50 protein-coding genes (1 of these 50 only partly in view) are annotated in these 57,147 nt (G+C 63.9%); 39 read left to right on the top strand and 11 right to left on the bottom strand.

Features of this window, described 5'->3' with window-relative positions; genetic code table 11:
• Nucleotides 1-169 precede the first annotated feature (169 nt).
• A complete protein-coding gene (locus tag ACLBXN_RS00005; RefSeq protein ID WP_447610711.1) occupies nt 170-1,252 on the bottom strand; it encodes an MBL fold metallo-hydrolase in 1,083 nt (360 codons plus the stop codon).
• A gap of 121 nt (nt 1,253-1,373) precedes the next feature.
• On the opposite strand from ACLBXN_RS00005, the gene ACLBXN_RS00010 reads away from it, so the two are divergent.
• The 11 genes from ACLBXN_RS00010 (at nt 1,374) to ACLBXN_RS00060 (ending at nt 12,115) form a co-directional block, all read left to right on the top strand.
• Entirely contained in the window at nt 1,374-1,775 is a 402-nt protein-coding gene (locus tag ACLBXN_RS00010) for a MerR family transcriptional regulator (RefSeq protein WP_003061601.1), read from the top strand.
• A gap of 49 nt (nt 1,776-1,824) precedes the next feature.
• Nucleotides 1,825-2,283, top strand: a complete 459-nt coding sequence (locus ACLBXN_RS00015) for a PaaI family thioesterase (RefSeq protein WP_211457935.1) — start codon at nt 1,825-1,827, stop codon at nt 2,281-2,283.
• Nucleotides 2,284-2,321: 38 nt separating this feature from the next.
• A complete protein-coding gene (locus ACLBXN_RS00020) occupies nt 2,322-3,509 on the top strand; it encodes an isovaleryl-CoA dehydrogenase (protein WP_447610712.1) in 1,188 nt (395 codons plus the stop codon).
• A gap of 50 nt (nt 3,510-3,559) precedes the next feature.
• Nucleotides 3,560-4,222, top strand: coding sequence for a carbonate dehydratase (gene can / locus ACLBXN_RS00025; RefSeq protein ID WP_043005410.1), 663 nt, complete (start codon nt 3,560-3,562; stop codon nt 4,220-4,222).
• A gap of 94 nt (nt 4,223-4,316) precedes the next feature.
• The gene (gene aceK, locus ACLBXN_RS00030; RefSeq protein WP_447610713.1) at nt 4,317-6,164 is read left to right on the top strand and encodes a bifunctional isocitrate dehydrogenase kinase/phosphatase; all 1,848 of its coding nucleotides are present in this window, start codon (nt 4,317-4,319) and stop codon (nt 6,162-6,164) included.
• A 41-nt stretch (nt 6,165-6,205) separates the two neighbouring features.
• Nucleotides 6,206-7,390 (top strand): acetyl-CoA C-acyltransferase, encoded by a 1,185-nt coding sequence (locus ACLBXN_RS00035; RefSeq protein ID WP_343675673.1) that lies wholly within the window; start codon nt 6,206-6,208, stop codon nt 7,388-7,390.
• 107 nt (nt 7,391-7,497) lie between these two features.
• Complete coding sequence (locus ACLBXN_RS00040) at nt 7,498-8,610, top strand: hypothetical protein (protein ID WP_447610714.1); 1,113 nt, start codon at nt 7,498-7,500, stop codon at nt 8,608-8,610.
• Nucleotides 8,607-9,236, top strand: a complete 630-nt coding sequence (locus ACLBXN_RS00045; protein WP_447610715.1) for an MSMEG_1061 family FMN-dependent PPOX-type flavoprotein — start codon at nt 8,607-8,609, stop codon at nt 9,234-9,236. Before ACLBXN_RS00040 ends, ACLBXN_RS00045 begins: the two co-directional genes overlap by 4 nt.
• A 77-nt stretch (nt 9,237-9,313) precedes the next feature.
• Nucleotides 9,314-9,985, top strand: a complete 672-nt coding sequence (locus tag ACLBXN_RS00050) for an SDR family oxidoreductase (protein WP_447610716.1) — start codon at nt 9,314-9,316, stop codon at nt 9,983-9,985.
• A 44-nt stretch (nt 9,986-10,029) separates the two neighbouring features.
• Nucleotides 10,030-11,160, top strand: a complete 1,131-nt coding sequence (locus ACLBXN_RS00055; protein WP_043005405.1) for an acyl-CoA dehydrogenase family protein — start codon at nt 10,030-10,032, stop codon at nt 11,158-11,160.
• A gap of 163 nt (nt 11,161-11,323) precedes the next feature.
• A complete protein-coding gene (locus ACLBXN_RS00060; RefSeq protein ID WP_003059085.1) occupies nt 11,324-12,115 on the top strand; it encodes an alpha/beta fold hydrolase in 792 nt (263 codons plus the stop codon).
• 3 nt (nt 12,116-12,118) lie between these two features.
• Here the strand turns inward: ACLBXN_RS00060 and ACLBXN_RS00065 are convergent, their stop codons facing one another.
• Nucleotides 12,119-12,610: a DUF421 domain-containing protein gene (locus ACLBXN_RS00065; RefSeq protein ID WP_043005404.1), complete on the bottom strand. Its 492-nt coding sequence runs from the start codon at nt 12,608-12,610 to the stop codon at nt 12,119-12,121.
• Between the two features lie 123 nt (nt 12,611-12,733).
• Between ACLBXN_RS00065 and ACLBXN_RS00070 the strand changes: the two genes are divergently transcribed.
• Both ACLBXN_RS00070 and ACLBXN_RS00075 read left to right on the top strand, forming a co-directional pair.
• A complete protein-coding gene (locus ACLBXN_RS00070; RefSeq protein WP_447610717.1) occupies nt 12,734-13,147 on the top strand; it encodes a YchJ family protein in 414 nt (137 codons plus the stop codon).
• Nucleotides 13,131-14,963, top strand: a complete 1,833-nt coding sequence (locus ACLBXN_RS00075) for an ATP-binding protein (protein WP_447610718.1) — start codon at nt 13,131-13,133, stop codon at nt 14,961-14,963. Before ACLBXN_RS00070 ends, ACLBXN_RS00075 begins: the two co-directional genes overlap by 17 nt.
• Here ACLBXN_RS00075 and ACLBXN_RS00080 read toward each other — a convergent pair.
• Nucleotides 14,960-15,655 carry a LuxR C-terminal-related transcriptional regulator gene (locus ACLBXN_RS00080; RefSeq protein ID WP_447610719.1) on the bottom strand — a complete coding sequence of 232 codons (696 nt, stop codon included), beginning with the start codon at nt 15,653-15,655 and terminating at the stop codon, nt 14,960-14,962. The two genes, ACLBXN_RS00075 and ACLBXN_RS00080, sit on opposite strands and share 4 nt — an antisense overlap.
• A 158-nt stretch (nt 15,656-15,813) precedes the next feature.
• Here ACLBXN_RS00080 and ACLBXN_RS00085 point away from each other — a divergent pair, with 158 nt between their 5' ends.
• Both ACLBXN_RS00085 and ACLBXN_RS00090 read left to right on the top strand, forming a co-directional pair.
• Entirely contained in the window at nt 15,814-16,896 is a 1,083-nt protein-coding gene (locus tag ACLBXN_RS00085; RefSeq protein ID WP_447610720.1) for a hypothetical protein, read from the top strand.
• Between the two features lie 101 nt (nt 16,897-16,997).
• Nucleotides 16,998-17,723: an HAD family hydrolase gene (locus ACLBXN_RS00090; RefSeq protein WP_211457924.1), complete on the top strand. Its 726-nt coding sequence runs from the start codon at nt 16,998-17,000 to the stop codon at nt 17,721-17,723.
• A 7-nt stretch (nt 17,724-17,730) separates the two neighbouring features.
• On the opposite strand, the gene ACLBXN_RS00095 is transcribed toward ACLBXN_RS00090, so the two are convergent.
• Together ACLBXN_RS00095 and ACLBXN_RS00100 are read right to left on the bottom strand one after the other, a co-directional pair.
• Nucleotides 17,731-18,426: a DUF4336 domain-containing protein gene (locus tag ACLBXN_RS00095; protein WP_447610721.1), complete on the bottom strand. Its 696-nt coding sequence runs from the start codon at nt 18,424-18,426 to the stop codon at nt 17,731-17,733.
• 15 nt (nt 18,427-18,441) lie between these two features.
• The gene (locus ACLBXN_RS00100; RefSeq protein ID WP_447610722.1) at nt 18,442-19,518 is read right to left on the bottom strand and encodes an AraC family transcriptional regulator; all 1,077 of its coding nucleotides are present in this window, start codon (nt 19,516-19,518) and stop codon (nt 18,442-18,444) included.
• Nucleotides 19,519-19,653: 135 nt separating this feature from the next.
• Between ACLBXN_RS00100 and ACLBXN_RS00105 the strand changes: the two genes are divergently transcribed.
• Complete coding sequence (locus ACLBXN_RS00105) at nt 19,654-21,387, top strand: AMP-binding protein (RefSeq protein WP_447610723.1); 1,734 nt, start codon at nt 19,654-19,656, stop codon at nt 21,385-21,387.
• Nucleotides 21,388-21,464: 77 nt separating this feature from the next.
• Here ACLBXN_RS00105 and ACLBXN_RS00110 read toward each other — a convergent pair whose 3' ends face one another.
• Nucleotides 21,465-23,192, bottom strand: a complete 1,728-nt coding sequence (locus tag ACLBXN_RS00110) for a Na+/H+ antiporter (RefSeq protein WP_043005396.1) — start codon at nt 23,190-23,192, stop codon at nt 21,465-21,467.
• Nucleotides 23,193-23,416: 224 nt separating this feature from the next.
• On the opposite strand from ACLBXN_RS00110, the gene ACLBXN_RS00115 reads away from it, so the two are divergent.
• The 12 genes from ACLBXN_RS00115 (at nt 23,417) to ACLBXN_RS00170 (ending at nt 34,982) form a co-directional block, all read left to right on the top strand.
• Nucleotides 23,417-25,024, top strand: a complete 1,608-nt coding sequence (locus ACLBXN_RS00115) for a carboxyl transferase domain-containing protein (protein WP_043005395.1) — start codon at nt 23,417-23,419, stop codon at nt 25,022-25,024.
• A gap of 21 nt (nt 25,025-25,045) precedes the next feature.
• Complete coding sequence (locus ACLBXN_RS00120) at nt 25,046-25,978, top strand: alpha/beta hydrolase family protein (RefSeq protein ID WP_447610724.1); 933 nt, start codon at nt 25,046-25,048, stop codon at nt 25,976-25,978.
• Nucleotides 25,975-26,757, top strand: a complete 783-nt coding sequence (locus ACLBXN_RS00125; RefSeq protein ID WP_003059063.1) for an enoyl-CoA hydratase/isomerase family protein — start codon at nt 25,975-25,977, stop codon at nt 26,755-26,757. The genes ACLBXN_RS00120 and ACLBXN_RS00125 overlap by 4 nt, the downstream gene beginning before the upstream one ends.
• Nucleotides 26,758-26,817: 60 nt before the next feature.
• Nucleotides 26,818-27,570, top strand: coding sequence for a DUF4126 domain-containing protein (locus ACLBXN_RS00130; protein WP_447610725.1), 753 nt, complete (start codon nt 26,818-26,820; stop codon nt 27,568-27,570).
• Nucleotides 27,571-27,628: 58 nt separating this feature from the next.
• Nucleotides 27,629-29,665 carry an acetyl/propionyl/methylcrotonyl-CoA carboxylase subunit alpha gene (locus ACLBXN_RS00135; protein WP_447610726.1) on the top strand — a complete coding sequence of 679 codons (2,037 nt, stop codon included), beginning with the start codon at nt 27,629-27,631 and terminating at the stop codon, nt 29,663-29,665.
• Nucleotides 29,666-29,842: 177 nt separating this feature from the next.
• The gene (locus tag ACLBXN_RS00140; RefSeq protein ID WP_447610727.1) at nt 29,843-30,766 is read left to right on the top strand and encodes a 2-hydroxyacid dehydrogenase; all 924 of its coding nucleotides are present in this window, start codon (nt 29,843-29,845) and stop codon (nt 30,764-30,766) included.
• Between the two features lie 153 nt (nt 30,767-30,919).
• Nucleotides 30,920-31,828 (top strand): hydroxymethylglutaryl-CoA lyase, encoded by a 909-nt coding sequence (locus tag ACLBXN_RS00145; RefSeq protein WP_447610728.1) that lies wholly within the window; start codon nt 30,920-30,922, stop codon nt 31,826-31,828.
• Between the two features lie 48 nt (nt 31,829-31,876).
• Nucleotides 31,877-32,431, top strand: coding sequence for a DUF2799 domain-containing protein (locus ACLBXN_RS00150; RefSeq protein ID WP_447610729.1), 555 nt, complete (start codon nt 31,877-31,879; stop codon nt 32,429-32,431).
• A gap of 12 nt (nt 32,432-32,443) precedes the next feature.
• A complete protein-coding gene (locus ACLBXN_RS00155; protein WP_447610730.1) occupies nt 32,444-33,508 on the top strand; it encodes a hypothetical protein in 1,065 nt (354 codons plus the stop codon).
• Nucleotides 33,509-33,548: 40 nt separating this feature from the next.
• Entirely contained in the window at nt 33,549-34,046 is a 498-nt protein-coding gene (locus tag ACLBXN_RS00160) for a YbaK/EbsC family protein (RefSeq protein ID WP_211457911.1), read from the top strand.
• Nucleotides 34,043-34,324, top strand: a complete 282-nt coding sequence (locus ACLBXN_RS00165; RefSeq protein ID WP_447610731.1) for a DUF1289 domain-containing protein — start codon at nt 34,043-34,045, stop codon at nt 34,322-34,324. The genes ACLBXN_RS00160 and ACLBXN_RS00165 overlap by 4 nt, the downstream gene beginning before the upstream one ends.
• A gap of 22 nt (nt 34,325-34,346) precedes the next feature.
• On the top strand, nt 34,347-34,982 hold the full coding sequence (locus ACLBXN_RS00170) for a DsbA family protein (RefSeq protein WP_447610732.1): 636 nt from the start codon (nt 34,347-34,349) through the stop codon (nt 34,980-34,982).
• A gap of 45 nt (nt 34,983-35,027) precedes the next feature.
• Here ACLBXN_RS00170 and ACLBXN_RS00175 read toward each other — a convergent pair whose 3' ends face one another.
• Both ACLBXN_RS00175 and ACLBXN_RS00180 read right to left on the bottom strand, forming a co-directional pair.
• A complete protein-coding gene (locus ACLBXN_RS00175; protein WP_447610734.1) occupies nt 35,028-36,149 on the bottom strand; it encodes an NADH:flavin oxidoreductase/NADH oxidase in 1,122 nt (373 codons plus the stop codon).
• Between the two features lie 170 nt (nt 36,150-36,319).
• Nucleotides 36,320-36,850 (bottom strand): SRPBCC domain-containing protein, encoded by a 531-nt coding sequence (locus ACLBXN_RS00180; protein ID WP_447610735.1) that lies wholly within the window; start codon nt 36,848-36,850, stop codon nt 36,320-36,322.
• Nucleotides 36,851-36,933: 83 nt separating this feature from the next.
• Between ACLBXN_RS00180 and ACLBXN_RS00185 the strand changes: the two genes are divergently transcribed.
• A complete protein-coding gene (locus ACLBXN_RS00185) occupies nt 36,934-37,854 on the top strand; it encodes a LysR family transcriptional regulator (RefSeq protein ID WP_211457907.1) in 921 nt (306 codons plus the stop codon).
• Nucleotides 37,855-37,946: 92 nt separating this feature from the next.
• Here the strand turns inward: ACLBXN_RS00185 and ACLBXN_RS00190 are convergent, their stop codons facing one another.
• Nucleotides 37,947-39,680, bottom strand: coding sequence for a cation acetate symporter (locus ACLBXN_RS00190; protein WP_043005384.1), 1,734 nt, complete (start codon nt 39,678-39,680; stop codon nt 37,947-37,949).
• Nucleotides 39,677-39,985: a DUF485 domain-containing protein gene (locus tag ACLBXN_RS00195; RefSeq protein ID WP_003061686.1), complete on the bottom strand. Its 309-nt coding sequence runs from the start codon at nt 39,983-39,985 to the stop codon at nt 39,677-39,679. The genes ACLBXN_RS00190 and ACLBXN_RS00195 overlap by 4 nt, the downstream gene beginning before the upstream one ends.
• A 292-nt stretch (nt 39,986-40,277) precedes the next feature.
• On the opposite strand from ACLBXN_RS00195, the gene ACLBXN_RS00200 reads away from it, so the two are divergent.
• The 5 genes from ACLBXN_RS00200 (at nt 40,278) to ACLBXN_RS00220 (ending at nt 50,443) form a co-directional block, all read left to right on the top strand.
• Nucleotides 40,278-41,960: an MFS transporter gene (locus tag ACLBXN_RS00200; RefSeq protein WP_211457906.1), complete on the top strand. Its 1,683-nt coding sequence runs from the start codon at nt 40,278-40,280 to the stop codon at nt 41,958-41,960.
• 259 nt (nt 41,961-42,219) lie between these two features.
• A complete protein-coding gene (locus ACLBXN_RS00205) occupies nt 42,220-43,233 on the top strand; it encodes a porin (RefSeq protein WP_003059045.1) in 1,014 nt (337 codons plus the stop codon).
• Between the two features lie 220 nt (nt 43,234-43,453).
• Nucleotides 43,454-43,591: a hypothetical protein gene (locus tag ACLBXN_RS00210; RefSeq protein ID WP_003059044.1), complete on the top strand. Its 138-nt coding sequence runs from the start codon at nt 43,454-43,456 to the stop codon at nt 43,589-43,591.
• Between the two features lie 138 nt (nt 43,592-43,729).
• The gene (uvrA, locus tag ACLBXN_RS00215; RefSeq protein WP_447610736.1) at nt 43,730-49,666 is read left to right on the top strand and encodes an excinuclease ABC subunit UvrA; all 5,937 of its coding nucleotides are present in this window, start codon (nt 43,730-43,732) and stop codon (nt 49,664-49,666) included.
• Nucleotides 49,667-49,681: 15 nt separating this feature from the next.
• Nucleotides 49,682-50,443: a hypothetical protein gene (locus ACLBXN_RS00220; protein WP_447610737.1), complete on the top strand. Its 762-nt coding sequence runs from the start codon at nt 49,682-49,684 to the stop codon at nt 50,441-50,443.
• Between the two features lie 136 nt (nt 50,444-50,579).
• On the opposite strand, the gene ACLBXN_RS00225 is transcribed toward ACLBXN_RS00220, so the two are convergent.
• Entirely contained in the window at nt 50,580-51,509 is a 930-nt protein-coding gene (locus tag ACLBXN_RS00225) for a LysR substrate-binding domain-containing protein (RefSeq protein ID WP_087085177.1), read from the bottom strand.
• A gap of 87 nt (nt 51,510-51,596) precedes the next feature.
• Between ACLBXN_RS00225 and ACLBXN_RS00230 the strand changes: the two genes are divergently transcribed.
• The 5 genes from ACLBXN_RS00230 to ACLBXN_RS00250 all read left to right on the top strand — a co-directional run.
• On the top strand, nt 51,597-52,604 hold the full coding sequence (locus ACLBXN_RS00230; protein ID WP_447610738.1) for a hydroxyacid dehydrogenase: 1,008 nt from the start codon (nt 51,597-51,599) through the stop codon (nt 52,602-52,604).
• Nucleotides 52,601-53,296: an RraA family protein gene (locus tag ACLBXN_RS00235; RefSeq protein ID WP_447610739.1), complete on the top strand. Its 696-nt coding sequence runs from the start codon at nt 52,601-52,603 to the stop codon at nt 53,294-53,296. The genes ACLBXN_RS00230 and ACLBXN_RS00235 overlap by 4 nt, the downstream gene beginning before the upstream one ends.
• Nucleotides 53,297-53,324: 28 nt before the next feature.
• The gene (locus tag ACLBXN_RS00240) at nt 53,325-54,305 is read left to right on the top strand and encodes a Bug family tripartite tricarboxylate transporter substrate binding protein (protein WP_447610740.1); all 981 of its coding nucleotides are present in this window, start codon (nt 53,325-53,327) and stop codon (nt 54,303-54,305) included.
• A gap of 147 nt (nt 54,306-54,452) precedes the next feature.
• Nucleotides 54,453-55,691 (top strand): alpha-hydroxy acid oxidase, encoded by a 1,239-nt coding sequence (locus tag ACLBXN_RS00245; protein ID WP_447610741.1) that lies wholly within the window; start codon nt 54,453-54,455, stop codon nt 55,689-55,691.
• 267 nt (nt 55,692-55,958) lie between these two features.
• Nucleotides 55,959-57,147: the 5' portion of a Pls/PosA family non-ribosomal peptide synthetase gene (locus ACLBXN_RS00250; RefSeq protein WP_447610743.1), read on the top strand. Its footprint extends 2,918 nt past the window's final position; 1,189 of the gene's 4,107 nt are visible here — the first part of the coding sequence; the start codon lies at nt 55,959-55,961; its stop codon lies beyond the right edge, outside the window.

A 57,147-nucleotide genomic window follows, 5' to 3' on the forward strand; every position in this document is an offset into this window, starting at 1 on the left:
TGAAAGTAGGTCATCGTCAGGCTCTTACAGTGAAAACCCCGTAGTCGAAAGATTACGGGGTTTTTTATTGGGTGCTTCGAAACGAGGAGCGCCTGTCGCAGGCCGTCAAAGCATTGCGGCTGCAAAAATACCGGAAACCTATAAAAAGAGAGCGCCAGGCGCTCTCTTTTTATTCTTGTGTAGGTGCGTAGAAGCGCAGGATGCCGTTTTCATCCAGGCGCCGCGTCAGTTGCCGGCTGTACCAGAGGTAGTGCAGGTGGGCCAGAGCCTCGCCCATGGCAAAAGTCATCTGGTGCGTGTCCAGTTGGCGTTTGAAGAGGATGGGAAGGATGTCGGCAGCGCTCAGTCCTTGCTGCCGGGAGGCCTGCATGATGTCGTCCAGGCGCTCCTGGTGGTGGTCGAGCAGCTGCTGGACACGGGTATGCAATCCTGTGAAGGGCTTGCCATGCGAGGGCAGAACATAGCTGCCCCGGGGGAGCTCGAAATAGCGCTTGAGCGATGTGAGAAACAGCTGCAGCGGATTGGCCTCGGGTTCGGAAGAATGCACGCTGACATTGGCGGAAATCCGGGGCAGGACCATGTCGCCGCTGATCAGTGTCTCGAGCTCGGCGCAGTACAGCGCCATGTGCTCCGGCGCGTGGCCATAGCCGGCAATGCATTGCCATGTGCGGCCGTTGATGTCGATCTGGTCGCCATCCATGATGCGGTGATAGATGTCGGGGATGGGGGCCACCAGGGAAGAGTAGTAGCTGCCACGGCCGCGCACATGGAGCAGAAATTCTTCGTCTCTCTGTCCGTGCAGGCTGTAGAAGTCCGCACCAGACTCGCCACCGAAGCCATCCCTGTCCTTCATGGCGACGCGGGCGACGTTGTAATCGGTGGCGCTGATCCAGAGGGGGGCATTCCACTGCCGGCAGATCCAGCCGGCCAGGCCGATATGGTCGGGGTGCATGTGGGTGACGATGACACGCAAGATGGGCAGGCCTTCAAGCTCGGAGGCAAAGATCTGCTCCCATTGATCGCGTGCCTCGGTGCGGTTGACGCAGCAGTCGACGACCGTCCAGCCTTCGCGTACCTGCCCATGCAGATCGGTCTGGCGATCACGCAGCAGCCAGAGGTTGATGTGATCGAGGGCAAACGGCAGGGTCATGCGGATCCACTTGACGCCGGGTGCCACTTCCAGGGTCTGGGCCGGACCGGGCAAGGTATCGCCGAGCGGGTAATGAAGTGCGGATTCTTGGCTTGAGGTCATGAGGCGGTATTTCGTTTAGCATTGACGTTAACGTAAACGTCAGTTTTGTCAAAGCATTTTAGAGACCGGCCTGCCCCATGCAGTCGCCTGTGCGATGCAAGACTCGCAACTCCACGAAATCATGTCGACCATCTACACCATCAGCGATCTTGCCAAAGAGTTCGATCTCACGACCCGGGCCATCCGTTTTTATGAGGACATGGGCTTGCTGCAGCCCGAGCGCTCCGGCGCAGGCGGTCGCAACCGCGTGTACTCCTCCCGAGACCGCGCACGTTTGCGTCTGACACTGCGGGCCAAGCGCCTGGGACTGTCGCTGTCCGAGGCCAAGGAAATCATCGACATGTACGACAGCCCGCGTGATACGGGCGTGCAGCTGCGCAAGTTTCTCGATGTGCTGGCCATCCATCGCAAGCAGCTTGAAGCGCAGATGGCCGATCTGCAGGTGACTCTGGATGAGGTGCGAGAGCAGGAAAAAGAGGCACGCACACTGCTGAAAAGGAGCGAGAGCAAAAATGGCGCATAATTGACGTTTACGTAAACGTCAATTGAAACGCTTCGCTGGAGAATTGCCCATGTCTGCTGCAGGTAGCACCGAGTCTCGGGATTTCGTCGATCGGGTGAAGCAGAGCTTTGCCAAGCAAGGCGCGATGGCCACGATTGGTGCAGAGCTGACCCTGGTGGAGCCTGGCGCTGTGGATATCTGCCTGGACTGGGCTGCGGGTCTGACGCAGCAGCACGGCTTTCTGCATGCCGGCATGGTCTCCACCGCACTCGATTCGGCCTGTGGCTATGCTGGCCTGACGCTGATGCCAATGGATGCCGCCGTGCTGACCATCGAATTCAAGATCAATCTGCTGGCCCCGGCCAAGGGCCAGCGCTTTCGCATGGAAGGCCGGGTCATCAAGCCCGGGCGCACCATCACCGTATCCGAAGGCAAGGCGTTTGCCATCGACCAGGGAAAAGAGAAGCTGGTTGCCACGATGAGCTGCACCCTGATGTGCGTGCAGCAGCGCGAAGGCATACAGCACTGACAAGACGATTCATCAGACCATATCTACAGGAGACAACCATGAGCCTTGCCAATCTGCCAGGACTGAACTTCCAGCTCGGTGAAGACATCGATGCGCTGCGCGACGCAGTGCGTGAATTTGCCCAGATCGAGATTGCTCCGCGTGCGGCCGAGATCGACTGCAGCGACCAGTTCCCCATGGATGTGTGGCGCAAGTTCGGCGAACTGGGTGTGCTCGGCATCACCGTCTCCGAGCAGTATGGCGGTGCCGACATGGGCTATCTGGCGCATATGGTGGCGATGGAGGAAATCTCGCGCGCCAGTGCCTCCGTGGGCCTGTCCTATGGCGCTCACAGCAATCTGTGCGTGAACCAGATCAATCGCAACGGCAGCGAGGCGCAGAAGGCCAAGTACCTGCCCAAGCTCATCAGCGGCGAGCATGTGGGGGCTCTGGCCATGAGCGAGCCCGGCGCCGGATCTGACGTGATCAGCATGAAGCTCAAGGCAGAGGACAAGGGCGGCTACTACCTGCTCAATGGCAGCAAGATGTGGATCACCAACGGGCCCGATGCTGACACCCTGGTGGTCTATGCCAAGACCGAGCCGGAGATGGGCGCGCGCGGCGTGACGGCCTTTCTGATCGAGAAGGGCATGAAGGGCTTCTCGATCGCGCAAAAGCTCGACAAGCTGGGCATGCGCGGCAGTCACACGGGCGAGCTGGTGTTCCAGGACGTGGAAGTGCCCGCCGAAAACATTCTCGGCGGCCTGAACATGGGCGCCAAGGTATTGATGAGCGGCCTGGACTATGAGCGCGCGGTGCTGACCGGCGGCCCGCTGGGCATCATGCAGTCCGTCATGGACAATGTCGTCCCCTATATTCACGACCGCAAGCAGTTCGGCCAGAGCATCGGCGAGTTTCAGCTGATTCAGGGCAAGGTGGCAGATATGTACACCGTGCTGCAAGCAGGCCGCTCTTTTGCCTATACGGTCGCTAAAAACCTGGATCTTCTGGGAACCGAGCATGTGCGCCAGGTTCGCAAGGACTGCGCCAGCGTCATCTTGTGGTGCGCCGAGAAGGCCACCTGGATGGCCGGCGAAGGCGTGCAAATCTATGGCGGCAATGGGTATATCAACGAGTATCCGCTCGGTCGTTTGTGGCGAGATGCGAAACTCTATGAGATTGGCGCTGGCACCAGTGAAATTCGCCGCATGCTCATAGGCCGCGAGCTGTTTGCTGAAACCTGCTGAAAAAGCAGGAGCTGCGCCGTTCTTTCAACCACAAAAAGAAGGATAGCTTCATGACAACAACCTCCATCGAAGAACTGTTTGTCCACAACCGCCAATGGGCAGACCAGATGGAGCGTGATCGTCCTGGTTTCTTTACCGGACTGATGGCGCAGCAAAAACCCAAGTACATGTGGATCGGCTGCTCGGACAGCCGCGTGCCGGCCAACCAGATCACGGGTCTGGAGCCTGGCGAGGTCTTCGTGCACCGCAACGTGGCCAACGTGGTGGTGCCCAGCGATCTGAACTGCCTGTCCACCATCCAGTACTCGGTCGATCATCTGAAGATCGAGCACCTGATGGTGGTGGGCCACTATGGCTGCGGCGGCGTGTACGCGGCACTGAACAATCTGCGTCTGGGCCTGGTGGACAACTGGACCCGTCATGTGCGCGACGTTCGCGACAAGCACATCAAGCTGCTGGAAGGCATGTCCACCCAGTTCCGCCACGATGCGCTGTGCGAACTCAACGCCATCGAGCAGGTGGTCAACGTGGCCCAGTCCACCGTCATGCAGGACGCCTGGGCCCGCGGCCAGAAGGTCACGCTGCACGGCTGGTGCTACAGCCTCAAGAACGGCCACATCACCAACCTCGAAATGACCGTGCCCGGCGTGGGCGGTCTGGAGGATGTCTACAACAAGGCTGTCGAGCAGGTCGCAGCGCGCAAGCGCGACTGATCGCAGCCACTGCGCAGTTGCAGTGCCCTCAAGCGGGCCCAAGAAGCGTGCCGCTTGAGAGTGCTGCTCACTTATCTGGAGCGACTGGCCCGCCATGTTTCCGCAACGACTGGACGCCCCCGAGGCCTATGCCATTGCCCAGGCCCTGATGCAGGGCTACAACCAGCATTACCGCATGTTCAGTGCGGAAGCTGCCCGGGCCAAACAACGCTTCGAGTCCATGGACTGGCCGGGCCAGCAACAGGCCCAGCGTGAACGCATAGAGTTCTACGACCGGCAGGTGCGTGCCTGCATCCAGAGGCTGGAAGAGGAGTTTGCCGCCAGCTTGCAGAGCATGGCTGTCTGGCAGCAGGTCAAGCTCCATTACATCGGCCTGATGGTCGATCATCTGCAGCCAGAGCTGGCCGAGACCTTCTTCAACTCGGTCACCACCAAGATTCTGCACCGCACCCATTTCCAGAACGACTTCATCTTCGTGCGGGCGGCCGTCAGCACCGAATACCTGGAAAACACTGCACCGGGTGCCGTACCCATCTACCGCGCCTATTACCCGGGCAACCTCGCACAGCTCGAAGGCACGCTGCAGATCCTGTTCGAGCAGCTGCAGCTGCAATGCCGCTTCGAAGACCTGCAGCGCGACGTGCATCTGCTGGCCGAGCGCATACGCGAGAGGCTGGCGGGCCTGACGCTCAGGGCCAACTTCCAGCTTCAGGTGCTGTCCAGCCTGTTCTACCGCAACAAGGGGGCTTACCTGGTCGGCAAGATCATCACCGGCTATACCGAGCTGCCGCTGGCGATTCCCATACTGCATGGAGAGCAGGAGCAACTGATACTGCATGCGGCCCTGTTCGGCGAGGACGACCTGCATGCGCTGTTCAGCTTTGCGCGCGCCTATTTCATGGTGGACATGGAGGTGCCCAGCGCCTATGTGAGCTTTCTGCGCAGCCTCATGCCGCGCAAGCCCAAGGCGGAAATCTATAACGCCCTGGGTCTGGCCAAGCAGGGCAAGACGCTGTTCTACCGCGACTTTCTGCATCATCTGCGCCATTCCAGCGATCAGCTGCGCATTGCACCCGGCATCAAGGGCCTGGTCATGCTGGTGTTCGATCTGCCCAGCTTCCCCTATGTGTTCAAGCTCATTAAGGACCGTATCGCGAGCAGCAAGGATGTTTCGCGTCCCCAGGTCAAGGCCAAGTACCAGCTGGTCAAGAAGCATGACCGCGGCGGTCGCATGGCCGACACCATGGAGTACAGCCTGGTGGCCTTTCCCAAGGAGCGCTTCAGCGACGAACTGCTGGCCGAGCTGCAGGCCCAGGCCCCCGAGCAGATCGAGATCAGCGACCGTGATGGCGACGGGCAGATGGAAGTCATCATCAGCCACCTCTACATAGAGCGCCGCCTGGTGCCGCTGAACCTGTTCCTGATGGAGTGTCTGGCGGAAGCAGACACCAAGCCGGAGCGCCGCGCCGCCATGGAGCGAGCGATTCTCGAATACGGCAATGCCATCAAGGACCTGGTCGCCACGAATATCTTTCCCGGCGACATGCTGTGGAAGAACTTCGGCGTCACGCGCGGCGGCAAGGTGGTGTTCTACGACTATGACGAGATCGAATACCTGACCGACTGCAATTTCCGCCAGGTGCCGCAGCCACGCACCGAGGAAGAGGAGATGTCGGGCGACATCTGGTACTCGGTCGGCCCCAGGGATGTCTTTCCCGAGACCTTCGGACCTTTTCTGCTGGGCCACCCGGCCGTGCGCGACATCTTCATGCGCCATCACGCCGACTTGCTGGAGGCTGACTTCTGGCGCGGCCATCAGAGCCGCATCCGTGACGGCCATTTCCTGGACGTGTTCCCCTACGAGCGCAGCCGCTTTCTGCATGCCGGCGACGCAGGACTGGACACGCAGCGTTTCGAGATTCCCGCCAATAGCCTCGCTTGAAGAGGCAGATCACATCCATCCATTTTTCAAGGAGACAAACCATGCATCAGGATCCCGTAGTCATCGTCAGCGCAGCCCGCACTCCCATGGGCGCGTTCCAGGGCGATTTTTCCGATCTGGCCGCCCATGATCTGGGCGGAGCCGCCATCAAGGCCGCGGTCGAACGTGCGGGCATCCGGCCCGAGCTGGTGGAAGAAGTGCTGTTCGGCAACTGCCTGATGGCCGGCCAGGGTCAGGCTCCGGCTCGTCAGGCCGGCTTCAAGGGCGGCCTGCCGCAGAGCACGGGCGCCGTGACCCTGTCCAAGATGTGCGGCGCGGGTATGGAGGCCACTATCCTGGCGCACGACCAGCTCATCGCCGGCAGCCGCGAGGTGATGATTGCCGGCGGCATGGAGAGCATGACCAACGCTCCCTATCTGCTCAAGAAGGGGCGTGGCGGCTACCGCATGGGACATGACAAGATCTTCGACCACATGATGCTCGACGGTCTGGAAGACGCCTATGAAGCCGGCCGCTCCATGGGTACCTTCGGCGAGGATTGCGCCGCAAAATACGAGTTCACGCGCGAAGCGCAGGACGCGTTTGCCATTGCCAGCGTGCAGCGCGCCCAGGCCGCCGCGCAAAGCGGTGCCTTTGATGCCGAAATCACGCCCGTCACCGTCAAGACCCGCAAGGGCGATGTGACCGTCAGCGTGGACGAGGGACCGGCCAAGGCCAAGCTGGACAAGATCGGCAGCCTCAAGCCTGCGTTCAAGAAGGACGGCACCATCACGGCGGCGTCGAGCTCCAGCATCAACGATGGCGCTGCCGCCATGGTGCTGATGCGCGAGTCCACCGCCAAGCAACTGGGTTGCAAGCCGCTGGCGCGCATCGTCTCGCATGCCACCTTTGCGCAGGCTCCCGAGTGGTTCACCACCGCGCCCGTCGGCGCGACCGAAAAGGCGCTGAAGAAGGCCGGCTGGGCCGTGGAGGATGTGGACCTGTGGGAGATCAACGAAGCCTTTGCCGTGGTGCCCATGGCGCTGATGGCCGATCTCAAGGTCTCGCATGACAAGGTCAACGTGAACGGTGGCGCCTGCGCCCTTGGACACCCGATTGGCGCCAGCGGCGCGCGCATTCTGGTCACCCTGCTGCACGCGCTGAAGACACGCGGCAAGAAGAAGGGCCTGGCCACGCTGTGCATCGGCGGCGGCGAGGCCACGGCCATGGCCGTTGAGCTGATCTGACGTCATTTGCTCAGAATCGTCACCAGTTTGCTCTACAGTGAACGCATGTTCAACGGATTGCACGCATTCGCGCTGAATGTGTGCAGTTCACATTGCGGAAATCATTCATGAGCGCAGACATTCACCACGACGAGAGCGAGACCATCAAGCCGCTGGAGCCGCAGCAGATTGATGCTTTCTGGGGCGATTTTTCCAACCAGCTGAGCCAGCTGGAGGAGCTCGATCGTCAGGAGTTTGTGGAGAGCTCCAATGAGCTGCTGCACCAATATGCGCCGGGCCTGAGCATGGAGCTGGAAGGCAAGCTCGGCGAAGCCGGCTCCCGGCTGGTGATCTCGGCCCATGGCAACACGGCGCAGTTCGAGAATGCGCAGGCCCTGGTACGCCAGGCGCCACGTTTCGAGCATTACAGCGTGCAGGCGTTTCGCAGCCGCGCGCTGGGCAGCAATTTCGGCATGCGCATGGACGGCTTCGAGCTAGCCTGCTCCGATATCCGCGTGGGCTACTACGATGCGGGAGGCATCATCGGCCTCAAGCTCTCGTTCGAGAAGTCCATAGCCCGGGACATGGCCGAGCATGCGCAGCACATGGCTTTCATCATGCTGGACCATGTGCTGGGCGAGTGGGATTTTTCGGTGCGCGTGGGTCCGGTCGAGTTTGTAGACGAGGCGGCGGCCGATGTCTACGGCTCCGCACTGCTGTCGGAGTTCCCGCCGCTGTTCGATGGCTTCATCCGCCAGCAACTGGGCCGCAGCTATGAATTTCCCCAGGAGGACAGCGACCGCTGGCTGTCGCTGGAAGTGCGCGCGCAGGATGCCGACGAGGACGCTGCCCCCGACATCCTGACCTTTCACGACGGTGCCAATGCCGTGGCCACGCGCGCCGATCTGTCGCACTTCATGGAGTGGCGCTTCAGCTTTTCCAGCCAGCAGGAGCTGGACGGCGTGCGCGACGCCCAGGATGCGCTGGACGAGCAGCTCAGCCGCGAGCAGCGCGGCATTCTGGCCTTCTCGCGCGTGGAAAACATGAGTGCCCGCGTCGCCACCTACTATGTGGAGGACCCGGCCCATGCGGTGCAGCTGGCGGGACAGCTGGGTCGCCAGCATGTGCCGGATCTGGAGGGCGAGCTCAGCGTGAGCTTCGACCCTTCCTGGAACGAGTTCCTGTCGCTGTACGCAGCCATCCACCGCAACGACCGTCCCGAGGAGGTGCTGGCCTCATGATCACTTCGCGCGAGCAACTGATGCAGTTGTATGACCCCCCGGCCGAGCGCGCGCTGCTCAAGCAGCAGTGGGAGCTCGACAGGCACTGTCTGCGCTTTATCGCGCTGTCGCCCTTCGTGGTCATGGCCACGGGCGGTGCCGACGGGGCCCTGCTCGATGCCTCGCCGCGCGGCGGCAAGCCGGGCTTTGTCAAGGCGCCCGATGCCAATACCTTGCTCATTCCCGATGCGGGCGGCAACAACCGGCTCGACAGCCTGAGCAATCTGCTCGACGACCCGCGCCTGGGCCTGCTGTTCTTTGTGCCGGGCTTTGACGAAACCCTGCGCGTCAACGGCAGCGCCCAGTTGCGTGACGAGGCACATTACACGGCCTTGTTTGCCAGCGATCATTTCCGTCCCAAGCTGGTGATCGAAGTCCGTGTGCAGGAAGCTTATCTGCACTGTGCCAAGGCGCTGATGCGCTCGCGCCTGTGGAGCGAGGAGGCCAGGGTGGCGCGCAACGTCATGCCCACGCTCAATCAGATCATCCATGCGCAGATGGGGCTGACGGCCCAGCCCGAGTCGCAGGAAAGCATGGTGGCCCGCTATGGGGCCATGATTGCGGCCGAGCAGATCAAGAAAAATTGATAGCTTGCTGCGCTTGTCATGAAAGGATTTTGGATGAAAAACACCTTGAAACCTCACATTCATAGGCGCAAGCAGCTATGGCTTTGATACTCATCATGGGAGCATCGCGCGGCCTGGGCCGCGCCCTGGCCGAGGCCTATCTGGCGCAAGGCCATCAGGTGATTGCCACCGTGCGCAAGGCCGAGGACAAGGCCGATCTGCAGGCACGGGGCGCCCGGGTGCTGCAGGTCGATCTGGCCGATCCGGCCAGCGTCAGCGGCCTGGCCTGGCAGCTCGAAGGGGCCAGCATCGATATCGCGCTGTACGTGGCCGGTGTCTGGGACGGTCATGACGCAGGCGTGCCACCTACCCAGCAGCAGTTCGACCTGGTGATGCACAGCAATGTGCTGGGCTTTATGCAGGCCCTGCCGCAGATCGTGCCCATGGTGCAGGAGGCCGGCGGCGTGATCGGCGCCTTCTCCAGCGGCATGTCCTTGCTGGGCGATGCGGACGAAAGCGCCTGGCTGTACCGCGTCAGCAAGGCCGCGCTCAATATGGCCGTGGTCTCGGCCTGCCGCCAATGGCCGGGCCTGACACTGCTGGCGCTGGACCCGGGTTGGGTGCAGACCGAGATGGGCGGTGCCGCGGCCCCGCTGTCGGTGAGCCAAAGCGTGCAGGGGCTGATGCAGGCCCTGGCCCAGGTCAAGCCCGAAGACCGCGGCCAGCTGCTGCGCCACGACGGCAGATACATCCAGCTTCTAGACGCCTAGCCCAGGCTGAAAAAGGGCATATAGCTATAAATATCGGAGACAACATGCTGCTGAATCAGGACCAGGAAATGATCCGCGAAGCCTTGCGCGATTTTGTGCGCGAGCAGATCACACCCCATGCCGCGCGCTGGGACAAGGAACATGAGTTCCCCAAGGAGGTGCACCAGGGGCTGGCCGCGCTCGGTGCCTATGGCATCTGCGTGCCCGAGGAGCTCGGCGGTGCGGGCCTGGACTATGTGAGCCTGGCCTTGGTGCTTGAGGAAATCGCAGCTGGCGATGGCGGCACCAGCACCGTCATCAGCGTGACCAACTGCCCGGTCAATGCCATCCTGATGAAGTACGGCAATGCCGGCCAGCAGGAGCAATGGCTGCGCCCGCTGGCGCAGGGGCAGATGCTGGGAGCCTTCTGTCTGACCGAGCCCCATGTGGGCAGCGATGCCTCGGCGCTGCGCACCACGGCCGTGCGCGATGGTGGCGACTATGTGATCAACGGCGTCAAGCAGTTCATCACCAGCGGCAAGAATGGCGATGTGGCCATCGTCATTGCCGTCACCGACAAGGCGGCGGGCAAGAAGGGCATGAGCGCCTTCATCGTGCCCACCCGCAATCCCGGCTACCAGGTGGCACGCCTGGAGGACAAGCTGGGCCAGCACAGCAGCGATACGGCGCAGATCAATTTCGAGAACTGCCGCATTCCCGCCGCGAACCTGATCGGGGCCGAAGGCGAGGGCTACAGGATTGCTCTGTCGGCGCTGGAGGGCGGGCGCATCGGCATTGCCGCGCAAAGCGTGGGCATGGCGCGTGCCGCCTTTGAATGTGCACTGCAGTACAGCAAGGAGCGCGAGAGCTTTGGTCAGCCCATCTTTAACCATCAGGCGGTAGGTTTCAGACTTGCTGAATGTGCCACGCAGATCGAAGCGGCCCGTCAGCTGATCTGGCATGCCGCCAGCCTGCGCGATGCGGGTCTGCCCTGCCTCAAGGAAGCCGCCATGGCCAAGCTCTTTGCCAGCGAGATGGCCGAGCGCGTATGTAGCGCCGCCATTCAGACGCTGGGCGGCTACGGCGTAGTGAACGACTTCCCCGTGGAGCGCATCTATCGCGATGTGCGCGTATGCCAGATCTACGAGGGCACCAGCGATGTGCAGAAGATCCTGATCCAGCGGGCGCTGGCCTGACGGGCGTCTGGCGGCAAAAGAGCGACCTTGTCAACTGCCGCGCAGGGGCGCTGTGGCGCACCTGGGGACGTGCCGGTTGCCGACGTCACAAGGCCTGCTTAGGATGTGATCAGCGGGGATGGTAACCTGCAGAGTCTTCAACCATTTGCAGCAGGAGTCCGGCATGCCTTTTGCCCAGGTCAATGGTCAGAATATCTACTACGAGGACACGGGAGGGCGCGGTCCGGCCCTGGTGTTCTCGCACGGCTTGCTCATGGATCACACCATGTTCGAGCCGCAGATACAGGCTTTGCAGGGGCAGTATCGCTGCATCAGCTGGGACGAGCGCGGCCACGGGCAGACCGCCGATCCCGAGCATTGCGAGGCCTTCAGCTACTACGACTCGGCCGACGATCTGGCCGCCCTGCTCAAGTACCTGGGCGTGGAAAAAGCCGTGCTCGTGGGCATGTCGCAAGGCGGCTATCTCTCGCTGCGCTGCGCGCTGATTCACCCCGATGTCGTGGGCGCGCTGGTGCTGATCGACACCCAGGCCATGCTGGAGGATCCCGAGCAGATGCCGCACCACGAGGCCTTGCTCAAGGCCTGGATGGAGCATGGACTGTCGGACGACATGGCGACCATCGTGGAGCACACGATCCTGGGCCAGGGCTGGCCCGGGGCTGCGCAGTGGCGCGCCAAATGGAAGCAGGCCTCGCCGATCAATCTGGGGCAGAGCTTTGCGACGCTGGCGCTGCGCGACGACATCAGCCCGCGCCTGGCCGAGATCAAGGTGCCGGCACTGGTGATTCACGGCGACAAGGATGCGGCCATCGGCGTGGAACGTGCTCGCGCCATGTTCAAGGGCCTGCCCCACGCCCAGTGGGTGGATGTGGCAGGCGCAGGCCATGCGGCCAATCTCACGCACCCCGAACCCGTGAACGCGGCTATCAGGCAGTTCCTGGACGGCCTGCACTGAGGCTCAGGCCTCCCCGAGTTCGGCCATGCTGCGCTTGCGCAGCACCACGGTGATCTGGCCGTTGGTCTCGATGGTGGCGCGTTCCACCTCATGTGCGTTGAGACAGCCATTGGAGCGCAGGGCCGCTGCCAGGTCTTCGCTCGTGATCTGCTCCTGCATCATCAGACCGGGCTGCACCACGCCCTGGTGAATCAGGACCTTGGGCCTGCCGTTGACCAGCTTGCGCAGCCGGGCAAAGCGGTAACTCAGGTGCGAGAGCAGCGCATGGCAGCCCAGCAGCGTGGCGGCACTGATCAGGCCGCCAATCAGCGAGTTGTCGCCCGCGTTCATGGAGTTCTGTACCGCGTTGGACAGAATCAGCAGCAGCACCAGATCGAAAGGGGCGTACTGCCCGGTCTGGCGCCTGCCGGTAAGGCGCAGAAACACCAGCAGGAACAGGTAGACGCAGACTCCGCGAATCATGAACTCCCACCAGGGGACCAGCATGGAAAACATAGGCAGACCTTTGAGCAGCGAGCTGTGAACTGCTGCTACTGTGCTCTGGGGCGACCGACTGTGCAAGCCGGCGGGCTCGTCTTGGCCGACAATGCAGCATTGCCAATCAAGACTGCCAAAGTTGTGAAAGAAGCCGAGAAAAAGCGGGACTGCCCTTGCGGACGCAAGAATGCCAAGGAACGGCCGCTGGCCTATGCCGATTGCTGCGGCCGCTATATCGATCACTGGGATACCCGGCCCGCTCCCGATGCCGAGGCCTTGATGCGCTCGCGCTATACGGCCTTCGTGTCTGAGAACCAGGAATACTTGCAAGCCACCTGGCATGCCAGCCAGCGTCCGGCGCAGCTGGATTTCGATGCCGCCACCAAATGGCTGGGATTGGAGGTAAAGCAGTTCAGGCCGACCGGCGAAGCCTCGGCAGAGGTCGAATTCGTCGCCCGCTACCGCCTGGCGGGTCGCGCCGTGCGTCTGCATGAGCGCAGCCGCTTCGTGCTCGATGCCGGGCGCTGGTTCTACGTCGATGGCGACCAGTTCTGAAGGTGCTTCGGCCGAGCTGACCCGGCTGCAGGCCGGTCTGCGCCTGTTGCAGTCACTGGCTTCGCGCGGTTCCTCGGAAATCGCGGCCTTGCTGATTCCGGCACTGCTGCTGTGGGTCAGCACCCGCAACAGTCCTGCCGTCAGCGCAGGGCTGGCCTGGTGGTGGGGACTGATGGTCCTCATGGCGCTGGGTTTTTTGCTGTTCCGCCGCTCGCTGCATCGCCAGTGGCGGTCGGCGCGCGACTGGGAGCCGCCGCGACTGCAGGCCGCATTGACCGCATGGCAGCGGCAGCTGGCGCTGGCCGCGTTGATCAACGGCCTGCTCTGGGTCAGCGTGCTGGCATTTACCTGGGGTGAAAGCCATAGCGAGCTGCGCCTGCTGATCTATCTGGTGCTGCTCGGCGTGATGGCTTCGGCCGCCACTTTTCTGGCGCCGGTGCCGCAGGTGTTCGCGGCCTTCATGGCGGGCATCTACCTGCCCATGCTGCTGTGCACGCTGCATTACTTTCCGCACAAAGGCCCTTATCTGCTGCCGCTGCTGCTGTTGTACGGCGCCATACTCGCCCGCCACGCCTGGGGCGCACGGCGTTTTGTGCAGCAGCAGATGGCGCATGAGCTGGAGCGCCAGGCGCTGGCAGAGCGCTACCGCGAAGCCAAGGAGCAGGCCGAGAATGCACTGGCCGAAAAGAACTGGTTTATCTCCGCCGCCAGCCACGATCTGCGGCAACCCCTGCATGCCATGGGTCTGATGCTGCAGGCCGCTCATCAGCGCAACCAGGATGACGATCTGACGCAGCTGCTGCAGGAAATGCAGGTCTGCACGCGCGACCTGGGCTCCATGTTCAATGACCTGATGGACCTGTCGCGCCTGGAGGGCGACAGCTTCGCACCCCAGTGGCAGGCGGTCCCCATGAAGGCGGTGCTGGATGAAGCCCAGCGCCTGTTTGCGCGCGAGGCAGCGCAGCGCGGGCTGCGTCTGCGCGTCAGGCAGCCAGCCCATATGCCGGCGCTGTGCACGGATGCGGTGCTGCTGCGGCAGATGGTTTTCAATCTGCTGCAGAACGCGCTGCGCTACACCGAAGAGGGCGGGGTGCTGCTGGTGCTGCGGCTCCGGCAGGGACGCTGGTTGCTGCAGGTCTGGGACAGCGGCTGCGGCATGAGCGAGCAGGAATGCGCGCAGGTTTTCATGCGCCACTATCGCAGCCCTGGCCGGCGGCAGCGCGATGCCAGAGAGGGCGTGCCGGCGCCGTTGCGCGGGCGTGGCCTGGGCCTGTCCGTGGTGGCGTTGGCGGCACAACGTCTGGGCGTGGAATATGGCGTGCAGTCGCTGCCGGGCAAGGGTTCTTGTTTCTGGCTGCGCTGGCCGCAGGATGCCGAGCAATGGCAGGCTTCGTCAGCGCTGCCGGCGCCGCCGCCCTTGTCCGGGCAGCCGTGGTTCGCCCCCCTGTCAGGGCGCTGCCTGATCGTGGAAAGCGATGCGCAGCTGGCCCCGGTGCTGGTACGGATCCTGCAGAGCTGGGGCATTCAGGTGCAGAGAGCGGCCGATCTGTCCGAGGCGCAGCAACTGCTGGCCGGTGGCTGGCAGCCGGACTTCGTGCTGTGTGAACAGCGGCTCAAGGATGGTGCCAGCGGCATGGACTGCCTGATGCAGCTGCTGGACCAGCACCCACAGGCCAGCGGGGCCTTGATGAGCGGTGACGAGGCGGTGCTTGAGCAGGTGCAGGATCAGGGCTATCTGGCCCTGGCGACGCCGCTGCAACCCGACCAGCTGCATGCGGTGCTGGCGCGTTGCATGGAGAGCCGCCAGACCGCCTAGTCCAGATCGACCTCGATGCCGCGCATCCGAGTGATCAGCGCCACGCGGTTGCTGGCGCCCAGACGTTGCAGCAGGGCGGTGACATGTTCCTTGACCGTGTATTCGGACAGGTTCAGGGTCTGTGCGATGGCTCGGTTGGGCTTGCCCTGCAGCAACAGGCTCAGTACCTGGGACTGACGCGCCGTGATGCCCAGCTCTCTGGCGCTCATGTGCAAGGTGCTGCCCGCAGCGGATGCGGGCGGTGCGGCAGGAATCGGAGGCAGAGCCTCGAACCAGGAGCGGCCGGACAGCAGGGCTTGCACGGCCATCTGGAACACCTGAGCCGTGCTGCTCTTATGCACAAAGCCATGCACACCCGCGGCTGCTGCCTTGTTGACGATGGCCGGGTGCTTGTCGCCGCTGGTCACCAGGATGCGCGTGCCGGGCGCCAAGGCCAGGATGCTGTGCACGAACTCCAGCGATGCGCCATCTTCCAGCCAGAAATCCATCACGGTGATGACGGGCTCGCCCAGCGCAGCAATCACGGCCAGGGCCTCGTTGCCGTGGGCAGCACAGCGCACCTGGCGTACGCCGGCGCTGGTCATCAGCACCTGGGCCATGCCTTCGGCGACCAGCGGATGGTCATCCACCACCAGCGCATAAGGGGGCGCGCTCAGTTGAGTGGTGCTCAGAATTTGCGGTAGATCGGGCATGAGCGTTCCTTTGGGGCTTGGTAACAAAGACCCCTCATCGGTAGGGAGCCAACTGGTGGTAAGCCTTCCGACAATGACTGTAAGACGACGCTGATGCTTATCTCTCAGTGTCGGGATATGGACATTTTCAACCAACATCAGGACTGAGGAGCAAGCCCGTGCCATCTCTCACGCAAATCACCCGTAGAACCGCAGCCCTGCTGCTGATTTCCACCCTGGCTGCCTGTGGCGGTGGTGGTGGAGACGGAGGCAGCGGCACAGGCTCAGGAGGCGGCTCCGAAGGCGGCGGCAATACGGGAGGCGGGGACAACGGCGGCGGCAACAATGGTGGCGGTACTGGCGGCGGCACCGGCAATCAGGCCGTCACGGGGACCTACAAGATGGGCGGCCAGACGGCCACCAGCCATGCGCAGATGCTGGATGCCGCCAACAGCATGGGCGCCGACGGTTATGCGCTGTTCAGCTCCCTGGCGGGCTCGATCTCCTCGACCGGTGCGGAGATCGGCGACTTCTATCTCACGGATACCGCGCATGCAGGCCGCAAGTTCAGCTATGTCAATCCTGCGGCGCAGCCATCGCGCACCGCCTTTCTGGCCCAGCTGAACCAACAGGGCAGCAGCGGCTATATGTACAAGTCCGACGCCGTGTTCAGCGATGTCAGCGACATCCGCAGCGTCTATGTCAAGGACAACAGCCGCAGCGACCAGTTCAGCTACCGGACGGTGACGCCCGTGGCCACGACCGCCGAAGCCTTTGCCACGGAGCTCAACGGACAAGGGGCCGAAGGCTATCGCTATCTGGGTCCCCAGATCGTCAACAACGAGCTGTTCAGCCTGTATGCCAAGCGCAATGACAGCGTCACCTATACCTATCAGGTCGACAAGCTCAGCAGCGCATCCTCGGCTGCCGATGCTGCAGAAATGAGAACGCGCCTGGCCCAGAAGGGTGCGGACGGATGGTTCATCCGCGGCACGCAGGGGCTGGGCAGCGACCCGATGAACATGAACTATGTGGATGTCTACGAGAAAAGCTCGGCACAGAATGGCGCCATCGAGTATCTGGTCGAGGCCTCGTCAGTCAATGACGCGCTCACAACCCAGCTGAGCAATATGAATGCCAATGCGGCCAACGGCTTCTTCTATTTCAGCGGCATCATGACTGCCGACAACAAGACGAGCACCATCTACGCCAAGAACAGCGCGTGGATGATTCATCCGCTGGCCGGAGTGACCTTCCCCTGAACCCGAAAAGGGCGTGAGCGCATAATCACGCCCTCTGTTTCTTGATACTAGGCGCCGCTAGGCGCCTTTTTCGCATCCTCTGATGCGCTGGTAATGTTCCCATGACTGCTTTTGACGCTGTGCTTTTCGACTGTGACGGTGTGCTGGTGGACAGCGAATCCATCACCAATCGCGTGCTGTGCACCATGCTCAACGAATCCGGCTGGGCGATCAGCCAGGAACAGTGCACGCGTGACTTCATCGGCAAAACGGTACGCAGCCAGGCGACCGTGATTGAGGCCCATACCGGCAAGCCGCTGACCGATGCCTGGATGGCCGAGTTCTACGAGCGCCGCAATGCCGCGCTGAGTGCCGAGCTGGTAGCCATCGACGGCGCACTGGAAGCGGTCAGGCAGATTCATGCACTGTGCGATGGACGCATTGCCTGCGCCTCCGGTGCGGACCGTGCCAAGGTGGAGATGCAGCTCACCAAGGTGGGCATGGCGCCTTATTTCGAAGGCCATGTCTACAGCGGTCATGAAATGCCGCGCAGCAAGCCCTTCCCCGATGTGTATCTGGCTGCGGCCGAGGCGCTGAAGGCCGATCCCGCCAAATGCCTGGTGATCGAGGACACCATGACTGGAGTTCAGGCCGGCGTGGCAGCAGGTGCCACCGTCTGGGGCTATTTCCCGGCCGATCAGGGCCATGCCTCGGCAGAGCAGTTGCTCGAGGCCGGCGCCGCCTGCGTGTTCGGTGACATGGGGGATCTGCCCGCCATGTTCGACGCCGTGCGCAAGAGTGCCGCCAGCGCTTCGGTCGGCGAAGACGACGAGCACGACCTGCGCTGAAGCGCTCTCAGTCCCAGATCGACAGCGCTTCGCGCAGGTGCTTCATCGGCTGATCGTCGATCACGCTGTTGTGCAGCAGTATCACGCGCTGCACGGGCCAGCTTTCGACCTGCTTCACCCAGCTGCGCACGGCGGCCCTGTCCCTGACCAGCAGGCGCACGGTGCGCGGTACGGTCAGGCGCTCATGCCCGCCCGTCAGGCCCAGATACATGCGTACCGGCAGGCTTAGCGGTCCCTGCCAGCATTGCAGCACGTCGGTGGCGATGAGGCTGCCGCTGGCCGGGTGGAACCACAGCGTCTCGTCGAGCATGGGAAGGCCGTCCAGCCGCAGGCATTGCAGCTCGCCCGCCCAGGGCGCCTCGGAGTCTGGCGGCAAGGGTTCCAGCAGCGGCAGATCCGGGCGCTTGCGCAGCACCCCCTGGGTGCCATAGAGCCGGGCCTGGGGATAAAGCCTGGCCAGCTTGCCCACGAACAGATGGTGCATGGCACTGGGGGCCACAATGGTTTGCAGCGGCCCCAGGGCATCGAGCGCCGCTTTCTGCCCGTCCGTCAACGGCACGGCAGAGTGCGAGAACAAGCTGCCGTCGGCCAGCCGGATCACGGTCATGCGGGTGCTGACCTTCATTGCTGCATTGCTGAAGTGATAGCTCAGAGCCCAGACTCCGTCAGCGATTGCCTGCCAGGTTTCTGTGGATTTGTGCACGGCGAACTCCTTGCGTCAGACGGCACGCTGGCCGGCGGTCTTGCGGAACTCCGAAGGGGACAGCCCTGTCCAGAGGCGAAAGGCGCGGATAAAGCTTTTGTCGTTGAGAAAGCCGCAGGCCTGGGCCACACGCTTGATGGGGCGGCTGGTGCGCAGCAGCAGCGCAATCGCGCGCTCGCGGCGGATATCGTCCTTGAGCGCCTGCAGCGAAACACCTTCTTCCTTGAGCTGGCGGTGCAGGCTGCGCTGCGACAGATGCAGCTGGCGCGACAGGGTCTCTGCGGTCTGCTGCTCCTCCCCGCTGGCGGCCAGCAGATGGCGCACGCGCTGCACCAGCGTCTTTTCGCGCTGGTAGGGGCGCACCTGAATTGGCAGGGCGCGCTGCAGCATGCGGTTGAGGGCTGCCTCATCGCGAGCCAGCGGTGCCTGCAGCCAGCGCGCTTCGAACTGCAGGCTGGCAACTGGCGCCCCATAGGCAATGCTGCCCGGCGCGAACAGCACCTTGTAAACATCGGCATGCGCGGGCTCGGCAAACGGGAAGCTGGCATGCAGCAGGCTGATCGGTTCGTTGATCAGCCAGCTGGCAAAGCCGTGGATATTGCGCAGCACCGATACCATGCAGAACTCGCGCATGCTTCCCAGCGGGCGGCTTTCATGCAAGGTGAGTGTGGCAATGCCGGCCTGCTCGCCGAGCTGCAGTTGCAGGTCCTGCGCAATCAGGCCGTGATGGCGGCACCAGCGCGCCAGCGCCAGGCCCAGATGGGGGGCGCTGATGCTGGCACGGGCCAGCATGCCGTAGCTGCCCCAGGGCAGACGGCGCTCGAACCAGCCCAGGGCCTCGTCGTCGAGTTCGCGCATGGCTGCATCGGAAAGCGCCTCCATCTGCAAGGCCGTGATGCGCTCTTCGGGATCGTTTATCAGCTCTGGCGGGATTTGTGCCTTTTCCAACGCGCCAAGCGCTGACATCTGCCTTGCTTCATAAGCACGGACAATCGCTTGGACAAACGCCATGGGGGTAATTGCCGGGTGCGATTTGAGCACGGAGCTGGCATGGTGTGGCAGTGGAGTCTTGACCAGGGAAGGGGTGAGCATTTGGCAATTATTGCAACCTTGCTGACCTCTTCTGAACAGGGCTTGCCCTTATTCTGAGATGCAGAAAACGGTGCTGAATGGACGCTGTGCAGCCAGTTTGCGGTTGGCTGCCGGCACGCAAGGAGACACAAGACCATGCCATCGCAAGTGAACCCGCTGACCGCCAGCTATGCCAAGGGGCGCACGGATGTGCCGCTGATCGAGCAGACGATAGGTGATTTTTTTGCCGCAATGGCAGAGCGCCAGGGCGCGCGTGACGCGCTGGTCAGCCGTCATCAGGGTCTGCGCTACAGCTATGCCCAGCTGCATCAGGCTGCGCGCCAGCTGGCCAGCGCGCTGCTGTCTCAAGGGCTGGTCAAGGGCGACCGGGTAGGTATCTGGAGCCATAACAATGCCGAGTGGGTGCTGATGCAGCTGGCTACGGCTCAGGTAGGACTGGTGCTGGTCAATATCAACCCGGCCTATCGGACCTCTGAAGTCGAATACGCGCTCAACAAGGTGGGCTGCAAGGCGCTGGTGTCCATGCCGCGCTTCAAGACCAGCGACTATCTGGGTATGCTGCGCGAGCTGGCGCCCGAGCTGGCGAGCTGCGCACCAGGCCAGCTGCAATCCAGGCGCCTGCCTGCCTTGCGCACGGTGGTGTGGATTGACGCGGCCGGCTCAGGTGCAGCGGATCTGGACGTCGAACAGCCCGGCATGCTGCGTTTTTCGCAGCTCATGGCGCAGGGCACCAGTGCGGATGAGCGCATTGATGCCATTGCGGCCACGCTCAGCAATCACGATCCCATCAACATCCAGTTCACCAGCGGCACCACGGGCTTTCCCAAGGGCGCGACGCTGACGCACCGCAACATTCTCAACAACGGCTTTTTCATTGGCGAATGCATGCGCCTCACACCCGAGGACCGGCTTTGCATTCCCGTGCCCCTGTATCACTGCTTCGGCATGGTGCTGGGCAATCTGGCCTGCTTCACACATGGCTCGACCATCGTCTATCCGAATGACGGCTTCGATCCCATCACCGTGCTGGAGGCGGTGCAGGCCGAAAAATGCACGGGCCTGCATGGCGTGCCCACCATGTTCATTGCCGAGCTCGACCACCCGCGCTTTGCCGAGTTCGATCTCTCCACGCTGCGCACCGGCATCATGGCCGGCTCGCCTTGCCCCATCGAGGTGATGAAGCGCGTGGTGCGCGACATGCATCTGAGCGAGATCACCATCGCCTACGGCATGACGGAAACCAGTCCCGTGAGCTGCCAGAGCGATGCCGATACGCCGCTGGAAAGGCGCGTGGCCACCGTGGGCAAGGTGCAGCCGCATCTGGAGGTGAAGATCGTGGACCCGTCCACGGGCGAGATCATGGCGCCCGGCCAGTCGGGAGAGCTGTGCACGCGCGGCTATTCCGTCATGCACGGCTACTGGGACGACGAGGCCAGAACCCGCGAGGCCATCGATGCCGAGCAGTGGATGCACACCGGCGATCTGGCGACCATGGACGCCGAAGGCTATGTGAATATCGTGGGCCGCATCAAGGACATGGTGATCCGTGGCGGCGAGAACATCTACCCGCGTGAGATCGAGGAATTCCTCTATCGCCACCCCAAGGTGCAGGACGTGCAGGTGGTAGGCGTGCCCGATGTGCGCTATGGCGAGGAACTGTGTGCCTGGATCATCGTCAAGCCGGGCCTGGAACTCGTCGAAGAAGAGGTGCGTGACTTCTGCAAGGGCCAGATCGCGCACTACAAGGTGCCGCGCTATATCCGCTTTGTCCAGGCTTTCCCGATGACGGTGACGGGCAAGATCCAGAAGTTCAAGATCCGCGACGAGATGATCGAGTTGCTGGATCTGCGCGTGATCAAGACCGCCTGAATGCCATGCTGAACCATGCCTGCGTCTGCAGCCCCAGGTCCCGCATCGGCGGGACCCGGGCTGAGGCATGTTCCGGCTCAGTGCGCGCCGGTTTCGGCCTTGGGAAGACCGGCGGCGCGGCGGGCGACCACGAGGCGCTTGCGCATGGCGATTTCCTGCATGTCCAGCTCGCTGACCAGGCTGCGCAGCGACTCGTCGTTGATGCGGTGGGCCTGTCTTTCGGCGTAGTAAAAGTCCCGTTCGGCATGAATGCACTCGATCCGGGTCTCGATCTCCATCACATAGCGCAGCTTGCGCTGACGCACGACTTCGGGCGCCTCGCGCAGCAGCTCTATGCTCTGCGCGGCGCCGCTGCCGTCGTCCAGCAACTGGATGCGGTTGCGGTACTCCTGGGTCAGGTGGCCGTTGACCTCCTGGCGCATCGCCACCCACTCGGGGTCGCGGCGCTGCATTTCTTCCTCGCTCAGCGTGAGCTTGGCCATGGCCGCCATGCAGGCCTGCTCGCGGGCCAGGCGCTCCTCGCGCACGGTGGGCGACTCCTCGTGCGGGGGCAGATGGCGCAGCACGATGGGCAGGCCCACGGCACCGATCACCAGCGTGAACAAAATCGTGCCCGTGGCGAGAAAGACCAACATGTCGCGGCCCGGAAAGGGCTGGCCGTTGTTCAGCAGCATGGGCACGGACAGTGCACCGGCCAGCGTGACAGCACCCCGAATGCCCGCCAGCGTGGTGGCCAGGTTCAGCAGCTTGGAAGGGCGCTCGGTCATCTTGCCCTGGCGGTGGGCGCGCAGCAGCGAGCCATGCACGCCCAGCACCAGCCAGATCCAGCGCATCAGCAGCAGCGCAAACGAAATGGCAGCCACGTAGCCGACCAGAATCCACCAGTCATGGCCGGCCTGATGCAGCGGCACGCCGATGATGGATGGCAGCTGCAGGCCCAGCAGCAGGAAGATGGCGCCGTTGAAGGCGGCTTCCACCATGCTCCAGGTGCCTTCGGTCTGCAGGCGTTCGCTGATGTAGCTGCTGCGCTCCAGGTCGGCGAAATTGGTGGCGATGCCGGCGGCCACGGCAGCCAGAATGCCGGAGACACCGATCTTCTCGCCCACGATATAGGCGGCAAAAGGCAGCAGCACCAGCAGCAACACCATCTGCGTGGCTGCGACATCGCCCAGGCGACGCGTGATGGTGCCGCGCGCATGGCTGAAGCCCCAGCCTATCAACGCACCCACACCCAGGCCGCCGACGGCCATCCAGGTGAACTCCTTGGCGACTTCGCCCCAGGAGAACATGCCGGTCAGCGTGGCTGCAATCGCAAATTTCAGCGCCACCAGGCCCGATGCGTCGTTGAGCAGCGACTCGCCCTCCAGCACATGCATGGTCTTTTCGGGCATGCCCAGATTGCGTGTGATGGCCGAAACGGCCACGGCATCGGTGGGCGAGATCACGGCGGCCAGGGCGAAGGCCACGGTCAGCGGAATCTCGGGAATCATCCAGTGGACGAGATAGCCCAGGCCCAGCACGGTGAACAGCACCAGGCCCAGGGCCAGCAGCAAGATCGGCTTGGCCAGTGCAAAGAATTCACGCTTGGGAATGCGCCAGCCGTCGGCGAACAGCAGCGGTGGAATGAAGAGCAACAGGAACAGCTCGGGGTCGAACGCGATGTGCAGGCCGGCTTGCGGCCAGGCAATCAGCGCACCCAGCGCGATCTGAATCAGAGGCAGGGGAATGGCCCGGATATAGCGGGCCACAATGCCTGTCAGCGCTCCCAGCAGCAAGACAAGCAGAACAGTTTCAACAGCGTGCATGAGGCATTTTCTTCAACTGCAGTTGCAGCGCTGTGTCTGAGCAAGAAAAAAACCAAGTTCTCACATCAGTTATCAAACGGCAAAGTACGAGCCGCAACCCCTGAAACAGGCATGTGCCAAGCACGGGATGGCCAGCAAGGGCAGTCCCGCAGCGAGGTCGTCGTCCCCCTAAGGGGGAAGCGGCGCAGCCGCTCAGGGAGCAATCATTTTTTAAGAGGCAAGCGATGAGCATTCTGGGCACACAACTGAATCCGCGTTCGGCAGATTTCCTGGCCAACGCCGCAGCCATGCAGGCGCTGGTCAATGAGCTGCATGCACGCTGCGATCAGAACGCGCTGGGCGGCAATGAAGCCGCGCGCGCCAAGCATGTGGCACGCGGCAAGCTGCTGCCGCGCGAGCGCGTGCAGCGGCTGCTGGACCCCGGCACGCCATTCCTGGAGCTGTCGCCGCTGGCCGCGCTCAATATGTACAACAACGATGCACCGGGCGCCGGCGTGATTGTCGGCGTGGGACGCGTCAGCGGCGTGGACTGCATGATCGTCTGCAACGACGCCACCGTGAAAGGCGGAACCTACTACCCGATGACGGTGAAAAAGCATCTGCGCGCGCAGGAAGTGGCCGCGCAGAACCGTCTGCCCTGCATCTATCTGGTCGACTCGGGCGGTGCCAACCTGCCCAATCAGGACGAGGTCTTCCCCGATCGCGAGCATTTCGGACGCATCTTCTACAACCAGGCCAATATGAGTGCTCAGGGCATCGCCCAGATCGCCGTGGTCATGGGGTCGTGCACGGCAGGCGGCGCCTATGTGCCGGCCATGAGCGACGAGTCCATCATCGTCAAGAACCAGGGCACCATCTTTCTGGGCGGCCCTCCCCTGGTCAAGGCCGCCACCGGCGAGGTGGTCAGCGCCGAGGACCTGGGCGGCGGCGATGTGCACACGCGCCTGTCGGGCGTGGCCGACCATCTGGCCGAGAACGATCTGCATGCACTGGCGCTGGCGCGCCAGGCCGTGGCAAACCTGAACAGGGACAAGCCCGCTTCCCAGACCGATCATGCGCCGGCGGCCCCCTTGTTCGAGAGCGAAGAGCTGTATGGCGTGATTCCCGTCGATACGCGCAAGCCCTTCGATGTGCGCGAGATCATTGCCCGCATCGTGGACGGCAGCCAGTTCGACGAGTTCAAGGCCCGCTTCGGCAACACCCTGGTCTGCGGCTTTGCGCGCATCGAGGGCATGCAGGTCGGCATCATCGCCAACAACGGCATCCTGTTTTCCGAGTCGGCCGTCAAGGGCGCACACTTCATCGAGCTGTGCTGCCAGCGCAAGGTACCGCTGGTGTTCCTGCAGAACATCACGGGCTTTATGGTGGGCCGCAAATACGAAAACGAAGGCATTGCCCGTCACGGCGCCAAGCTGGTCACGGCCGTGGCCACGGCGGCGGTGCCCAAGTTCACCATCATCATCGGCGGCAGCTTTGGCGCGGGCAACTACGGCATGTGCGGCCGCGCCTATTCACCCCGCTTCCTCTGGATGTGGCCCAACGCGCGCATCAGCGTCATGGGCGGCGAGCAGGCGGCCAGCGTGCTGGCCACCGTCAAGCGTGACGGCATCGAAGCCAAGGGCGCTAGCTGGAGTGCGGAAGAGGAAGAACGCTTCAAGGCGCCCATCCGCCAGCAGTACGAAGACCAGGGTCATCCCTTCTACGCGACGGCACGCCTCTGGGACGACGGCGTCATCGATCCCGCCGACACGCGCCGCGTGCTGGCCCTGGGTCTGGCAGCGGCACGCAATGCGCCGATTGAGGACACCCGCTTTGGTGTCTTCCGCATGTAAGCACACGAAGGCCCGAACATGATGCGCTGCACCGTCCCCGCCCTGATGCAAGCTCTGCTGTGTGCAGCGCTGGCATGGCCCATGGTGGAGCAGGCCCGTGCCGAGGTGCAGCAGTTCGATGCGCGCATTCCGGTCTGGGTGCCGGAGGCCGGCAGCACGCCCGCGCGCACCGCCGAGCTCGCAGGCCATGTCTATCGTCACCGGGGTCTCGGCCCCTGGGGGCTGATCGTGCTCAGCCACGGCACGCCCAGCGGCAAAGAGGCGCGCGAAGCCATGACCGATCGCTACGGCCCGCAGGCGCGCGCTCTGGCCGAGCTGGGCTATGTGGTGGTGACGGGTTTGCGCCGCGGCTATGGCGCATCGGACGGTCCTCTGGCTGACCGCTACGGCAGCTGCGACGACCCCGACTATGGCCATGCATCCCAGGAGGCCGCGCGCGATGTGGCGGCCATCATGGCTTACGGGCAGAAGCTGCCCTATGTCGACAGCACGCATGTGGTGCTGCTGGGCAAGTCTGCCGGCGGCTTTGCCTCGCTGGCGCTGGCGGCACAGCAACCCGCAGGTCTGCGCGGTGTCATCAATTTTGCCGGTGGCCGCGGTTCGCAGCAGCAGATGCGCGAGAAGACATCGGTCTGCGGCGAGGCGCAACTGCTCAAGACCGTGGCCGGCTTTGCCGCCACCAGCCAGGTGCCCCAGCTGTGGATCTATGCCGAGAACGACAGCTACTTCCGGCCGCCGCTGGTGCGCCAGATGGCGCAAAGCTATCTGGCGGCAGGCCGCAAGCTGACCCTGGTGTTCGTGCCGCCAAGCGGCGCGGAAGGACACCAGTTTTTTGACCGGGCAGCCAATATCGGGCAATGGCTGCCGCAGGTCCGTGAATTCCTGATGCAGCAGCTGCCGGGTACGGCAGCTGCGCAACTGCAAAGCCATAACTCACTGGGAGACAAGCCATGACCGCTTTGACTTTGACCGTGGACGGCGGCATCGCCCGCGTTACGCTGGCTCAGCCCGCCATTCGCAATGCCTTCAGCGATGCGGCGATTGCCGAGATCACCGCCGCCTTCCTCCAGGTCGGCGAGCGTGCCGATGTGCGCGCCGTGGTGCTGGCCGCCGAAGGACCCGCATTCTGCGCGGGCGCGGACCTGAACTGGATGCGCCGCATGGCCGATTACTCGCGCGACGAAAACCGCGTCGATGCGGGTCTGCTGGCCGAGATGCTGCGCGTCATCTACGAATGCCCCAAACCCACGATTGCGCGTGTGCAGGGCGATGTCTATGCAGGCGGCATGGGCCTGGTGGCCTGCTGCGATATGGCGGTGGCGGCAGACACGGCAGGTTTCTGCCTCAGCGAGGTCAAGATCGGCCTGATTCCCGCCACCATCAGCCCCTATGTGATCCGCGCCATGGGAGCCAGGGCCGCGCACCGCTACTTTCTCACGGGCGAGCGCTTTTCGGCGCAGGAGGCGCATCGCATCGGCTATGTGCACGAGGTGGTCGATGCCGACGGGCTGGACGCCGTGGTCGATGGCTGGCTCAAGCATTTGCTGAGCGCCGGCCCCGCAGCGGTGCGGGCCTGCAAGCGCCTGGTGCTGGACATGGCCGAGCGCGAGATCAGCGAGCAGCTGATTGCGGCGACCGTGGAGTCGATTGCCACCATCCGCGCCAGCAGCGAAGGCAAGGAAGGCGTGCAGGCCTTTCTCAACAAGCGCAAGCCCAACTGGCTGCCCGGATGAGATGACAGACCTGGCGGCCGGGGCGCTTCAGCCTGCGGGCTCGCATAGGAAATGAACACCATGGATATCTGGCAAACCATCATCGACTGGCTGCACCGCACCGGCCTGCATATCGACCCCGATACGGCCAGGGCCGTGGGCGATGCCGCGAGCCAGGTGGGTGACGTGGCCGCCAGGGCCGGGCAGGCCGTGGGACAGATGGACATGGCGTCCATGCTGGCGCTGGCGGCAGCTCTGGGCTGGGCCAGCGGTTTTCGCCTCTATGCCGTGGTGTTCGCCGTGGGCCTGCTGGGTGCCAGCGGTCTGATGCCGCTGCCCGGTGGTCTGCATGTGCTGCAGCACCCGATGGTTCTGCTCATCAGCGGTGGCCTGCTGTTCGTGGAGTTCTTTGCCGACAAGATTCCCGTGGTGGATTCGGTCTGGGACCTGTTCCAGAGCGTGTTGCGCATTCCGGCCGGTGCGGCGCTGGCGGCCTCGGTCTTCGGTGCCGACAACACCACCATGGCCATGGCCGCCGCGCTGATGGGCGGCACGCTGGCAGCGACCAGCCAGGCAGCCAAGACCACCACGCGTGCCCTCATCAATACCTCGCCCGAACCTTTCTCCAACGTGGGAGCCAGTCTGGCGGAAGACACGGTGTCGCTGGGCGCCATCTGGCTGGCGCTGACCAATCCGCTGGTGTTTGCCGCCGTGCTGCTGGTCGTGGTGATTGCGATGTGGCTGGTGATCTGGGCGCTATGGCGCTTTCTCAAGGCGATTTTTCGACGCCTGCGCGGCAGTGGCGATGCGCAGGAACCATTGCAAAAAACATAGCTGCTTGCGTTTGATGGATATGCGCTGAGCGGTGATTTGACCGATAAACGGAGACGATATGTTCAAGAAAATTCTGATTGCCAATCGCGGTGAGATTGCCTGCCGTGTGGCCGCGACCGCCCGCCGCATGGGTGTGAAGACCGTGGCCGTGTACTCGGATGCCGATGCCCGGGCCAAGCATGTGGCGGCCTGCGACCAGGCCGTGCACATCGGCGGCAGCGCGCCCAAGGACAGCTATCTGCGCTGGGAACGCATTCTGGAGGCTGCCAAGGCCACGGGTGCCGAAGCCATCCACCCCGGCTATGGCTTCCTCTCCGAGAACGAGGACTTTGCCAATGCCTGCGCGGCGGCCGGCCTGGTCTTCATCGGCCCGCCCGCCAGCGCGATTCGCGCCATGGGCCTCAAGGCCGAGTCCAAGCAACTGATGGAAAAGGCCGGCGTCCCGCTGGTGCCTGGCTATCACGGTCACGACCAGAACCCCGAGCTGCTGCAGCGGGAGGCCGATCGCATCGGCTATCCCGTGCTCATCAAGGCCAGCGCGGGCGGCGGCGGCAAGGGCATGCGTCTGGTGGAGAAGAGCGAGGACTTTGCAGCCTCGCTGGAGTCCTGCAAGCGCGAGGCCATCAACAGCTTCGGCAACGATGCCGTGCTGATCGAGAAGTACGTGCTGCGCCCGCGCCATATAGAGATTCAGGTGTTTGGCGACACGCAGGGCAACTGCGTCTATCTGTTCGAACGCGACTGCTCGGTGCAGCGCCGCCACCAGAAGGTACTGGAGGAAGCGCCGGCGCCGGGCATGACTGCCGCGCTGCGCCAGAAGATGGGCGAGGCCGCCGTGGCCGCCGCCAAGGCCGTGAACTATGTGGGCGCGGGCACGGTGGAGTTCATCGTCGAGCAGCCCGGCGGCTACGACCAGCCCGAAGCCATGAAGTTCTACTTCATGGAAATGAACACCCGACTGCAGGTGGAGCACCCCGTGACCGAAGCCATCACCGGCGAGGATCTGGTGCGGTGGCAGCTGCTGGTGGCTTCAGGACAGCCTTTGCCCAAGGCGCAGTCGGAGCTCCGTATCCTGGGCCATGCCATCGAGGCACGCATCTGCGCCGAGAACCCCGAGAACAACTTCCTGCCCGCCACCGGCCATCTGGCCGTCTATCGCAAGCCCGAATGCAGCAGCTTCGAGATCAGCGATGTGCGCGTGGACGACGGCGTGCGCGAGGGCGATGCGATCAGCCCCTTCTACGACTCCATGATCGCCAAGCTCATCGTCCATGGCGAGGACCGTGCCCAGGCGCTGGCGCGTCTGGACGCGGCACTGGCCCAGACCCATATCGTGGGCCTGACGACCAATGTGCAGTTTCTGCGCCAGGTGGTGAAGAGCCAGGCTTTCTCCAATGCCTTGCTCGATACTGCGCTGATCGAGCGCGAGCGCGAGGCCTTGTTCGGCAAGGATTTCGTGGGCCGCGACCTGGCTGTTGCCGCCGCCATGGCCTGGCAGCTGCAGGGCGAGCAGGCCGCGCAAGGCGCAGACCCCTTCAGCCGCCGCGACGGCTGGCGCATGTCGGGCCGCTATGTGCGCTCCTTCGGCTTTGTCTACCGCGGCGAGGACTTCACGGCCGGCCTGGCCTATGGCCGCGCCACGCAGGCGGCGCAGACCTATCAGCTCGGCATTGGCGAGGGCGAGAGCCGCAGCGATGCCACGCTGCAGTGGCGCGCACTGGCCGACGGGCGGCTGGAACTGGGCCTGGACGGCAAGCGCACGGTGGTCGTGGTCCATGCCCAGGGCGACCAGCTGTCCATCTTCACCGAAGCGGGCAGCACCCAGATCACCGTGGTCGACCAGCTGGCCCACGCCGGCGATACCGGCCATGAAGGCGGCCGCCTGACGGCGCCCATGCCCGGCAAGGTGGTGTCCTTCACCGTCAAGGCCGGCGACAAGGTCAGCAAGGGCCAGCCGCTGGCCGTGATGGAGGCCATGAAGATGGAGCACACGATTGCCGCCCCCGGCGATGGCGTGGTGCTGGAGCTGCTGTATGTGCCCGGCGACCAGGTCAGCGAAGGCGCCGAGCTGCTGCGCATCGAGGTGGCTGCCTGATCCGCCCAGGGTTGAACTGTTTAACAAAAAGAGCAGCTTGCGCTGGACTATCCATGAATTCAGTCACTTTCAATGATGAAATCAAGACGGGTACAGCGCAGGAAGCTTTTTTTTTATAGCGGTCCATTGGTCATCTGCGTCTGCAGCGCGCATGGCAAAGCGTTAGGCTTGGCATCCATGAAAGTCTTATTTTGCTGTGACGATACGCGGCCGGAACCCTGGCTCAAAGGTTTGCATGACGCGCTGCCGGGTGCGGAGATTGCCATCTGGGAGCCGGGCGCGCCCCAGGCCGACTATGCACTGGTCTGGGCGCCGCCCCAGCAGTTCCTCGACGAGCAGGCGGCCGGCCTGAAGGCCATGTTCAACATCGGCGCGGGCGTGGATGCCTTGCTGCCGCTGCGCATTCCCGCCGCGCTGCCCGTCTACCGTCTCGAAGATGCCGGCATGGCCGTGCAGATGGCCGAGTATGTGGCCCAGGCCGTGATCCGCTTCTTCCGCGGCCTCGATCAGTACGAGTCCGATATGGCGCAGGGCCTGTGGCAGCACCAGCGCAACCCCAGGCGGGTGGACTATCCCGTGGGCGTGATGGGCCTGGGCAAGATGGGCGAGCGCGTGGCCAGGGCGCTGACGGTGTTCGATTTCAAGGTCAATGGCTGGAGCCGCTCGCCGCGCGAGCTGCAGGGCGTCGAATGCTTCAGCGGCATGGACGGCCTGGACCGCTTCCTGTCCGAGACGCGCATTCTGGTCAATCTGCTGCCTCTGCACGACGAGACCCGCGACATCATCAACGCCCGCACGCTGGCGCTGCTGCAGCCCGGGGCCTATGTGATCAACGTGGGGCGCGGCGGCCATGTGGTCGATGCCGACCTGATTGCGCAGATCGAGTCCGGCCATGTCAGCGGCGCCATGCTGGATGTATTCCGCGAGGAGCCGCTGCCCGAGAAGCACCCGTTCTGGAAGCAGTCCAGAATCATCCTCACCCCCCATACCTCGGCCCGCACGCTGGCGGCGGACAGCATTGCCCAGATCGTGGGCAAGGTCGCCGCCATGAGCCGGGGCGAGCCCGTCACAGGTCGAGTCGACCTGAGAAAAGGGTATTAACCCCCTGAGCCGTTGCGCCTAGGCGGCTCCGCGGCTTCCCCCTTTCTCTGCGGAAGGGGGACGACGCCAACGTTGCGGGGCGGCCCTTGCTGGGCGTCTCTTGCGACGGGGGATTGTTCAGTGGTTCAGGTAATGAAGCGATAGGAGAACGAAATGAAATACCCCGCACGCGTCAAGATCATCGATGTGGGCCCGCGCGACGGCCTGCAGAACGAAAAGCAGCCTGTGCCTGCAGCCGTCAAGATCGAGCTGGTGCAGCGCCTGCAGGACGCAGGCCTCAAGGAGATCGAGGTCACCAGCTATGTGTCGCCCAAATGGGTGCCGCAGATGGCGGACAACGCCGAGGTCATGGCCGGCATAGTGCGCAGAGCCGGGGTGCGGTATTCGGTGCTCACGCCGAATCTCAAGGGCTTCGAAGCCGCGCTGGCCGGCAAGCCCGACGAGATCGTGGTGTTCGGTGCGGCCAGCGAGGCATTCAGCCAGCGCAACATCAACTGCTCGATTGCCGAGAGCATCGAGCGCTTTGCGCCCGTGGTGCAGGCGGCCCTGGAGGCCGGCATTGCCGTGCGCGGCGCCATGAGCTGCACCGTGGGCTGCCCCTACGAGGGCGAGATCGCGCCCGAGAAGGTGGGCTATCTGGCCGGGCTCATGAAGAACATCGGCGTGCAGCGCGTGGATGTGGCCGACACCATAGGCGTGGGCACGCCCGTCAAGGTGCAGAAGGCGCTGGAAGCCACGCTGGCGCACTTCGATATCGACCAGGTGTCCGGCCATTTCCACGATACCTACGGCCAGGCCCTGAGCAACACGCTGGCGGCGCTGGACCTGGGGGTCTGGAACTTCCAGTCCTCGGTCGCTGGCCTTGGCGGCTGTCCCTATGCCAAGGGCGCAACGGGCAATGTGGCCACCGAAGACGTGGTCTACCTGCTGCAGGGCATGGGCATAGAGACCGGCATCGACCTCGACAAGCTGATCGATGCGGGCCAGTTCATCAGCGAGCATCTGGGTCGCCCCACGCAGTCGCGCGTGGCCAAGGCCTTGCTGACCAAGCGCGCGGGCTGAGTTCCGGCCCGGGCCCGGGCAGCCATGGGCGTTGTTACCATCGCCGCCATGCAAGCAAGATCACGTTTTTCGCGGGCCCTGTGTCTGGCGGCCGCTGCCCTGCTGGGCGGCTGCGCCGGCATGGATGCCCAGGAGTGCAAGGACACGGACTGGGCCTATCTGGGCCAGCTGGACGCCATGGACGGCAAGCAGGACATCACCACCCGGGCCAAGCGCCATTTCCGTACCTGCAAGGACAACGGCGTGCAGATGGATGCACGGGCCTACCAGCAGGGCTGGCAGCAGGGACTGCGGGGTTTTTGCACGGCTGAAAGCGGCAAGGCTTTTGCCGAGACGGGCCGCAAATACCAGTATGGCTACTGCCCGGCGCAGGTGGAGTCTGCCTTTTTGCAGGGCTATGGCCCGGTGCGCGAGCGGCTGGACATGCAGGAAGAAATGGCCCAGCTGCAGCGACGCATCGACATGAAGAAAAAGGAGCTGCGCGAAGCACGCAGCGCCAAGAACAGCTCCAGTCATATTGCTTATGTGGAGAAAGACTTGCGTGATCTGAATCTCGAATTGCTCCAGCTGCGCTTCAAGCTCGCGCAGATGCCGCCCAAGTAAGCGCAGCCACAGATGCAGACAGCAGCAGATTTCATTGCGGCACTGGATGTGGACGAATCCGTCAAGGCCGTGCAGCTGGAGTCGGTCTCTCGCGCGCTCATGCCCTGGCTGCAGCAGGCGCCAGCGGCCGAAGTCAAGCAACTGGCGCAGGCGCTGCTGGCGGGCAATACGCGCTGGCATGTGACGCTGCACGACACATTGTCCTGGCTGGCCGACGACGACTGGCCGGCGCTGGTGGCCGCAGCCCTGCAATCGGCCCAGGTGCGCGGCAGCATGAGCGAGGCAGAGCGCACGGTGCTGGAAGCCGCCAGCTATCAGCAGCCCGAACTCATCAAGTCTTTGATAGCGCCCCTCTCAGAACTGGACTGCGATATCGAGCAATTTAAGGCTGAAACGCAGGTGCAGAGTGCGCAAGCAGCTATGCATTTGATATTCTCACCGCGCTATCTGGATCACGCAATTGCCTGGATTCCCCGGCACTGGCACCCCAGCTGGAATCTGCAACACAGCCTCGAACGCTATCGCTTTGGCGGCGCGGGCGCAGGCAACTGCCAGCATTGCGGCGAGCCGCTGCAGCACCTGATCAGCTTGCCTGCCAGCAAGGTATTTGGCAGTGATCAGCCTGCTGAGCAAATCGTGCATCTGCAGCTATGCCTGTCCTGCATGGAAAGCGGCCTAGGCGAGCTGCATTACCGCCACGATGAAGCTGGCCAGGCGCATTGCCTGAACGCGGCCGCAGATGGTCAGTTGCAGGAGCCGGACTGGGAGTACGGGCCTTTGCGCGCTACCGAAGTGGCACTGGCACAAACGCCCGCACGCTGGCAGCGCCAGGATTGGGGCCAGTCCAACGGCCGCGAGAATCTGTACCGCGTGGGGGGTGAGCCTGCGTGGATTCAATCGCCCTGGCAGCCGCTGTGCACCTGCTGCGGCCAGAGCATGCGCTTTGTGCTGCAGCTGGATTCTCAGATCCCGCAGGCTGATGGTGCAGGCGCTCATTACTGGGGCAGCGGCGGCATGCTTTACGGCTTTGCCTGTACGCCTTGCGCGCGCAGCGCCTTTATCACTCAGTACACTTGATGCACGGGGCGCGGTGGGCGCTCTTTTTTCGAGAGTTTGTATGTGTGGGTCAGAACTTCATGCGCTGCCGGAAGGCGTGCAGCGCGTCAGCCGCTTTTTGCAGGATGCCGGTCATCCGCATGCGCCGCAAATGCTGGACGGCGCGGCGCGTACTGCACAGGAGGCCGCAGACCAGCTCAGCATTCTGGTCGGGCAGGTGGCCAAGAGCATCATCTTCAAGCGCAGGAGCGATGGCGCGGCCGTGCTGGTCGTGACTTCGGGCGACAAGCGTGTCGATGAGAAGAAAGTGACGCAGCTGGTGGGCAAGGTCGGCCGCGCCGACGCGGACTTCGTCAAGTCCAGCACCGGCTTTTCGATCGGCGGCGTCAGCCCCGTGGCGCATGCAACCAAGGTGGTGACCTTGATGGATGCCGAGCTGCAGCGCTTCGAGACCGTATGGGCCGCGGCAGGCCATCCGCACGGCGTGTTTCCCGCATCGCCCGCGCAGCTGCAGGCGCTGACTGCAGCCCCCTGGTCGGACGTGGTGGAGCAGGCATGAGTACGGAACTTCTTCAGGAGCAGCAGGCTCAGCAGCTGGCGCAACTGGCCGCCAAGGCCGAGGTGGCCCTGGTCTGGGCCGAGGCCGACCAGCCCGTGGCTTCGCCCTGCATCAACGTCTGCCGCATGACGCAGGACCGCAGCCATTGCCAGGGCTGCTTCAGAACCATTGACGAGATTCGCGCCTGGGCCAAGGGCGATGCCGAGCTGCGCCTGGAGATCTGGGGCCGGCTGCTGCAGCGCGCGGGCCTCAAGGACCCGCGCCAGGCCGAGATCTGATCACCCTTAGAGGAGAGTCGACATGAAGCACATCACCTGTTACCTGGACTTTGTGTCGCCTTATGCGTGGCTGGCGCTGGAGCAGATGCCCAAGGCGCTGCAAGGGCTCAGCTATCACGTGGACTATCGCCCGGTATTGCTGGGCGCCTTGCTGCAAGGCAATGCCAACCCCGGCCCGGCCGGCATTCCGGCCAAGAGACTGTGGACTTACAGGCATGTGACTTGGCTTGGTCAGGCGCTGGGCGTGGAGTTGCAGATGCCGGCACGGCATCCGTTCAAGCCGCTGCCGCTGCTGCGGCTGGCGCTGGCCCATGGGCGTGACGGCAGCATCAACCGCTTTGTGGCGCAGGCCGTGATGCAGCATGTCTGGCAGGGCGGCCATGAGGCCAATGATGCGCAGCGCCTGCAGGAGCTGCGCGCGCAGCTGAAGGAGCAGCTGCGCCAGGAAGAGGACAGTGCCGAGGTCAAGCAATGGCTGCGCGGCAACACCGAGCAGGCGCAGCAGGCCGGCGTGTTCGGCGTGCCGGCCTGGGTGGTGGACGGCCATGTCTTCTGGGGACTCGATGCCTTGCCCATGCTGCGCAGCTATCTGGAGGGCAATGCCTGGTTTGATGCGCAATGGCAGGCGGCGGCCCAGGTGGAGTCTGGCCTTAGCTGAAGCCTGATTCAGGCCTGCAGAGCTGCAGGCCTGTCGTTCACTCTCTTACTTCGCTGCGGCCTGCTTGGCGGCGCCACGATAGCGCTCCAGCCAGTGCGCATAGGGCGCGGGCAGGGTCCAGTCGGGGCGGTCCACGCCCAGGCTTTGCGCCAGCTGATAGGCGTAATGCGGGTTGGCCAGATGGGCGCGGCCGATCATGACCAGATCGACCTGGCGCTCGGCCACGATGCGCTCGGCAATCTGCGGATCATCCATGCCCCAGCTCGATGCCACGGGCAGGCCGGCACTGCGGCTCACGCGCTGGGCAATCGGCGCCAGGAAGGCGGGCGTGCCCCAGGGGATCTTCACATCGGGAATCACGAAGTTGACGCTGACATTGAGCAGGTCCAGGCCGCGCTCGCGCATCTGGCGCGTGACGGCGATGGATTCCTCCAGGGTTTCTTCATCGCGGCCGTCGTACTCGATGACGCCGAAGCGCGCCGTCAGCGGCAGATGCTCGGGCCAGACCTCGCGCACCTTGGCCACGGTCTCCAGCATGAAGCGGGCGCGGTTGCTGAAGCTGCCGCCATAGGCATCGTCGCGCTGGTTGCTGTGGGGCGAGAAAAAGCTCTGCGCCAGATAGCCGTGGGCAAAGTGCAGCTCCAGCCATTCGAAGCCGGCCGCAAGCGCGCGGCGCGCCGCTGCGACAAAGTCGGCCTGCACGCGGGCGATGTCCTCCAGCGTCATGGCACGGGGGACGCGCGGCAGACCGCCGCCGAAGGCGATGGCCGATGGTGCGATCGGCTGCCAGCCGCGGGCATCGCCTTCGGCAATATGGTCGTCGCCTTCCCAGGGATTGTTGGCACTTGCCTTGCGTCCGGCATGGGCGATCTGGATGCCGGGCACGGCGCCTGCGGCCTTGATGCCGGCTGCAATGCGCGACATGCCTTCGATCTGGGCGTCGTTCCACAGACCGGTGCAGTCGGGCGAGATGCGGCCTTCGGGCGACACGCCCGTGGCTTCGACAATCACCAGCCCCGCGCCGCCGCGCGCCATGGAGGCGTAGTGGACCTGGTGCCAGTCATTGGTGAGACCGTCCACGGCGCCGTACTGGCACATCGGCGGAATGGCGATGCGGTTGCGCAGGGTCAGGCTTTTGAGAGTGAAAGGGGTAAAGAGTGCAGACATGCGGTGTATCGGTGGTGCGAATGGAATGAGGCAGCAGTCCGGCGGCAAAGCAGGATGCCAAAGTTTTGATAGCGACTTGCGCTCTTAATTGCTGGTTTTCAGCATGAAATCACACTGAAATTCAATGAATGAAGGCGCTGACAGCTATCAAAAAATAAAGATGAACGGATTCAGGACGCGACGGATGCAGATCTGGCCTGAAGCGCAGCGCCATGCAGACCGTCCAGCCAGTCCTGGTGGCCGTTGAGCATGGGGTTGGGGCGCTGACGCGCCAGCTCCTCGGCGGGCCGGCCTTTTTGCACTTCCTGCGTGAGGATGCGCACGCGGCCGCCGTCCAGATTCTCGATGAGCCAGGCATGGTGTACATCGAGTCGCTGGCTGCTGCCCGGCTCGCCGCTCCAGCCATGCCAGGCGATACGGCCGGGCCGGCCCTCGGCCGGGGGCAGGAATTCCTTGCAGCTGGCCTCGACGGGAAAGCCGAAGGTCCTGAAGGAAAAGCCCACGCCCTCGGCTAGCATGCCGTCCTGGCCCGCGTGCAGCTGCACGTCCGAGCTGTTGGCGTAGTAGCCGGGCCAAAGCGTTGCCCGGGCCAGCCAGGGCCAGATGTCGGTCGCGCTCAGGCCCTGGGCGATGATCTCGTTGGAGACGAAGTTTTCGGTGGTGCCCGGCAGATAGTCGGCGGGCCAATGGATGCTGTGCATGCAGGGCTTCTGTCGAAGGGAATGGGGAAATGATGGGGTCTGTGTTGAAATAAATCCAATCGATATTTCTGATCTGTGAAATCATGCCGACTGATATCAAGAGCCTGGACCTGAATCTGCTCAAGGCCCTGGATGCGCTGCTGGACGAGCGCAGCGTGACGCGCGCTGCCGAGCGTCTGGCGCTGACCCAGCCGGCGGTCAGCGGCATGCTGACGCGGCTGCGCGAGAGCTTCGACGATCCCTTGTTCGTGCGCACGCAGCGCGGCATCGCCCCCACGCTGCGCGCGCTGGCCCTGGCCGGGCCGCTCAAGGAGTTGCTGTGCAATGCCGAGGCGCTGCTGCGCCCCCAGGCCTTTGATCCGGCCACGGCGCATATGACGCTGCGCATTGCCGCCACGGATTACGCGCTGCAGGCGGTGGTGCTGCCGTTCCTGGCCGTGTTGCGCCAGCGCGCGCCCGGTCTGTGCGTGGCCGTGGTGCCGGCCCAGCATCTGCCGCTGCACGAGCGGCTGGAGCGCGGCGATATCGACCTGGCGCTGGTCACGCCGGAGCGCACCGCTCCCGATCTGCATGCGCGCCGGCTGTTCGACGAACGCTATGTCTGCGTGATGCGCAGCGATCATCCCGATGCGCGTCGGCGCGGCCTGTCACTGGAGCGCTTCTGCGCTCTGGATCATGCGCTGGTGTCCTATGACGGAGGCGGTTTTCATGGTGTGACGGACGAGGCGCTGGAGCGCCTGGGCCGCAAGCGGCGCGTGGCGCTGTCCGTGACCAGCTTTCTGGTGCTGCCCGAAATCCTGCGCAGCTGCGATCTGATTGCCGTCGTGCCCAGGCGGCTGGTGAAGCCCGACTCGGGGCTGGTGGTGCTGGAGCCGCCGCTGGAGATTCCCGGCTTCACCAAGACGGCCGCCTGGCATGCGCGCACCCATCGCTCTCCCGGGCACCAGTGGGCGCGCGAGCTGCTGTTCGAGCTGGCGCAGTCAGGCGGGCTGGACGTGGAATGAGCAAGGCCCGCAGAAACCGTGGAGGTCTCTGCGGGCCGAGGTGAGGGCGGTTCGCTCGCGCGACCCGGCAGGGCGCCGGGCCATTCACATCATCAGTGGCCCGATGCGCCGGCGGCACCCAGACCGGTTTCCGAGCGCACTTGCTGCGCGGGGAACACGGCGCGCTCCTTGGCGGCCTGCGCGCTCTTGTCGAGCACGGAGAACAGCCACACGCCGAAGAAGCCGATCGCCATGGAGAACAGCGCAGGCGAGGCATAGGGGAACCAGGCCGAACCGGCGGGGTGGCCCAGAGTCGCTTCCCACACCGAAGGCGAGACAATGGTCAGTCCCACGGAGGAGACCAGGCCCATGAAGCCGCCGATCACGGCGCCTTTGGTGGTGCAGTTCTTCCACAGCACCGACAGCAGCAGCGGCGGGAAGTTGGCGGAAGCCGCCACGGCAAAGGCCAGCGAGACCATGAAGGCGATGTTCTGCTTCTCGAACACAATGCCCAGCAGCACGGCCACAAAGCCCAGGCACAGCGTGGTGATGCGCGAGACCTTGAGTTCGGAGGCGCTGTCGGCCTTGCCCTTCTTGATGACGGTGGCGTAGAGATCGTGCGAGACCGCCGAGGCGCCGGACAGGGTCAGACCCGCGACCACGGCGAGAATCGTGGCAAAGGCCACGGCCGAGATGAAGCCGTAGAACACGTCGCCGCCCACGGTCTTGGCCACCAGCACGGCCGCCATATTGGCCGTGCCTGCGCCGCCATGGATCACGCCCTTGGCCGTGTCAGCCATTTCGGGGTTGGTGAGCACCAGGGTGATGGCGCCGAAGCCGATGATGAAGATCAGCACATAGAAGTAGCCGATCCAGGTCGTGGCCCAGAACACGCTCTTGCGCGCTTCCTTGGCGTCAGGCACGGTGAAGAAGCGCATCAGGATGTGGGGCAGGCCCAGTGTGCCGAACATCAGCGCCATGCCGAAGCTGATGGCGGAGATCGGGTCCTTGATGAAGCCGCCCGGGCCCATGATGGCCAGGCCGAGCTTTTCCGCCACGGAGGCCTCTGCGCCTCCGTTCGCGGCGATCTGGGTGCGCACCTTCACGCCTTCGGCAAACAGTGCTTCGGGGCTGAAGCCGTACTTGGCCAGCACCATGAAGCCCATGAAGGTCACGCCGGCCAGCAGCAGGCAGGCCTTGATGATCTGCACCCAGGTGGTTGCCGTCATGCCGCCGAACAGCACGTAGATCATCATCAGCGCGCCCACCAGCACCACGGCGATCCAGTAGTCCAGGCCGAACAGCAGCTTGATGAGCTGACCGGCGCCGACCATCTGGGCAATCAGATAGAAGGCCACCACGACCAGCGTGCCGCAGGAGGCAAAGATGCGGAACGGCGTCTGCGCAAAGCGGTAGCCGGCCACGTCGGCAAAGGTGAAACGGCCCAGATTGCGCAGGCGCTCGGCGAGCAGGAAGGTGAGCAGAGGCCAGCCGACCAGAAAGCCGATGGAGTAGATCAGGCCGTCATAGCCGCTGGCCATGACGGAGGCAGAGATGCCGAGGAAGGAGGCGGCGGACATATAGTCGCCCGCAATTGCCAGTCCGTTCTGGAAGCCGGTGATGCCGCCGCCTGCGGTGTAGAAATCGGAGGCCGACTTGGTGCGGCCCGCCGCCCATTTGGTGATCCACAGGGTGGCCAGCACAAAGGCGGTGAACATGATGATGGCCGTCCAGTTGGTGGCCTGCTTGGCGGCGTTGCCGACGTCACCACCGGCGGCCAGCACGGGCGCCGTCGCGGCCAGCGCCGCAGCGCCCGCCAGCCATTGGGAAGAGATGCGCTGCTTCATTGCTTGATGCCTTTGAGAATGTCGCGGGTGAGCTGATCAAACTCGTTGTTGGCGCGGCGCACATAGAGGCCGGTAATGATCACGGAAAAAATGATGACGCCCATGCCGATGGGAATGCCCAGGGTGGTCACTCCGGCGCCGATGGGGCGGGCCAGGAACTCCTTGTCGAACGCGATCAGCGCGACATAGCCGTAATACACGATCAGCATCAGAACGGTCAGCGCCAGGCCCAGTCGATTGCGCTTGCGGCGCAGTTGCTGGTAGGCGGGGTTGCTTTGGATGGTCTCTATCACCGGGTCTCGCACAGCGTTGTCTCCTTTGAATATTTCCAGCCTGCCATCAGTTAGCGGTGGCTTGCTTGCGATGCATTCTGAGAAGCCCGTCTGACCGCCCCCTTACTTACGATATCGGTGTTTGCCCCCGGTTTTTCACATCGAAAAAAAACGGATCCGGGTAAGTGCGGAGAGGGTCGGGTAATGCCCAGTCTTGAATTTTGGAGAAGCGATTTTTTGTAAGTTAGCGGTCAGTTGTCGCTTTGATATTGAGCAAACAGGTGAGTTGGCAGCGCCTGAAATTCCAAAAACCTAGGAGACAAACATGGCCATCAATGCGACAGCAAACATGGGAGGTAAATCGGCCCCACGGCCGATGAGCCCGGAAGAGCGCAAAGTCATCTTTGCGTCTTCACTCGGAACCGTTTTCGAGTGGTACGACTTCTATCTGTACGGATCTCTGGCAGCCATCATCGCCAAGCAGTTCTTCAGCGGCCTGGATGCGGGATCGGCCTTCATCTTTGCCTTGCTGGCCTTTGCGGCAGGCTTCATCGTGCGCCCCTTCGGCGCGCTGGTGTTCGGCCGTCTGGGCGACATGATCGGGCGCAAGTACACCTTCCTGGTGACGATCCTGATCATGGGCCTGTCCACCTTCATCGTGGGGATCTTGCCCAACTACGCCAGCATCGGCGTGGCCGCTCCCGTGATCCTGATCGCGCTGCGCATGCTGCAAGGCTTGGCGTTGGGCGGCGAGTACGGCGGCGCTGCCACCTATGTGGCCGAGCATGCACCGCACGGCAAGCGCGGTGCCTACACCTCGTGGATCCAGACCACGGCAACGCTGGGCCTGTTCCTGTCGCTGCTGGTGATCCTGGGCGTGCGCACCATGATGGGCGAAGAAGCGTTTGCCGACTGGGGCTGGCGCATTCCCTTCTTGGTGTCCATCCTGCTGCTGGCCATCTCGGTCTGGATTCGCATGACGCTGTCCGAGTCTCCTGCCTTCCAGAAGATGAAGGCCGAAGGCAAGGTCTCCAAGGCTCCGCTGAAGGAGTCCTTCGGCCAGTGGAAGAACCTGAAGATCGTGATTCTGGCCCTGGTCGGTCTGACCGCCGGCCAGGCCGTGGTGTGGTACACCGGTCAGTTCTATGCGCTGTTCTTCCTGACCCAGCAGCTCAAGGTCGATGCCGTCACGGCGAACCTGATGATTGCGGCTGCCCTGCTGATCGGCACGCCTTTCTTTGTGATCTTCGGTACGCTGTCCGACAAGATCGGACGCAAGCCCATCATCATGCTGGGCTGCATTCTGGCGGTGCTGACCTACTTCCCCGCCTTCAAGGCGCTGACCGAAGCAGCCAACCCCGATCTTGCCGCCGCCCAGGCCAAGAACAAGGTGGTCATCGTGGCCGATCCTGCGGAGTGCTCCTTCCAGTTCAACCCCACAGGCACGACCAAGTTCACCAGTTCCTGCGACGTGGCCAAGCAGGTGCTGGCAGCCGGTTCCGTGAGCTATGAAACAGAGGACGCTCCTGCCGGCACGCAGGCCATGATCCGTATCGGCTCGACCGAGATCCCTTCGTTCTCGCTCAAGGGCCTGCCCGCTGACGAGGCCAAGGCCAAGGACGGCGCCTTCAAGAAGACCGTGGCTGCAGAATTGGCCAAGGACGGCTATCCCACCAAGGCCGACCCTGCCAAGATGAACAAGGTCATGATGGTCGTGATCCTGACCTATCTGGTGCTGCTGGTGACCATGGTCTACGGCCCGATTGCGGCCATGCTGGTGGAGCTGTTCCCGACCCGCATCCGCTACACCTCGATGAGCTTGCCCTACCACATCGGCAACGGCTGGTTTGGCGGTCTGCTGCCCACCATGTCCTTCGCCATCGTGGCTCAGACCGGCAATATGTACAACGGTCTCTGGTACCCCATCATCATCGCCGGTGCGACGGCCGTGATCGGTACGCTGTTCGTGCCCGAAACCAAGGATCGCGACATCTACGCCGAAGACTGATGTGACGTGACGGTGCTGCAATTTATGCAGCATCACATCGAAGACCTGCAAGGCTCGTGCTTTGCAGGTCTTTTGCGTATTACTGCAGCACTAATGGGTTACAGCAGTGTGGCAACAAAGCATCATTGCGTTACTTTTTTGCGATGCAAATCATGCTTTTGAGAGGGGCCCACCTAGAATCACACCTAGCCGCGAGAGGGCCAACAACCTACAAGCCAATGCGGTGCAAAAACACTATCCCAGGATATAGGAGCATTGAATGACCAAGATGACTCGCATCGCTCTGGCCGCACTGGCTGTGATGGGCGCGACCACCGCAATGGCACAGAGCAGCGTGACGCTGTACGGCCGTATCAACACCACCGTCGAGCGTCAGAAGTCCGGTGATCAGTCCGTGTCCGGCCTGTACAACAATGCCTCGCGTTGGGGCATTCGCGGCACCGAAGATCTGGGTGGCGGCCTGAAGGCTGGCTTCACGCTGGAGTCCGGCTTCAACTCCGACACCGGCACCGGTTCCGCCTGGACCCATCCCACGACCGGCATGTCCTTTGCCCGTCAGAGCGAAGTGAACCTGTCGGGTGGCTTCGGCATGATCCGTCTGGGCAACTTCGTGCCCGAGTCCTACTATGCAACCGCTGACTACATCAGCATGCACAACCACGACACCGGTTCTTCTTCCGATGCGCTGTACTACGATCCCGTCTGGTTCGGCGGTCTGAGCACCAAGAACAAGGTTGGCTACCGCACTCCCAGCATGGGTGGTCTGACGGTCGATGCCTCCGTGTCGCTGCACGAGAAGGATCCTACGGTCGGTCCTCGCAAGAACGGCTATGACCTGGCCGCCAACTACGCCACCGGTCCTCTGCACCTGGGCGCTGGCTTCAGCAAGGTGGGCGACAACTGGCAAGCTGCCCTGCGCGGCCTGTACACCTTTGGTCAAGTGACCCTGGGTGCCTACTACCAGCGCAACAAGGACGACAACCAGATCACCGGCACTGGCGCCGGCTCGCGCAACAACTTCCGTCTGTCGGCCATGTATGCCCTGGGCGCTTCGGAATTCCACGCCAACGTGGGTCACGCCAACAAGTGGAGCCACATTGCCGACTCCGCAGCCACTCAGTGGACTCTGGGCTACAACTACAACCTGAGCAAGCGCACCAAGGTGTATGGCTACTACACCAAGGTGAACAACAGCAAGGGTGCGAACTATGTGACCGGTGCTGCCGGCGCGGACTTCAGCTCCTTCGCTCTGGGCGTGCGTCACAACTTCTAATTTGTGCACCGCGCAAGCGGTGTCTCCAGCAGCTGCAGCTGATAATGCAGACCATTACTCCAAGTTCATACCCCATGTCGCGAGGCATGGGGTTTTTTCTTATGCGCAGCCCGACCGGTAGTAAGCCACGCGCAAACTCGATGGGGCTCAATGGTCGTGCTGACCGGAGCGGCGCAAGCCGCCGCTCCGGCTGCTTTTCATAACGACTCTGGAGACTGATATGTGGAAGCTCGCGATTGGTTTTGTGGTGTTTGCCGCCGTGGCGCTGTTTGTCATCATGAAGGCGGGTGACAAGGTGGACATGAGCGGCGAAAAGCATGGTGCGGATGCAATCCATGCACCGGCGGAGTCCAAATGAAGACTGCCGCACCCGCGCAAAGCCCCGCAAGCCGGGGCTTTTCTTTCGGCTGCTGCAAAACCCTAATGCACATGTGCAGCCAAGGTTCTTGCCAGGACTGCCTAGAATGTTTGGCCTCCATTGAAAAGACCGCAGAACATGACGCAGGGCCTGATCCGTATCCGTGGTGCTCGCCAGCACAATCTTCGCAATCTGGACATCGATATCCGCACCGGTGAGCTGACCGTGGTCACCGGCCCCAGCGGCTCGGGCAAGTCCAGTCTGGTGTTCGACACCTTGTACGCCGAAGGTCAGCGTCGCTATGTGGAGACCTTCTCCGCCTATGCGCGGCAGTTCCTCGATCGCATGGACAAGCCGGCCGTGGACAAGGTCGAGGGTGTGCCGCCGGCGATTGCCATCGACCAGACCAACCCGGTGCGCAACTCGCGCTCCACCGTGGGCACGATGACGGAGATCAACGATCACCTCAAGCTGCTGTTTGCGCGCGCGGCCCAGCTGTTTGACAGCAGGACGGCCCTGCCGGTGCGCCATGACACGGCGGACAGCATTTACGCCGAACTGGCCCAGCGCTGCGAGGCGGCGGGCGATCCGCGCATTGCCATCACCTTCCCGGTGGAGCTGCCGGCCAATACCTCGGCCGAAGAGGTGGAGCAATGGCTGTCTGCCAGCGGCTTCACCAAGGTGCAGGCCGAGCGCGAGGTGGAGCGCGCTCATGCGGCCAGTGACGAAGCCGCCAAGGGCAAGAAAAAAGCCAAGCCAGCCCCCGAGAAGATCAAGGTGCTGGATGTGATTGCCGACCGCTTTCGCCTCGGCAAGGCCGAGCGCTCCCGCGCCATGGAGGCGATCGAGGTGGGCCTCAAGCGCGGCAGCGGCAGGCTCACGGTGTACGTGCTGCCCGAGAGTGCTGCAGAGGCGGCCGAGCCCGAGCTGTGGAAGTTCTCGCTGGGTCTGCATTGCCCTGAAAGCAATCTGACCTATCAGGAGCCGATTCCCTCGCTGTTCTCGTTCAACTCCGCTGTGGGAGCCTGCGATGCCTGCCGTGGTTTCGGGCGCGTCATCGGGGTGGACTGGGGTCTGGTGATTCCGAACGAAAAACTCACCTTGCGCACCGGTGTCATCAAGCCGATCCAGACGCCGGCCTGGAAGGAGATTCAGGACGACCTGATGCGCCACTCCGAGGCCGAAGGCATTCCACGCGATACGGCCTGGTCCAAGCTGACCCAGGCGCAGAAGGACTGGGTGATCGAGGGCTCGCCCAACTGGAACGGCAAGTGGAGCCAGACCTGGTATGGCATTCGTCGCTTCTTCGAGTACCTCGAAAGCAAGGCGTACAAGATGCATATCCGGGTGCTGCTGTCCAAGTACCGCAGCTATACCGAATGCCCGAGCTGCGGCGGTGCCCGCCTCAAGACCGAGAGCCTGCTCTGGCGCATTGGCAGCAAGCAGGCTGCCGATGCCGTGCTGCCGCCCGGCGACGAGAGCGGCAGATACCAGCGCTTCATGCCGCAGGCAGTGGGCTGGAGCCGTGAGCAACTGGAGAGCCTGCCTGGCCTGTGTCTGCATGATCTGATGCGTCTGCCGATCACGCGCCTGCGCGAGTTCTTTGCACAGCTGGTGCCCAGCGAGGCAGCCGACAGGAACGATGGCGAAACCCAGGCCTTGAAGATGCTGCACGCCGAAGTCATGACGCGGCTGCAGTATCTGTGCGATGTGGGCATAGGCTATCTCACGCTGGACCGCCAGAGCCGCACGCTGAGCGGCGGCGAGGTGCAGCGCATCAACCTCACCACCGCTCTGGGCACTTCGCTGGTCAATACCTTGTTCGTGCTCGACGAGCCATCGATAGGTCTGCACCCGCGCGATATGGAGCGCATCACCGAGGCCATGCAGCGCCTGCGCGATGCGGGCAATACGCTGGTTGTGGTGGAGCATGACCCGGCTGTGATGTTTGCCGCCGACCGCATGATCGACATGGGACCTGGCCCCGGTGCGCGCGGCGGCCAGATCGTGTTCGACGGTACACCCGAGGATCTGCGCCAGGCCGATACGCTGACCGGCGCCTATCTGGGCGGGCGCAAGCAGGTGGGTTTCGGCCTCAAGCGCATGGTGACCGAGAGCACGCCGCGCCTGATTCTCGAAGGCGCGCGCGAACACAATCTGCGTGACATCAGCGTGGACTTTCCGCTGCAGCGCCTGGTCACCATCACCGGCGTTTCGGGCTCGGGCAAATCCACGCTGATCCAGGATGTGCTGGTGCCAGCGCTGATGCGTCACTTCGGCAAGCCCACCGATGCCGCGGGCGCGTTCGAGCGCCTGCTGGGCGCGGACCATCTGGCCGATGTGATGTTCGTGGACCAGTCGCCGATCGGCAAGACGGCGCGCTCCAACCCGGTCAGCTATGTGGGCGCCTGGGATGCGATCCGCGAGCTGTTCGCCGTGGCGCCGCTGTCGCGCCAGCGCGGCTACACCGCTGCCAAGTTCAGCTTCAACAGCGGCGACGGCCGCTGCCCGACCTGCGGCGGCTCGGGCTTCGAGCATGTGGAGATGCAGTTCCTCTCGGACGTCTATCTGCGCTGCCCGGACTGCAACGGCACGCGTTATCGCCCCGAGATTCTGGAAGTGAAGATCGAGCGCAACGGCCAGCCGCTGAATGTGGCCGATGTGCTGGAACTCACGGTCGCCGAAGCCGCGCTGCTGTTTGCGCAGGACCGCGACGTGATCCGCGCGCTGCAGCCCATCGTCGATGTGGGCCTGGAATACGTGAAGCTTGGCCAGCCGGTGCCCACGCTGTCGGGCGGCGAAGCACAGCGCCTCAAGCTCGCCGGCTTTCTGGCCGAGGCGGCCAAGGCACAGTCCAAATCCAAGCAGTCGCTGGCTAAGAAAGGCACGCTGTTCCTGTTCGACGAGCCCACGACCGGCCTGCATTTCGAAGATATCGCCAAGCTCATGCGCGCATTGCGCAAACTGCTGGAAGCCGGACACTCGCTGATCGTCATCGAGCACAACCTGGACGTGATTCGCGCCAGCGACTGGCTGATCGATCTGGGCCCTGAAGGCGGTGATGGCGGCGGTCTGATCGTCGCCGAGGGCACGCCCGAGGAGGTGCGCCATGTAAAGGAGTCGCACACGGCCCAGGCCCTGCGCGAATACGACCTGGCCATGGGGGTGGGCGGCGAGGCGGTGCGCGAAGTCGCTCCCATGCTCTACAAGCCCCAGCGCAAGGCCCAGGCTGAAAAGGCGCCGCAGGCCAAGAACGCGATCGAGATCGTCAATGCCAAGGAACACAACCTCAAGTCCCTGAGCGTGGATGTGCCACGCGGCAAGTTCAATGTGGTGACCGGGGTGTCGGGTTCGGGCAAATCCACGCTGGCTTTCGACATCCTGTTCAACGAAGGCCAGCGCCGCTATCTCGAATCGCTCAATGCCTATGCGCGTTCCATCGTGCAGCCTGCGGGACGTCCCGAGGTCGATGCGGTCTATGGCATACCGCCCACGGTGGCCATCGAGCAGCGCCTGTCGCGCGGCGGTCGCAAGTCCACGGTGGGCACGACCACCGAGGTCTGGCACTTTCTGCGCCTGCTCTATGTGAAGCTGGGCGTGCAGCACTGCATTCACGACGATGCCATCGTGCAGCCGCAGACCGAGGAAAGCATTGCCGCGCAGCTGATGACGAATTTCCGCGGCCAGACCATAGGCCTGTTGAGTCCGTTGGTCGTCAACCGCAAGGGCGTCTATACCGAGCTGGCCGACTGGGCCAGACCCAAGGGCTACACGCATCTGCGCGTGGACGGCGAGTTTCTGCCGACCACGGGCTTCCCGCGTATAGATCGCTTCAAGGAACACACCATCGAGCTGCCCGTGGCCAGCGTGACGGTGACCGCGGCCAACGAGAAGGAGCTGCGCGGCCATCTGCGCCAGGCGCTGGAAATCGGCAAGGGCGTGCTGCATGTGCTGTCCGGCATCGAGAACCTGGCTGACGCCATGCAGGGCGGCCGGAGCACGGCCGGCATCGGCGCGCTGCAGGTGTTCTCCACCCAGCGTGCCTGCCCGGTCTGCGCCACCAGCTATGCCGAGCTGGACCCGCGTCTGTTCTCCTACAACAGCAAGCATGGCTGGTGCCCCGATTGCGTGGGCACGGGCGTGAAGCTGACCAAGGATCAGCGCAAGGTCTATGACGACACCTTGCTGGCCGACGACAACCGGGGGCGGGAGGTGAAGTTCGAGGGTCAGGAAGTGGAAGATCTGGCCGAGGTGGAATGCCCCAAGTGCCACGGCACACGTCTGAACCCCGTGGCGCGAGCCGTGAAGTTTCACGACGAGGCGATTACCGATATCGCCCAGCTGTCGGTCAGCGATGTGCGCCACTGGATACAGAGTCTGGAGCTTACGGGCCGCGAAGCCGATATTGCGCGCGACCTGATCCCCGAGATCCAGAGCCGTCTCGAATTCCTGGAAGAAGTCGGTCTCAACTATCTGACGCTGGACCGCGGCGCCCCCACCCTGAGCGGGGGCGAAGCCCAACGCATCCGTCTGGCCGCGCAGCTGGGCAGCAATCTGCAAGGTGTCTGCTATGTGCTGGATGAGCCCACCATCGGCCTGCATGCACGCGACAACCAGATTCTGCTCAATGCCTTGCACAAGCTCGGCGACAAGGGCAACACGCTGGTGGTGGTGGAGCACGACGAAGACACGATTCGCCGCGCCGATCACGTGATCGATATCGGTCCCAGCGCCGGCATTCGCGGCGGCCGTCTGGTGGCCGAGGGCACGGTTGCCGACATCATGGCGGCCAAGGACTCGGTCACCGGGCGCTATCTGCTGCACGCCATGCGCCACCCTTTCAAGCCACGTCTGTGGGTGGGAGAGGGCGAGCCTCCGGTGCAGCCAGCTGCTATCAATACAGAAGCTTCTGACGCTGGTGATATGGAGGTTTCAGATAAAAAACCATCCAAAGCCAAGAAAAAGAAAGCGGTAGCTGCTACTGAAAATGTGGTGCAGCAAGACAGCGATGCATTGCACTGGCTCACGGTGCTGGGCGCGAATCTGCACAATCTGCAGAATGTGGACGCGCGCGTTCCGCTCAAGCGCCTGGTGGGCGTGACCGGCGTTTCAGGCTCGGGCAAGTCCACGCTGGCGCGCGATGTGCTGCTGAGCAATGTGGCGGCCTGGGTGCAGCAGCGCTCGACCAAGGCCGGCCGCGATGCCATGGATGCCGGCAAGTCGCCGGCGCTCGTGGGTTGCAAGGGGCTCAAGGGCTTCGAGACCATCGATCGCGTGCTCGAAGTCGACCAGACTCCGATCGGCAAGACGCCGCGCTCCTGCCCCGCGACCTATATCGGCTTCTGGGACACGATTCGCAAGCTGTTCGCCGAGACTCTGGAGGCCAAGGCCCGCGGTTATGCGGCCGGCCGCTTCTCCTTCAACACCGGCGAAGGCCGTTGCCCGGCCTGTGAGGGCCAGGGCGTGCGCACCATCGAGATGAGCTTTCTGCCCGATGTGAAAGTGCCTTGCGAAGTCTGCCACGGCGCACGTTTCAACCCCGAGACGCTGGCCGTGACCTGGCGCGGCAAGAGCATTGGCGATGTGCTGCAGATGGAGGTCGATGAGGCCGTGGAGTTCTTCGCCTCCATGCCGTCGATTGCCCATCCGCTGCAGTTGCTCAAAGACGTGGGTCTGGGCTATCTGACCCTGGGCCAGCCATCGCCCACGCTGTCGGGCGGCGAGGCCCAGCGCATCAAGCTGGTGACCGAGCTGACCAAGGTGCGCGACGATATCGGTCGACGCGGACAGAAGGCTCCGCACACGCTGTATGTGCTGGACGAGCCCACCGTGGGCCTGCACATGGCCGATGTGGACAAGCTCATCCATGTGCTGCACCGACTCGTCGATGGCGGCCACAGCGTGGTGGTCATCGAGCATGACCTCGACGTGATTGCCGAGGCGGACTGGATCATCGATCTGGGCCCCGAAGGAGGCAAGGACGGCGGGCGCATCGTGGCCGCGGGAACTCCCGAGGATCTCGTCGACATCGGCACCCACACCGGCAAGGCACTGGCGCCGGTGCTGGCGCGGTAAGAGGCGGCGCACACCATGTCTTTCTCGCGCGGCAACTTTCCTGCACCGGCTGAGCTGGCGGCCTCGCGTGTCGCGTGGATGGCGCAGATCGCGCGCCCACCGCTGCCGACGGCGGTGCAGGCCTGGATGACCTGGGCGCTTGGCTGGAAGGATGCGCTGCCGTGGTTACAGCTTCCTGCATGGCGTGAAGGCGCGGGCAACCGGCTCGCGATGCAGCGCGCCACCGATGCGGCAGGGCTGTGGTCTCAGACTGGTGAGTACCGCTTCGGCCTGGACCTCAAGGCCAGCACGCCCGGTGATCTGCGCTGGATCGATGGTGCGGTGGCGGATGGCTGGAGCCCGCACTGGCTGGTGCTGACCCATGGCCTGGATGGAGACCCGCTGATCGGTGACATGAGCCGGCCCGAAGTGCCTGTGCTGTGGAAGTGGCATGACGAGCCGCACCGCGCGGCCAGGCCATTGTTCGCCTCGCTCGATGAGTTGATGGCGCATGTGCAGGCCAAGGCAGCCAAAGCGCCACTTGTGCCGCGTGAAACGCGCTCTTCCGCCATCTTCTACACCGTGCGCCTGCTGGAGCTGGGGCCCGACCCGGCCAGGGTCATGCTGGCGCTCAGGAAAATCTTCACGACGATGTCTGCGCAGGAGCTGCTGAAACTCAAGACCCGGCTGCCGCTGACGCTGCTCGACGATAGCGTCAGCGCCTTGCAAAAGGACCGCCTGGTGCAGCATTTCGGGGGGCTGGGTGCGCGCGTGGAAGTGAGCGAACGTCGCTTGTAGCGCGCGCGTGGACACGGCGGTCACGAACAGCAGGCCACCGACCGGTGGCGTGATCATGACCAGCGTGAGGTTGACGATCACCGCCATGGCGAAGAGCGTGGGATTGATGCCTAGGCCTGGACGGTTTCAGCCATGCTCACATATCGTCAAAGGAAGCCTCGTCGCTGCCGAACAGCGTGGGTCCGTCGTCGCGCAGCAGCTTGAGAATCTGCTGGGCAGCGGGCGACAGGTAGCCGTCCCTGCGGCAGGTCACGCCCAGGTGACGGCGCAGCGTGGTGGCGGCAAGGCGCACCTCCTTGAGCGTGCGGCTGCGCTCCAGCCGCAGCGTGTGGCGCGAGACGAAGGTCAGCAGATCCGTCTTCGCCACCATGCGCGGCAACAGCGGAATGGAGCCCGCCTCGACCTGTACCGTGGGCGGCGACATGCCGCGCGACGTAAAAGCCTGATCCAGCCACTGGCGACTGGGAATGTTGGCGCTGGGCAGGGCCCAGGAGTGCTGCAGCAGCGCGGCCGGCGTGATGCGGGATTTTTCGAAGATGGGATGCGTGCGGCTGGCGGCCACCACGACCACATCCTCGACGATGGGGTAGGAGACCAGTTCCGCATCGCCTTCGGCCGTCAGACCGATCAGCAGGTCGAGCTGGCCTTCGCGCAGGCGGTCGCGCAGCTCCCAGCTCGGGCCGATCACGATGCTGATGGTGATCTTGCGCCCGCCGGCAAGCGCCTTGCTGCACAGCTCGGGCAGCAGATGGTCGGCGGCCACGGGGCCGCTGCCTATGCGCACATGGCCCGAAATTCCCTCGTTGAAATCGCGTACCTCGCGCAGCGCCTCCTGGCTGGCGTTGCGCAGCATGCGCGCGCGGGCCAGCAGCACCTGCCCTGCGGGCGTGAGCTGTATGCCGCGCCCGGCGCGCTCGAACAATGCTCCGCCCACTGCCTGTTCCAGCCGCTGCATGCATTTGGTCAGCGCCGGCTGGGTGCGGCCCAGCTGTTCGGCAGCCCGTCCAAGGTGGCCCAGCTCGGCCACGATCTCGAAGAAGCGCAGATCGCGCAGGTGCAGATCCATCGATGAATAAAAGTGATGATTGAATGAATATTATCGAATAGACGGAATGATTGATGCTGACAAGAATCCGGGCTCATCGGAGTCCTTATGTCAACACAAGCCTTTACCGTTTTCGTCACCGCTCCCAAGCTGGCTTCCAGCGGGGCGGATCTTCTTGCCAGGGCCGGTGCGCGGGTGATCTATCTGGCGCCCGGCGATGATGCCGGGGCGGTGGAGCGCATCATGGCCACCGAGCCCGTCGATGCCGTGATCTCGCGCACCCTGGAGCTCTCGGCACGCGCCATCGCCTCATGCCCCACGCTCAAGGTCATCTCCAAGCATGGCGTGGGCGTGAGCAATATCGATGTGGCCGCAGCCGGCGCGCGCGGCATTCCGGTCTATGTGACGCCCGGGGCGAACGCGCAGTCCGTGGCGGAGATGACCCTGGGCCTGCTGTTTGCTGCGGCCCGCCGCATTGTCTGGATGGATGCGGAAGTGCGCGGCGGCCGCTGGTCGCGCGCCCAGGATGGCATCGAGCTGTCCGGCAAGACGCTGGGCCTGGTCGGCTTCGGTCAGGTCGGCCAGCGTGTGGCCCAGGTTTGCCAGGCCCTGGGCATGCAGGTGGCCGCCTTCGATCCGGCGCTGCAGTCCAGCCCCGTGGCGGGTGTGAAGCTGCTGGCTTCGCTGGACGAGTTGTTGCCGCTGGCCGATGTGCTCAGCCTGCATGTGCCGCTCAACCGGCACACCCGCGGCATGTTGGGCGCGGCGCGACTGGCTCGCCTGCCGCAGGGCGCCATCCTGATCAATACCGCACGCGGCGAAGTGGTGGATGAACCCGCACTCGTCGAGGCCCTGCGCAGCGGCCACCTGCATGCGGCCGGTCTGGACACCATGGCCGTGGAGCCCCTGCCTGCGGACTCCGCACTGGCGGCCCTGCCGAACGTGGTTCTGACGCCGCATGTGGGTGGTTCCACGCCTGCGGCGCTGGCCGCCATGGCCGCCGGTGCGGCCGCGAATGTGCTGGGCTGGCTGCAAGGCCGGCCCGTGGCCGCCAGCCGTTGCGTGAACCCCGAGGTCCTTGAATCCCATTCCTCTTTTTCCGGAGAACCTGCATGAGCAATAGTGCAAAACAGTGGCCCGCGGGCTATCGCATCAATCCGCGCGTCCCTGGCCCCGAGGCCGAGGTCGTCGAGGCATTCAAGTCCATTCCGGTGGCGGCCATCGGCGACTCCATGAGCCGCAATGTCGGCACTCTGGGCCTGCGCCAATACCACGCCAGGCTTGATGCCGTGCTCTGCGGGCCGGCCGTCACCGTGCGTGTGCGCCCCGGCGACAACCTCATGATTCACAAGGCGCTGATGATGGTGCAGCCCGGCGATGTGCTGGTCATCGACGGCGGGGGCGATGTCTCACAGGCCCTGGTCGGCGGTCTGATGCGCACCACCTGCGTGGCGCGCAAGCTCGCCGGCCTGGTGATAGACGGTGCCATCCGCGATCTCTGCGAATGGGCCGAGGAGGGCATGCCGATCTTCGCGCGTGCTCACACCCATCGAGGTCCCAGCAAGGATGGCCCGGGCGAGATCAATGTGCCGGTTTCCTGCGCCGGCATGGCGGTGCTGCCCGGCGATCTGATCGTGGGCGATGCCGATGGCGTGATTGCCGTGCCTGCGGCGGATGCGGCCGAGATTCTGCAGCGCAGCCGGGCGCATCTGGCCAAGGAAGCCGCCATCCGTGAAAGCAATCGCGAGGGCACTGCCGACCCCGAGCGCTTCGATGCGGTGCTGCGCGCCAAGGGCCTGCCGGTCTGAGGCGGGACATTCTTTCAGGAGACAAGACATGCATAAAAGAATATTTCTGACGGCGGCTGCCTTGGCCGCACTGACCGTGGGTGTGCAGGGCATGGCCAGCGCGGCGGGCGAATGGCCTCAGCGTCCGGTGCGCATGGTGGTGCCCTTTCCGCCGGGCGGTGGCACCGACGCCACTTCGCGACTGGTGGCGGACAAGCTCAATCTGGGCATGGGCTGGACGGTGGTGGTGGACAACAAGCCGGGCGCGGGCGGCAACATCGGCCTTGATGCCGTGGCCAAGGCGGCGCCCGACGGCTACACCATAGGTATGGGCCAGGCTGCGAATCTGGCGATCAATCCCAGCCTGTATGCCAAGATGCCCTTTGATCCGCTCAAGGACTTCACGCCCATTGTCAGCGTGGCCCTGCAGCCCGTGGTGCTGACCGTGCGCGCCGGCTCGCCTTTCAAGAATCTGGGCGACTTCATCAAGGCTGCCAAGGCCAGGCCCGGCACCTACGGCGTAGCCCAGGCCGGCAACGGGACGGTGGGTCACCTGGCCGGCGAGATGCTGGCGCGCCGCGCAGGCATCCAGATCCTGCAGGTGCCCTACAAGGGCGCGAACCAGGCGATGACGGATCTACTGGGCGGACAGGTGGAGCTGTACTTCGGCAACACCGTATCCGTGATGCAGCAGCTGACCTCGGGCAAGGTCCGCGCACTGGCCGTGACTTCGGCGCAGCGCGTGCCTTCCCTGCCCGATGTGCCCACGGTGGCCGAGCAGGGCTATGCCGATTTCGAGGCTTCGACCTGGCTGGGCCTGGTGGGCCCGGCGAACATGCCGCCCGATGTGGTCAGGCGCATCGGCGACGCCACCATGAAGCTGCTGGCCACCAAGGAGGTGCAGGACAAGCTGGCGCAGGAGGGCAGCATGCCGACGCCGGCCGGTGCGGAGAAGTTCGGCGCCTGGATCAAGAGCGAGCATGCCAAGTGGGGCAAGCTGATTCGCGAAGCCCAGATCAAGCTCAACTGAGTGCCTCGGGCCGGGGCGGGCGAGCACCCGCACCGGCACCGCATTTCCTGTGCTCTGAAAGGCGTCTCAAGAGCAGCTTTTTCAATTGCAGAAAGCGCGCCTGGGGCGATTTCCTGCAACCAGTGCCAACGTTTCAGCGCCCACCTCATGCAAGCCCGATTCGATATCGAGAAATTCAACGCTCCTGCATCGTCTGCGCCGTCCCGCGCGGATGCGCAGCCGGGCATGCCTCGCAGGCTGCGCGGCATTCTGTCTCTGGATGATTTCGAGACAGCGGCGCGCAGACATCTGCCGGCGCCCATCTTTGCCTATGTGAGCGGCGGCTGCGAGACCGACAAGTCCCTGCGCGGCAACCGCGTGGTCTTCGACAGCTACCGCTGGATGAGCAGCGTGCTGACCGACACCTCAGGGCGCACGCTGGCAACGACGCTGATGGGGCAGACCTATGCAGCTCCTTTCGGTATCGCGCCTATGGGCATCAGCGCACTGTCCGCCTATCGGGGCGATCTGATCCAGGCGCGGGCCGCTGCGCGGGCCCATATCCCGGCCATACTGAGCGGCACTTCGCTGATCGCGATGGAAGAGGTGGCCAAGGCCAACCCGCAAGCCTGGTTCCAGGCCTATGTGCCCGGAGAGAAGGAGCGCATCCTCAGGCTGCTGGACCGTGTCGAGGCCGCAGGTTTCAAGACCCTGGTGGTGACGGTCGACACGCCGGTCTCGGGCAACCGCGAGAACAATATTCGCGCGGGTTTCTCGACGCCGCTGCGGCCCAGCTTGCGTCTGGCCTGGGACGGCATCACCCATCCGCGCTGGCTGCTGGGCACGGCCTTGCGCACCCTGGTTTGTCATGGCATGCCGCATTTCGAGAATTCGCAGGCCACGCGCGGGGCTCCCATTCTCTCCTCCAGCGTCACGCGCGACTTCGGGGCACGCGACCATCTGAGCTGGGATCATCTGGCCCTGATCCGCCAGCGCTGGCAAGGCAATCTGGTCGTCAAAGGGATTCTGCGGCCCCAGGATGCGCTGTCCGCGCGCGATGCAGGGGCGAACGGCATCATTCTGTCCAACCACGGCGGCAGGCAGCTCGACGGCTCGATATCGCCCATGGAGACGCTGGCGCAGGTGGTCGATATGCTGGGGCCCGAATATGCGGTCATGATCGACAGCGGCTTCCGGCGTGGCAACGATGTGCTGCTGGGACTGGCACTGGGAGCCAAGTTCGTCTTTGTGGGCCGGCCCTTCAATTACGCAGGAGCCGTGGCGGGGGAGGCGGGAATCCTGCACGCGGCCGGCATTCTGGCCTCCGAGATCCGGCGCAATATGGCCTTGATCGGTGTGCAGAGCCCGCACGGCATGCGGCGCGAGCACCTGCATCGCCGCAGCTGATCCCGCAGGTTGAGGCCACGAATTGCTTGCCGGAGGCATGCGCCCGGCAGCAGCTGCACCTTGACGCGAGGCCGCCTCTGCAGCCGTCGAGGGCCTGACAGGTTCGCTGCCGTGACTGCTCTCCATGAATGCAAATATTGTGCGACGCCGGGGCGAGAAGCCGGCTGCGCAACACTCAAAGCGAGCGGTACGCTCAATAATGGCAGACAGAAAAGAGCGGCGTCACCAGGTTCGGACGCATGGTTGCTCCGGGTAAGCCGCTGATCTATGTCTGACACTGTTTTTTTACGTGGGCCCGAGAGGCCGGACCTGCTGCGCCACGAGGTGCTGGCCGATATCTTCGAAGCGACCGCCGCAGCCCACCCCGAACAGATAGCGCTGATCGAGGGACAGGGCGAGCAGTTGCGTCAGTGCAGCTATGCGGAGATGGACGCCGATGCCGACCGCGCCGCGCACCGGCTGATCGAGGCCGGCATCCGCCCCGGCGACATGGTGGGTCTGTGGCTGCCGCGCGGCATGGAGCTGCTCACGCTGCAGCTGGCAATCGCCAAGACCGGCGCGGCCTGGCTTCCCTTCGATGCCGAAACGCCCACCGAACGCATCGCCACCTGCCTCGGCGATGCGAATGCCAAGGCGCTATTGATCGCGGAGCGGCAGACGCATCTGGTGCAAGCCCAGGCAGGTATTTCAGCGCAGGTCTTCAGCGATACCGCACTGCTGGCGCCGCTGCCGGCGGGTACGGCACTGCGCCGGCGCGATGGCGTGCAGCCCGGCCACCCGGCCTATGTGATCTATACCAGCGGCTCCACGGGCAAGCCCAAGGGTATCGCTATCACCCAGGGCAGCATCTGCCACTTTCTGCGCAGCGAGAATGCGCGGCTTGGCGTGCACCGGGGCGACAAGGTCTACCAGGGCTTCTCGGTGGCCTTCGACATGTCGTTTGAGGAGATCTGGATCAGCTACCTCGTGGGCGCGACGCTGTGGCTGGCGCCGCGCGAGATCGCCGGTGACCCGGAGGCCTTGCCGCGCGCGCTGATGGAGCAGCAGGTGACGGTGCTGCACGCCGTTCCCACGCTGCTGGCACTGTTCGCGCAGGATGTGCCGACTTTGCGTCTCATCAATCTTGGCGGCGAGATGTGCCCCGAATCCCTGGTGGCGCGCTGGGCCAACCGGGAGGACGGTGGGCAGCGCCAGATGTTCAACACCTATGGGCCGACCGAGGCCACGGTGTCGGCCAGCCTGGCCGAACTGCGGGCCGGCGAGCCGGTCACCATCGGCACGCCGCTGCCCAACTACGGCATGGTGGTGGTGCAGGTGATCGAGGCCGACAGCTTTCCGGCCGGCACCGCGCCTGCTCTGGTGGGCTTGCCGCAGGGCGAGGTCGGCGAGCTGTGCATCACCGGCCCCGGCGTGGCGGCTGGTTACCTGGGCCGCCCCGAGCTGACGGCCGAGAAAT

The sequence above is a fragment of the Comamonas sp. C24C genome, from assembly GCF_053345995.1.

Bases quoted from the DNA above. Each gene is read 5' to 3' on its own strand.
- ACLBXN_RS00005 (WP_447610711.1), bottom strand. From the start codon at position 1,252: ATGACCTCAAGCCAAGAATCCGCACTTCATTACCCGCTCGGCGATACC.
- ACLBXN_RS00010 (WP_003061601.1), top strand. From the start codon at position 1,374: ATGTCGACCATCTACACCATCAGCGATCTTGCCAAAGAGTTCGATCTC.
- ACLBXN_RS00015 (WP_211457935.1), top strand. From the start codon at position 1,825: ATGTCTGCTGCAGGTAGCACCGAGTCTCGGGATTTCGTCGATCGGGTG.
- ACLBXN_RS00020 (WP_447610712.1), top strand. From the start codon at position 2,322: ATGAGCCTTGCCAATCTGCCAGGACTGAACTTCCAGCTCGGTGAAGAC.
- can (WP_043005410.1), top strand. From the start codon at position 3,560: ATGACAACAACCTCCATCGAAGAACTGTTTGTCCACAACCGCCAATGG.
- aceK (WP_447610713.1), top strand. From the start codon at position 4,317: ATGTTTCCGCAACGACTGGACGCCCCCGAGGCCTATGCCATTGCCCAG.
- ACLBXN_RS00035 (WP_343675673.1), top strand. From the start codon at position 6,206: ATGCATCAGGATCCCGTAGTCATCGTCAGCGCAGCCCGCACTCCCATG.
- ACLBXN_RS00040 (WP_447610714.1), top strand. From the start codon at position 7,498: ATGAGCGCAGACATTCACCACGACGAGAGCGAGACCATCAAGCCGCTG.
- ACLBXN_RS00045 (WP_447610715.1), top strand. From the start codon at position 8,607: ATGATCACTTCGCGCGAGCAACTGATGCAGTTGTATGACCCCCCGGCC.
- ACLBXN_RS00050 (WP_447610716.1), top strand. From the start codon at position 9,314: ATGGCTTTGATACTCATCATGGGAGCATCGCGCGGCCTGGGCCGCGCC.
- ACLBXN_RS00055 (WP_043005405.1), top strand. From the start codon at position 10,030: ATGCTGCTGAATCAGGACCAGGAAATGATCCGCGAAGCCTTGCGCGAT.
- ACLBXN_RS00060 (WP_003059085.1), top strand. From the start codon at position 11,324: ATGCCTTTTGCCCAGGTCAATGGTCAGAATATCTACTACGAGGACACG.
- ACLBXN_RS00065 (WP_043005404.1), bottom strand. From the start codon at position 12,610: ATGTTTTCCATGCTGGTCCCCTGGTGGGAGTTCATGATTCGCGGAGTC.
- ACLBXN_RS00075 (WP_447610718.1), top strand. From the start codon at position 13,131: ATGGCGACCAGTTCTGAAGGTGCTTCGGCCGAGCTGACCCGGCTGCAG.
- ACLBXN_RS00080 (WP_447610719.1), bottom strand. From the start codon at position 15,655: ATGCCCGATCTACCGCAAATTCTGAGCACCACTCAACTGAGCGCGCCC.
- ACLBXN_RS00090 (WP_211457924.1), top strand. From the start codon at position 16,998: ATGACTGCTTTTGACGCTGTGCTTTTCGACTGTGACGGTGTGCTGGTG.
- ACLBXN_RS00100 (WP_447610722.1), bottom strand. From the start codon at position 19,518: ATGCTCACCCCTTCCCTGGTCAAGACTCCACTGCCACACCATGCCAGC.
- ACLBXN_RS00105 (WP_447610723.1), top strand. From the start codon at position 19,654: ATGCCATCGCAAGTGAACCCGCTGACCGCCAGCTATGCCAAGGGGCGC.
- ACLBXN_RS00110 (WP_043005396.1), bottom strand. From the start codon at position 23,192: ATGCACGCTGTTGAAACTGTTCTGCTTGTCTTGCTGCTGGGAGCGCTG.
- ACLBXN_RS00115 (WP_043005395.1), top strand. From the start codon at position 23,417: ATGAGCATTCTGGGCACACAACTGAATCCGCGTTCGGCAGATTTCCTG.
- ACLBXN_RS00120 (WP_447610724.1), top strand. From the start codon at position 25,046: ATGCGCTGCACCGTCCCCGCCCTGATGCAAGCTCTGCTGTGTGCAGCG.
- ACLBXN_RS00125 (WP_003059063.1), top strand. From the start codon at position 25,975: ATGACCGCTTTGACTTTGACCGTGGACGGCGGCATCGCCCGCGTTACG.
- ACLBXN_RS00130 (WP_447610725.1), top strand. From the start codon at position 26,818: ATGGATATCTGGCAAACCATCATCGACTGGCTGCACCGCACCGGCCTG.
- ACLBXN_RS00135 (WP_447610726.1), top strand. From the start codon at position 27,629: ATGTTCAAGAAAATTCTGATTGCCAATCGCGGTGAGATTGCCTGCCGT.
- ACLBXN_RS00140 (WP_447610727.1), top strand. From the start codon at position 29,843: ATGAAAGTCTTATTTTGCTGTGACGATACGCGGCCGGAACCCTGGCTC.
- ACLBXN_RS00145 (WP_447610728.1), top strand. From the start codon at position 30,920: ATGAAATACCCCGCACGCGTCAAGATCATCGATGTGGGCCCGCGCGAC.
- ACLBXN_RS00150 (WP_447610729.1), top strand. From the start codon at position 31,877: ATGCAAGCAAGATCACGTTTTTCGCGGGCCCTGTGTCTGGCGGCCGCT.
- ACLBXN_RS00155 (WP_447610730.1), top strand. From the start codon at position 32,444: ATGCAGACAGCAGCAGATTTCATTGCGGCACTGGATGTGGACGAATCC.
- ACLBXN_RS00160 (WP_211457911.1), top strand. From the start codon at position 33,549: ATGTGTGGGTCAGAACTTCATGCGCTGCCGGAAGGCGTGCAGCGCGTC.
- ACLBXN_RS00165 (WP_447610731.1), top strand. From the start codon at position 34,043: ATGAGTACGGAACTTCTTCAGGAGCAGCAGGCTCAGCAGCTGGCGCAA.
- ACLBXN_RS00170 (WP_447610732.1), top strand. From the start codon at position 34,347: ATGAAGCACATCACCTGTTACCTGGACTTTGTGTCGCCTTATGCGTGG.
- ACLBXN_RS00175 (WP_447610734.1), bottom strand. From the start codon at position 36,149: ATGTCTGCACTCTTTACCCCTTTCACTCTCAAAAGCCTGACCCTGCGC.
- ACLBXN_RS00180 (WP_447610735.1), bottom strand. From the start codon at position 36,850: ATGCACAGCATCCATTGGCCCGCCGACTATCTGCCGGGCACCACCGAA.
- ACLBXN_RS00185 (WP_211457907.1), top strand. From the start codon at position 36,934: ATGCCGACTGATATCAAGAGCCTGGACCTGAATCTGCTCAAGGCCCTG.
- ACLBXN_RS00190 (WP_043005384.1), bottom strand. From the start codon at position 39,680: ATGAAGCAGCGCATCTCTTCCCAATGGCTGGCGGGCGCTGCGGCGCTG.
- ACLBXN_RS00200 (WP_211457906.1), top strand. From the start codon at position 40,278: ATGGCCATCAATGCGACAGCAAACATGGGAGGTAAATCGGCCCCACGG.
- ACLBXN_RS00205 (WP_003059045.1), top strand. From the start codon at position 42,220: ATGACCAAGATGACTCGCATCGCTCTGGCCGCACTGGCTGTGATGGGC.
- ACLBXN_RS00210 (WP_003059044.1), top strand. From the start codon at position 43,454: ATGTGGAAGCTCGCGATTGGTTTTGTGGTGTTTGCCGCCGTGGCGCTG.
- uvrA (WP_447610736.1), top strand. From the start codon at position 43,730: ATGACGCAGGGCCTGATCCGTATCCGTGGTGCTCGCCAGCACAATCTT.
- ACLBXN_RS00220 (WP_447610737.1), top strand. From the start codon at position 49,682: ATGTCTTTCTCGCGCGGCAACTTTCCTGCACCGGCTGAGCTGGCGGCC.
- ACLBXN_RS00225 (WP_087085177.1), bottom strand. From the start codon at position 51,509: ATGGATCTGCACCTGCGCGATCTGCGCTTCTTCGAGATCGTGGCCGAG.
- ACLBXN_RS00230 (WP_447610738.1), top strand. From the start codon at position 51,597: ATGTCAACACAAGCCTTTACCGTTTTCGTCACCGCTCCCAAGCTGGCT.
- ACLBXN_RS00235 (WP_447610739.1), top strand. From the start codon at position 52,601: ATGAGCAATAGTGCAAAACAGTGGCCCGCGGGCTATCGCATCAATCCG.
- ACLBXN_RS00240 (WP_447610740.1), top strand. From the start codon at position 53,325: ATGCATAAAAGAATATTTCTGACGGCGGCTGCCTTGGCCGCACTGACC.
- ACLBXN_RS00245 (WP_447610741.1), top strand. From the start codon at position 54,453: ATGCAAGCCCGATTCGATATCGAGAAATTCAACGCTCCTGCATCGTCT.